The organism is Novosphingobium sp. FG90 (assembly GCF_057808725.1).
This window is the reverse complement of sequence record NZ_JBMDIO010000002.1, coordinates 225605-282519: the sequence shown is the minus strand read 5'-3', so window position 1 is coordinate 282519 and position 56915 is coordinate 225605. Positions and strand designations below refer to the sequence as shown.

Genomic DNA, 56915 nt, shown 5'->3' with positions numbered 1-56915 from the left:
TCTCCTCGACCTTAAGCGGCATCGAGAGCTTGTCGCCGTCCGAGAATGTCAGCGTCAGTTCCGCCTTGCCGCCCGGCTTGAGATCGGGCGAGACGTCGAAGACCATCACGTGCAGCCCGCCCGGCGCGAAGACCATGGACGCACCCGGATCGATCGGCAGGCTGTCCACCTTGGCCATGGTGCCGCCGTTGCTCTGGTGCATTTCCGCCTTCGCCGCGCCCGAGACATGGACGCCCGCCAGCGTCACCGGCTCGGCGCCGTCGTTGCGCACGGTGAAGTAGACCGCGCCGGGACGACCCGCCACGATCGGCAGGACCAGCTTGCCGTCGCTCGCCACCATGCCGGGCTTGGCGTCAGGGCCGGAGAGGGTGGCGTCGTTCGATTCGGTCGGACTGTCCGGCGTCTTGCCGCAACCGGCAACCAGGGAAATCAACGCCACGGAGCAGATCAGGGCGACAGGCAGGTTGCGTTTGATCACAGGCATTTCCCTTTGTTGTGCCCCGTTTCTGAATCGTTGCGGCTAATGCCATTCGCACAGGCTTGTTCCAAGCGAAAGGTCACCTATATCCGGCCTCGACGACTTTGAACGTCACAGAGCCGGACAAGCCGCCTTGCCTTGATGGAAGGGAGGCGATCCGCCCGGTGTCACCCACTGACGTGAGGAATGGGGATAATGGGTAAAGTAATTGGTATCGACCTTGGCACCACCAACAGCTGCGTCGCCGTCATGGACGGCGGCAAGCCCAAGGTCATCGAGAATTCCGAAGGTGCGCGCACCACGCCCTCGATCGTCGCTTTCACCCGTGATGGTGAGCGCCTGATCGGGCAGCCTGCAAAGCGCCAGGCCGTGACCAACGGCGACAACACGATCTTCGCGGTGAAGCGCCTCATCGGCCGCCGCTTCGACGACCCGGTGACCAAGAAGGACACCGAGCTGGTTCCGTACCACATCGTCAAGGGCAAGAACGGCGACGCCTGGGTCCAGGCTGGCGGCGAAGACTATTCGCCCTCGCAGATCTCGGCCTTCACCCTTCAGAAGATGAAGGAAACCGCCGAATCGTATCTGGGCGAGTCGGTCACGCAGGCGGTCATCACCGTTCCCGCGTACTTCAACGACGCCCAGCGTCAGGCGACCAAGGACGCCGGCCAGATCGCCGGTCTCGAAGTCCTGCGCATCATCAACGAGCCGACCGCGGCGGCGCTGGCCTATGGCCTCGACAAGCAGGACGGCAAGACGATCGCGGTCTACGACCTTGGCGGCGGCACCTTCGACGTCTCGGTTCTGGAAATCGGCGACGGCGTGTTCGAGGTGAAGTCCACCAACGGCGACACGTTCCTCGGCGGTGAAGACTTCGACACCAAGGTGGTCGAATGGCTGGCCGACAAGTTCAAGGCCAAGGAAGGCATGGACCTGCGGACCGACAAGCTCGCCCTGCAACGCCTGAAGGAAGCGGCCGAGAAGGCGAAGATCGAACTCTCGTCCACCGCGACGACCGAGGTCAACCTGCCCTTCATCACCGCGCGCATGGAAGGCGGCGCCACCACTCCGCTGCACCTGGTCGAGACGATCAGCCGCTCGGACCTCGAAAAGATGGTCGCCGACCTGATCCAGCGCACGCTTGAGCCCTGCCGCAAGGCGATCGCCGATGCCGGTCTTTCGGCCAAGGACATCGACGAAGTCGTGCTCGTGGGCGGCATGACCCGCATGCCCAAGGTGCGTGAAGTCGTGAAGGACTTCTTCGGCAAGGAACCGCACACCGGCGTGAACCCGGACGAAGTCGTCGCCATGGGCGCGGCGATCCAGGCCGGCGTTCTTCAGGGCGACGTCAAGGACGTGCTGCTGCTCGACGTGACCCCGCTGTCGCTGGGCATCGAAACGCTGGGCGGCATCATGACCAAGATGATCGACCGCAACACGACGATCCCGACCAAGAAGAGCCAGGTCTACTCGACCGCCGAGGACAACCAGCAGGCGGTGACGATCCGCGTGTTCCAGGGCGAGCGCGAGATGGCGCAGGACAACAAGCTGCTCGGCCAGTTCGACCTCGTCGGCATCCCGGCGGCGCGTCGCGGCGTCCCGCAGATCGAGGTGACCTTCGACATCGACGCCAACGGCCTCGTCAACGTGTCCGCCAAGGACAAGGGCACCGGCAAGGAACAGCAGATCCGCATCCAGGCCTCGGGCGGCCTTTCGGACAGCGACATCGACCAGATGGTCCGTGACGCCGAGAAGTTCGCCGAAGAGGACAAGAAGCGCCGCGAATCGGCCGAAGCCCGCAATCAGGCCGACAGCCTCGTCCACGCGACGGAGCAGCAGCTGGCCGAGCACGCCGACAAGATCGACGCCTCGCTCAAGGCTGAAGTCGAGGCCGCGATCGCCGCGACCAAGACCGCTCTGGAAGGCAATGACGCGGCCGAAATCAACGCCAAGGCTCAGGAACTGACCCAGGTGGCGATGAAGGTCGGTCAGGCGATCTACGAGAAGGAGCAGGCCTCTGCCGCTTCGCCGGAAGCCGCTCCGAAGGCTGACGACGATGTGGTCGATGCCGAGTTCTCGGAAGTCGACGAAAACAAGGGCTGACAAGTCCTGATGAAAACCCTGACCGCCACCGGTGCAAACCGCGCCGGTGGCGGTTAAGGTATTCCGACGGGGAAATATCACGTGTCAGCGACTGAAATCGATTATTACGAACTGCTCGAGGTAGAGCGCACGGCGGACGACAAGGTCCTCAAGTCGGCCTACCGCAAGCTCGCCATGCGCTATCACCCGGACAAGAACCCGGGCTGCGGCGATTCCGAGGCGCGCTTCAAGCAGATCAACGAGGCTTACGACTGCCTCAAGGACCCGCAGAAGCGCGCGGCCTACGATCGTTATGGCCATGCCGCGTTCCAGCAGGGCATGGGCGGTGGTGGCGGCGGTCAGGGCGCCGAATTCGGCGACATTGGCGACATCTTCGAATCCATTTTCGGCAGCGCCTTCGGTGGCGGTGGTCGCCAGCAGCAGCGTCGCGGCGCTGACTTGCGCTACGACATGGAAGTCAGCCTCGACGAGGCGTTCCGTGGCAAGAGCACCGAGATCACCATCGAAGTCTCGCAATCGTGCGAGCCGTGCAACGGTTCGGGCGCGCAGCCCGGCACCGGCAAGCGCGGCTGCTCGATGTGCGGTGGCCACGGCAAGGTGCGCGCGCAGCAGGGCTTCTTCGTGGTCGAGCGCACCTGCCCGACCTGCCACGGTCGCGGCGAGGTCATCGAAAAGCCCTGCCGTTCGTGCGGCGGCGAAGGCCGGGTGGACAAGCCCCAGACGCTGCAGGTGGATATTCCGCCGGGCGTCGATTCGGGCACGCGCATCCGCCTCTCCGGCAAGGGCGAGGCCGGGCCGTTCGGCTCGCCTCCGGGCGATCTCTATATCTTCCTTCACGTCAAGCGCCACCGCGTGTTCGAACGTGACGGAACGACGCTGGTGACCAAGGTGCCGATCACCTTCACCACGGCGGCGCTGGGCGGCTCGATCGAGATTCCCGGCATCGACGGCGAGACGATCGCGCTCGACATCCCGGCGGGCATCCAGTCCGGCAAGCAGCTGCGCAAGCGCGGCGAGGGCATGCCGGTGCTGCAGGGCCGCGGCCGCGGCGATCTCGTGATCGAGATAGCGGTGGAGACACCGACCAAGTTGACGGCGCGCCAGAAGGAAATCCTGCGCGAACTGCAGTCGACCGAGACCGGCGAGGAATGCCCGCAGTCGAAGGGCTTCTTCGACCGTATCAAGGACGCTTGGAGCGACCTGACGGAGTAGGGGTGAGCGGGTAGGGCCAATTTTGGCTCACCCGCTTCCCATTCCAGCCTCATGATTGCTTCGCTATTCTCGCGATCACGAAATGTGGCATCCTACTTCCCTGCCAGCACCTCACGCCGGATCCGCTGGACGAGCCCCGGATCGGCGCGCAGCCTCTGCTTTTCCTCGTCGAGGATGGCCAGAAAGGCACGCCGCTTGAAACCCAGGAGTTCAGGCGCCGTCATCGCATGGTCTGCCGAAAGAGTGGATGCCATGAGGTCCATCATTCGCTCCGCACCGTGCAGGCGGCCCCACAGATAATCGTTCTCCCGATAACTCCGGCTGAAGAAGGCGCCGAAGTTGAAGAACTCCTTGCCGCGCACGGTTTCCTCGCGAAGTCCGTTGCGGATGGCGTGGCAATCCTCGGGCGAGATACGATCGACCAGTACGGGATCGAACTCGGTCAGGCCCTCGCCGCGCAGCAGGGGCAGGGTGACCGTATCGTAGAATGGGAACCCCAGGTAGGCCAGCAGCACCCGTCGCCTCAGCGCCTGCGGCATTGCGGCAAGCGCCTCGGCCAGCAGTTCGTCGACCGCCGCATCGGTTTCCAGCAGGCGGCGCGCCCGTGCCATGTGATCGACGACGGGCTGTGGGTCCACGAAGAAAGCGCGGGCCAGCGCCGGGAAATCGTCGCCCAGCGCGACCAGCGGCTCCCGATCGATGTATAGCGCCAGCGCGCGGTAGATTGCCGTTCTTGCCGCATCGCGATCATGCTCGCTTACGCCGGGCTCCGCCTCCCATTCCTGCGTCACGCGGCGGGCCAGAAGCCGCAGCCGCCTTACCCGGAAGGGCAGGTCATGCGTCCGGAAGAACTCGATCATCCCCGGAGAATGTGCATCCCGCAGACCCTGCGCGCGGTCGAGTCCGTTCGCCGCCAGATGCGCGATCAATCGTTCACGGACCGGATCGGATGAGTGCAGGTCAAGCTCCGGCGCGGCCTCGAAGACCATCCGGGCGAGCATCGCGGTGATGCCGCTGAACTTCACTTGCGCGTAGCCGTGATAGGCGAAGCCTGCCTGCTCGAAGGCCGCGAACTGCGCTTTCGTTCGCCATGCCGCGAGCCGCTTGGGCGTCGGTCGATCGAGGAAGAAGGTGCCGCCGAACAGCTTCTCCACCGTCTCCTCGATCTCGGGACGCAGCGCGACGACGATCTCGCGCAGAGCCGCCATCTCGCGCGAGCGCTGCTCCAGCGCCTCGAGGTTGTCCCGGATCGGTTGCTCTCGCGGGATGGCCGAGAGCGAGCCGAAGATCACCGGGAAAAACCCCGGCAGGGCGTGATCCCCGCGCATATCCGCACCGAGATGGTCCGGTGTCGGATCGATGTAGACGAAGCGCCGATCCACCTCGCGTGACGCCGGCCGATCTCGCAGCGCCTCCATGGCGTCGGCAAAGGGTGCATTGACCAGCACCGAGCCATCGATCAGCGATACGCAATCCAGATCGCCGCGCCGGGCGTGCTCGGGCATGATACGGGCAAGGAAAGCGTCGCGCGTCGGCCAGGCCGTTCCCTGTTCCTTTACGAGTCGGTCGATCTCACTGATCTGCAGCGGCGGGAACGCACCGGGAAAACTGGCCGAGGCGCGTGCGGCCATGACCAGCTCCGGAATCGCTGCAAGCGCAGTACCTTGCGCCCCGACTTTCGCATGAAAGCTGAAGGTCAGGCGATGCTCGCTCTCCAGCACCATCTGCGGTGAATGGAGGCGCAGCGTCTCCAGATGCCCCTTGAAGTCGGTCGCCGTCACGAAGAGGTCGATGGGGTGCCCCGCCGGCAGCAGCGGCCTGCCAGCCGGAACTTTCCCCATGGCCGTAAGCGCACGATGCAACAGGCGCGAGAAACCGATGCCCCCGAACGGCGGCTCGAACCAGCGCGAGCGCACGAGGCGTGACAGCTTTTCACGCACTTCCGCCCGCGTTTCCGGCGCCACGCTCTCGCTGACGGCATTGCCCGGGCGATGGAGCAGGTAGGTAACGAGCGGGCTTGCCCAGAACTTCGCGGCTTTCGACCAGGGCTTGGCCTCCGGATCGAGCAGCACATCGACGTCGGCCGTTTCGAGCCACAGATCGGTCAGCGGCTCCAGCGATTGCCCGGAATGGATCGCCTGGGCGAGGAAGATCGAGTTGATCCCTCCCGCGCTGGCACCCGCCACGATGTCGGTCAGCACCCTCAGGCGCACGTTGCCCATGGTTTCCAGCCGCCTCAGGAGGTCGAGATAGACCGCCGCACTGCCTTGCGGCGCATCTTCCTGGTCCGTGGCATCCGCCCACGCCGCACGGCTCGCCTGAAGGGCCTTCCAAAGCTCCTTGGTGACGCCGTGCATGTAGACGGCGAGGCTGACGCCCCCATAACAGACCAGAGCGATCCGCAGTTCTTTTTGCTGCATTCGAGTTATCTTACGCAGGGTTACGGGATTGGCAATTGCGTTCTCATTCCGTTCCCGTTAGGCGAACGCAATGGCGAAACCCAAACGTCGATATGTCTGCCAGTCCTGCGGGGGAGTCTCGGCCCGCTGGCAGGGCCAGTGCGCCGATTGCGGCGAGTGGAATACGCTTGTCGAAGATGCGCCGCAGACGGTGTTCTCCGCCAAGCACGACTTGTCCTCCGGTGGTCGGCCGATCCAGTTCACCCCGCTCGACCAGCCCGGCGAAGTGCCCAGGCGCCAGACCAGCGGCATTTCGGAGTTCGATCGCGCGCTCGGCGGCGGGCTGGTCCCCGGCTCCGCGATCCTGATGGGCGGCGACCCGGGCATCGGTAAATCCACCCTGCTGCTGCAGGTCTCGGCCAATGTCGCCAAGGCGGGCGGCCTTTCCGTCTACGTCAGTGGCGAGGAGGCCGCCGGGCAGGTGCGCTTGCGGGCGGAGCGGCTCGGCCTGTCCAAGGCGCCGATCCAGCTGGCGGCGGCGACCTCCGTGCGCGATATCCTCACTACGCTGGGGATGATGGACAAGCCCGCGCTGCTGGTGATCGATTCGATCCAGACCATGCATTCGGACCAGATCGAGGGCGCGCCCGGAACCGTCAGTCAGGTGCGCGGCTGCGCGTTCGAACTGATCCGCTACGCAAAGGAGAACGGCGTCACCCTTGTCCTGGTCGGGCACGTCACCAAGGACGGCACCATCGCCGGCCCCCGCGTGCTGGAGCACATGGTCGACGTGGTGATGAGCTTCGAGGGAGAGCGCAGCCACCAGTACCGCATCCTGCGCTCGATCAAGAACCGCTTCGGGCCGGTGGACGAGATCGGCGTCTTCTCGATGGAAGGCTCGGGACTGGCGGAAGTCGGCAACCCTTCGATGCTGTTCCTTTCGGGCCGCGAGGAGCCCATGGCGGGCAGCGCGGTGTTCCCGGCGATGGAAGGCACACGCCCCGTGCTGGTCGAGGTCCAGGCATTGATCGTGCGGCTGCAAAGCGGCGCCACACCCCGCCGCGCCGTCGTCGGATGGGACTCGGGCCGCATGGCGATGCTGCTGGCGGTGCTGGAGGCGCGCTGCGGGCTGAGTTTCTCGAACTGCGAAGTCTACCTCAACGTCGCGGGCGGCTATCGGCTCGGCGATCCCGCGGCAGACCTCGCGGTTGCGGCGGCGCTGGTATCGGCGCTGGGCGACAAGCCGCTGTCCACCGACGCGGTGTGGTTCGGCGAAGTGTCGCTGGCAGGAGAGATCCGGCCGGTGGCTCATGCCTCCATCCGGCAGCGCGAATCGGCCAAACTGGGGTTCTCGAAGGCGTTCGGACCGTCCAATGGCCCCGCTCCTGAAAAGGGCCTGTCGTTTTCCGGGCTGACGATGCTTCCCAACCTCGTTGACCGCATCCTGTCCGATGCCTAATTCTGCCGGTCTATGACTGGCTTCGACATTGCCGTTCTCCTCTTCGTGGGACTCGGCGCCATTACCGGCTTCATTCGCGGATTCGTGCAGGAGATCCTGGCGCTGGCCGCGTGGATATTCGCCATCTTCGCGATCCGGCTGTTCCATACCCCCGCCACCGTTATGCTGGGGAGCTACATCAGTTCGGATTCGGCAGCGGCGGTGCTGGCCTTCGCGCTGCTGCTGGGCATTCCATTCCTTGCAGTGAAACTGGTGGCCAAGTGGGCCGGCGCCAAGAGCCGCGCCTCCGTCCTTGGCCCGATCGACCGTGTGCTGGGCTTCGGTTTCGGCGCGGTGAAGGGCGTGATCGTCATCGTGCTCGGCTTTTCGGTGCTGGTGCTGGGCTACGACACGATCTGGGGCATCGGCGGCCGACCTGAATGGATCACCCAGGCCCGCACCTATCCCTTCATCAATGCCAGCAGCGAAGCGCTCGTCCAGCTCATCGCCAAACGCCGCGCCGAGGCCCGAGCGGCCGAAACGGCGCGCGAGGCGGAGTAAACCGGCGTGTCCACGACCGTACTCTACACGCCGGAAGTCCTGGCGCTGGCGATCGAGCTTGCCCGCCATCCTCTGACCGACGATCTGCCCCTGCGCGGCGAAGCCCGTTCGCGAAGCTGTGGCAGCACCATAGCCCTGGGTCTCGCCTTCGATGCTGATGGGGCAATCGCGCGCGTCGGGCTGCGCAGTCATGCCTGCGCGATCGGGCAGGCCTCCGCCGCGATCTTCGCTGCGAATGCTGCGGGCGTGACCGTCGGGGATGTCCGGGCGACACGCGCCGCCGTCGCCGCATGGCTGGCGGGCGAGGGCGCCTTGCCGGAGTGGCCCGGTTTCGCCGCGATCGCCGCCGCGCGCGACTATCCCGCGCGGCACGGCGCGGTGATGCTGCCGTGGGATGCGGCGGTCGAGGCACTTGGCCACATCTGAAGGTCTGCTTGGAAAATGCACGAAGGGGCGCCTGCATTGCGGCACCTGCCGGTAATTCGCCTGTCGCGAATTTCCAGCGAACTCAGCCGAGTTGCCCCCGCACGGCCGGTAAGGCTATGGGCCACCGCGTGACTTCGTTCCCCGACCTGCCCGCCCCGGCTCTCCGCCTGGACCTCGACCACGATGCGCTGCAGGCCAACTGGCGCGCGCTCGATCGCATGTCGGGTCGCGCGCGTGCCGGAGCGGCAGTCAAGGCCGATGCCTACGGGCTCGGCGTGCGCAAGGTCGTTCCGTTGCTGCAGGCAGCAGGATGCGACGATTTCTTCGTGGCCCACTGGTCGGAGGTTCGCGCGGTCCTCGACGTGGCGAGCCCCGGCTCGCTGTCCGTGCTGCACGGCCCGCTCACCGGGGAGGACGCCGCCTACGCGCGGGTGACGGGCGTGAAGCCTGTCATCAATTCGATCGAGCAGGCACGGCGCTGGCTCGATGCCGGCGGCGGGCGATGCGACCTGATGGTCGATACCGGGATGAACCGCCTCGGCGTGACGCTCGCCGAACTCGGCGAACCGGTGCTGGCGCAGCTCGAGGTCGACGTCCTGCTCTCGCATCTTGTCGCAGCCGAGGAAGACACGCCGCTCAACGCCGTGCAGCAAGCGCGCTGGAATCATGCTCGCACGCAGGTCCACCACGCCCGGGCCAGCCTTGCCAACAGCGGCGGCATCGCACTCGGCGAGGCCTATCACGGTGACCTGACGCGGCCCGGCATCGCGCTATACGGCGGCGTACCCCGGCCGGAGATGGCATCCATGCTGCGTCAGGTCGTCCGCCCGCAGACGGCGATCCTGCAAGTCCGGCATGTCGCCGCGGGCGAGACCATCGGCTACAACGCGACCTTCACCGCGCACGCCGCGATGCGGGTCGGGACGATCGCGCTTGGTTATGCCGACGGCTATCTGCGCTGCTGGTCGGACAAGGGACGCTTTTTCTCAGGAGACGTGATACTGCCGGTGCTCGGCCGGGTCAGCATGGACCTGACCGTCGTCGATCTCACCGATTCCCCGCATCTGGGTGAGGGCGACTGGATAATGGCGGACTATGCCCTTCCGGAGGCTGCGGCAGCTACGGGGCTGTCACAGTACGAGTTGCTGACGTTGCTCGGCAGGCGGTTCGGGCGCTGAAAAGGCAGAATTTCTGCCGATTTCCTCTTTTGCTGCGCAGCAATTTGTGTTGCAATGCGATATTCCGGAATGGTAACTTAGCTATCCGGCAAATGGGGACTGGAAATGGCTGAAACGGCGTCTGGCGAAGACAACACCGTAATCATAAAAAAATACGCCAACCGGCGTCTCTACAACACGCGATCCTCCAGCTACATCACGCTGGAACACCTCGCAAAGATGACGCGCGAAGGCGTGGACTACAAGGTTCTCGACGCGAAGAGCGGTGCGGATATCACGCATACGATCCTCACGCAGATCATCATGGAAGAGGAATCGAATGGCGAGCAGATGCTGCCCGTCAACTTCCTGCGCGAACTCATCAGCATGTACGGCAACCAGATGCAGTCGCTGATCCCGCACTATCTCGAAGCCTCGATGGAGAACTTCCGCGCCAACCAGGCGAAGCTCGCCAAGGCGTTCGAGGACAGCCTGGGCAACAATCCGCTCGCCAAGCTGGCGGAACAGAACATGGCGATGTTCCGCGCCGCTTCCGCCGCGTTCATGCCGGGCGCGGAAAAGCAGCCGGAAACCAAGGCACCGCCAGCCGCGACCGAAGGCAATGGCGACCTGTCCGCGCTGCGCGACCAGATGGCCGAGATCCAGAAGCGCCTCGACGCGCTGGGTAAGTAAGCAAACCTAAGGGGCGAAGCGATGACCTCCCGCGTCGCCCGTCCTGCCGCGCGCATCATCCTGCTCGATCCGGCGGAGCGCGTGCTGCTGTTCCGCTTCGACCCGCCCGACCGTCCGCCGTTCTGGTGCACGCCGGGCGGGGCGGTCGATCCCGGTGAAAGCTACGAGGACGCGGCAAGGCGCGAACTGCTCGAGGAAACCGGCTTCGTGGCCGAGCCGGGGCCGCAGGTGGCGCAGCGAATCGCCGACTTCATCACCATCGAAGGCGTGCCCGTCGCGGCGGACGAACGGTACTTTCGCGTCCGCACTCCGGCGGGCGCCGACCCCGAGGCGATCGACACCGGCGGCCACACCGAACTGGAGCGCTCGGTCATGCGCAGTTGGCGCTGGTTCGACCGCGAGGCGCTGGCGGCGCTGGAAGAACCGTATTTCCCCGAGGATCTTGCCGAGATGTTCTGAGGTCGCTTTCGCCTTCCGGGGCTTCGACAGGCTCAGCCTGAGCGGAGTTTGGAGATTGCCTACCTCCGCTCACCCTGAGCTTGTCGAAGGGTCATGCCGGGCGCATCGCCATTCATTTGAACCTTGCGCCAAGTCCCGCTAACAGGCGCGCCATGAATCAGAAGACCGCGATCCGCCACGCCCTCTCCACCAAGCGCGAAGACGACTTCGCCCAGTGGTATCAGGAAGTCATCTCCGAAGCCGAAATGGCCGAGGAATCGGGCGTGCGCGGCTGCATGGTCATCAAGCCGTGGGGCTACGGCGTGTGGGAACGCATCCAGCGCCTGATGGACGACCGCATCAAGGCCGCGGGCGTGCAGAACTGCTACTTCCCGCTGTTCATCCCGCTCTCCTACTTCGCCAAGGAAGCCGAGCACGTGGAGGGATTCGCCAAGGAAATGGCGGTCGTCACGCACCACCGCCTCGTCGGTGACGGCAAGGGCGGCCTCGTGCCCGATCCCGAGGCGAAGCTGGAAGAGCCGCTGATCGTGCGCCCGACCTCCGAAACCGTGATCGGCGCCGCCATGGCGCGCTGGGTCCAGTCGTGGCGCGACCTGCCGCTGATGGTCAACCAGTGGGCCAACGTCGTGCGCTGGGAAATGCGCACCCGCATGTTCCTGCGCACCAGCGAGTTCCTCTGGCAGGAGGGCCACACCGCCCACGCCGACCGCGACGATGCGATGACCGAAACGCTGCGCGCGCTCGAAATGTACCGCGACTTCGCCGAGACCGAGCTGGCGATGCCCGTCATCGCCGGCGAGAAGCCCGAGAACGAGCGCTTCCCCGGCGCTGTCGCCACGTACTCGATTGAGGCGATGATGCAGGACGGCAAGGCGCTTCAGGCGGGCACCTCGCACTATCTCGGCACCGGTTTCGCCCATGCGGCGGGCATCACCTTCCAGGATCGCGAGGGCACGCAGCAGTACGCCCACACGACCAGCTGGGGCACCTCGACCCGCATGATCGGCGGCCTCATCATGACGCACGGCGACGACGACGGGCTGCGCGTGCCGCCGATGGTGGCGCCGCACCAGATCGTCATCCTGCCGATGCTGCGCGATACTCCCGAGGACGACGCGCTGCTCGAATACTGCGAAGAACTGCGCAAGGCGCTCAGCCAGCAATCGGCGCTGGGCGAGAAGGTGCGCGTGCTGCTCGACAAGCGCCCCGGCAAGGCCACGCAGAAGCGCTGGGCCTGGGTCAAGAAGGGCGTGCCGCTTATCCTCGAGATCGGCGGGCGCGATGCGGCCGGCGGCCAGGTCTCCGTGCTGCGCCGCGACAAGCTGTGGACCGAGACAGGCAAGGCCAACTTCGTCGGGCAGGGCAAGGACGAATTCCTCGCCCGTGCCGTCGCCGAGATCGAGGACATCCAGACCTCGCTCTATGCCGAGGCGAAGGCGAAGCGCGATGCAAACATCGTCCAGGCTTCGACGTTCGAGGAAGTCGCCGCGTTTTTCTCGGACGACAAGCGCTATCCGGGCTGGGTCGAAGTTGAGTGGGCGCGCCCGACCGGCAACGAGCTGGAAGCCGTGGTCCAGAAGCTCAAGGGTCTGAAGCTGACCATCCGCAACACGCCGCTGGATGCGGAACCGGCTGCCGGTAACTGCATTTTCACGGGACGCGCGGCTGTGGAGAAGATATACGTGGCCCGATCCTACTGATTTCAAACGGGGGGCACCGGATGATCGCAGCTATCAAGTACAACCTCGCGAACCTGACCAACTTCAAGGGACGCGAGGGTCGCTCGGCCTTCTGGTTCTATTTTCTGTTCCTGGCGATCATCCAGATCGTCATTTCCTTCGTGATCTCGATCGCGCTGACCGGGCCGATGATGGCGGACGTCTTTTCGGCCGCGCAGCAGGGCATGGGCGAGGTCGAGATCCAGAAGCGGATGTTCGAACGACTTTCGGGCATGATGCGCACTTCGGTGTGGGTGTCGGTCGTGGTGACGCTTGTCATGACCGGCCTGCTCGTCGCCTCGTTCACCCGGCGCCTGCACGATTCCAACAAGCCCGGCTGGATCGCGGCGCTGGCGGTAGTGATCCAGGTCGCCGCGCTCGGCATGCAGATTTCCTCGATCGACGCCATGGCGAACATGATGATCGTCGCGCAGAGCGGGGACATGGCGAAGCTCCAGGCGGCGCAGGGTCAGTTGATGATCAACGGCATGCTTGCCTGGGTGCCGCTTCTGCTGGTCGTGGTCTTCGGCGTCTGGCCTTCGAGCGACGGCACCAACCGCTACGGCCCCGAACCCGATCACATCTGAGCACCCTTCCTGCATTGTCGTCCCCGCGAAGGCGGGGATGACGGCGAAGGGATGCTCAAGCACACGCCGCTCGTATGACGTTTCGGGAGCAATCCACGCTCGATGATTGCATTGCGGGCCGGCAGGGGGCATTTGCGCAGGATGCCCGCAAACAACCGTTCCGCCAGCAATCGTCCCTCAGGCGATCGTCTCTCAGGCAATCGCCCATCCGGCAGCCGTCCGGTAAAGGACCGCCCGACCCCGGGCTTGCCCACCCGCAAGCAGATCCTCGATTTCATCCAGAACTCCACCGAGCCTGCGGGCAAGCGCGAGATCTCACGCCATTTCGGGCTCAAGGGCAATGAGAAGATCCAGCTCAAGGCGCTTCTCAAGGACATGGCCGAAGAGGGCCTGATCGACGGCAAGCGCACCGCCTTTCACAAGATGGGCGGGCTGCCCAAGGTCACCGTCCTGCGCGTGATCGACATCGACGAGGGTGAGGCGATCGCCGTCCCCGATACCTGGCAGCCCGACGACGCCACTCCGCCGCCGCGCATTCGCCTGATCGAGAAGGGGCGCGGCTCTGCGCTGCGCAAGGGCGACCGCGTGCTGTCACGCACCGAGGAAAGCGCTACCGGCTGGCGCGCCTTCCCGATGAAGAAGCTGGAACTGCGCGCCGACCAGATCCTTGGCGTCGTCGAGATCGACGGCGGCGGCAAGCCATGGCTGGCGCCGGTCGACAAGCGGATCCGCAATTCCTCGCCGATCTCGGACCTCGGCGAGGCGAAGGCGGGCGAACTGGTGCTGGGCGTGCCGATCGGCCGTTCGGCGCGGCCTTCGGTGAAGGTGACCGAAGTGCTGGGCGAGCCGCTGGCGCCCAAGTCGTTCAGCCTGATCGCGATCCACAAGCACGGCATTCCCAACCACTTCATCGAGGAAGTGCTGGAAGAGGCGCAGGTTTCCGCCAGGCTGCCGCTCAGCGCCGATCATCGCGAAGACCTCCGGCACCTGCCGATCGTCGCCATCGATCCGTCCGACGCGCGAGATCACGACGACGCGATCTGGGCGGCGCCGGACGGGCAGGGCGGGTTCGACGCGCTCGTCGCCATCGCCGACGTTTCGTTCTACGTGCGCCCCGGTGGCCAGATCGACCGCGAGGCGCGGCGGCGCGGCAACTCGGTCTATTTCCCCGACCGCGTCGTGCCGATGCTGCCCGAAGTGCTTAGCGCCGACGTGTGTTCGCTGCGCTCGGGCGAGGACCGCGCGGCGATGGCCTGCCACATGAAGATCGACGCCGAGGGCAAGATCACCGACTGGCGCTTCACCCGCGCGATCGTGCGGATCGACGAGGTCATCGCCTATGAAGAAGCGCAGGCGCGCATCGACGAAGGCCGCGCTCAGGAACACCTGACGAACCTGTGGGCCGCATGGAAGGCGCTCGCCACCGCGCGCGCCAACCGCGACCCGCTCGAACTCGAACTGCCCGAGCGCCGCGTGAAGCTGGACGAGAAGGGCCGCATCACCGAGATCGCCATCCGCGAAAGGCTCGATGCGCACCGCGTGGTCGAGGACTTCATGATCGCCGCCAACGTCGCCGCGGCCAAGGCGCTGGAGGCGAAGACCGCACCCGTCGTCTACCGCATCCACGAGACGCCGAGCCGCGAGAAGCTGATGGCGCTCAAGGACTACCTCGCGACGTTCGGCAAGAAGCTGGCGATGGGGCAGGTCATCACGCCGAGCCTGTTCAACCGGATGCTCAAGGACGTGACCGACGAGACCGAGAAGGCGCTGATCATGGAAGCGGTCCTGCGCAGCCAGACGCAGGCGTACTACGGCCCCGCCAATGCCGGGCACTTCGGCCTGGCGCTGGCGTCCTACGCGCACTTCACCTCGCCGATCCGGCGTTATGCGGACCTTCTGGTGCACCGCGCGCTGGTCGATGCCTACGGACTGGAGCAACCGAAGCCCAAGGCAGACATTCCGGCGCTGTCGGGCCTGTCGGAGCGCGACCGCGAAGACCTTGGCCGCATCAGCGACGCCATCAGCCAGGCCGAGCGCCGCGCCATGGAGGCCGAGCGCGAGACCATCGACCGCTACGTCGCCGCCTGGCTGGCGAGCCGGGTGGGCGAGGTGTTCGATACGCGCATCACCGGCGTCCAGAAGTTCGGATTCTTCGCCACCATCGTCGGCCTTGGCGGCGACGGTCTGGTACCGGTCTCGACGCTGGGGGACGAGCGGTTCACTTATGACGAGAAGGCGCAGGTCTTGGTCGGCGACGAGACGGGCACCACCTTCGCGATCGGCCAAATCCTCAAGCTGCGGCTGGCGGAGGCGAATCCGCTGACCGGCGCGCTCAAGTACGAGCTGCCCGAAGGCGGCGGCCGGATCGAGCCGCGCGGGAACAAGCCGATGCTCAAGCACAAAGGCAAGTACGCTGTCGGCGCGCGCGGGCGTCCGAAGAATATCCGGCATCAAGGGCGGGGCAAGCGGTAACACCGCCGCCTCCAACCCCTCTTCGTCATTGCGAGCGTAGCAAAGCAATCCAGGGCAACGCAAACCCCCCTGGATTGCTTTGCTACGCTCGCAATGACGAAGTTAGGTAGGGCGGTGGAGTGGTTGTGGCACCTTTGAGTGCCGTTAGGTGCCATTGAGTGCCGCTCAACTCAACCGTTCGATCGCCTCGGCATCGAGCCCGCCGGGCACCACGAACACCGGGCAGGTCATATGCGCCATGCCCGGCCCGGTAAAGTGCGCGACCAGCGCCCCCGGCCCGCCTTCCTTCGCAGCGCCCAGCACCAGCGCCGAAACCTCCGGATGCTCCTCCAGATATTTCCGAACGATTTTAATGTCTTCTCCCATGTGAACGGAGATGACCGGCATCTTTGCGCCTTGCGACAAAAGGTTTCCAGCAGCCGCCGTCACCAGCGTCTCGGCACGGGCGCGGGCTTCTTCCTCGATGGTCGCCTGAACCCCGGCGAAGGCGTTGAACGGCTGCGGCGGGACGAGCGCCAGAAGATGCAACGCACCGTCAGTCTTGGCCGCGCGGCGGGCCGCGAACTGCAGGGCGACGAGCGCTTCCTCGCTCTCGTCGACGATCACCAGATAGATGCGCATGGGCTGTTCCCTCTCCATCCGGCTTATCGATACGCGAAGCCTGCAAGACAAGCCACCACTGTTGCGAAAAAAGAAACTGCAAGGTTCTTGAACGCAACGCTCAAGGCGTCCAAGGAAGGGCCCAACGCCCGAAAGCGGCCTCCCTACGGACAATAAGGAACGTACAGTTTCCATGCCCATCGAGATCAAGATGCCCGCCCTGTCGCCCACCATGGAAGAGGGTAAGCTGGCCAAATGGCTGGTGAAGGAAGGCGACACCGTGTCCTCCGGCGACATCATGGCCGAGATCGAGACCGACAAGGCCACCATGGAATTCGAAGCCGTCGATGAAGGTGTGATCGGCAAGATCAGCGTCGCCGAGGGCACCGAAGGCGTCAAGGTCGGCACCGTCATCGCCGTGCTGGTCGAAGAGGGCGAGGACGCCTCGGCGATCGACGCCCCCAAGGCCGCAGCCCCGAAGGCCGCCGCGAAGGAAGAGGCTCCGAAGGCCGAAGCGAAGGCTGAAACCAAGCCCGCTCCCGCAGCCGCGCCCAAGGCTGCCGCTTCCGGTGACCGCGTCGTCGCCACTCCGCTCGCCAAGCGCATCGCCGATGCCAAGGGCGTGGACCTCTCCGGCGTCGCCGGTTCCGGTCCGAACGGTCGCATCGTCAAGGCTGACGTCGAAGCCGCACAGGGTGGTTCCGCAAAGAAGGCCGCTCCGGCGCCCGCAGCTTCGGCTCCGGCCGCTGCGCCTGCCGCCGCCGCGACCTCCTCGGTCGAGATGGCCGACGAGACCCGCGCGCTGCTCGATGCCCGCGTGCCGCACTCGGTCGAGAAGCTTTCGGGTATGCGCAAGACCATCGCCCGCCGCCTCGCCCAGTCGAAGCAGGAAGCGCCGCACATCTACCTCAGCGTCGACGTTCAGCTCGACAAGCTGCTCGAACTGCGCTCGCAGATTAACGCCACGCTCGAGAAGCAGGGCGTGAAGGTCTCGGTCAACGACATGCTGGTCAAGGCACTCGGCATGGCGCTGGTCGCGGTGCCGGAGTGCAACGTGACGTTCGCGGGCAACGAACTGATCAAGTACGAGCGCGCCGACATCTCGGTCGCCGTTTCGATCCCGGGCGGCCTGATCACTCCGATCGTTACTGCCGCCAACGAGAAGTCGTTCTCGGCCATCGCCAAGGCGACCAAGGATCTCGCGAGCCGCGCCAAGGAAGGCAAGCTCAAGCCTGACGAGTACCAGGGCGGCACCGCCTCGATCTCGAACATGGGCATGATGGGCATCAAGTCGTTCTCGGCCGTCATCAACCCGCCGCAGTCGACCATCCTCGCCATTGGTGCAGGCGACAAGCGTCCCTGGGTCATGCCAGACGGGTCGCTGGGAGTGGCGACTGTGATGAGTGCGACGGGCAGCTTCGATCATCGTGCGGTAGACGGCGCCGACGGCGCGCGCCTGATGGCCGCGTTCCGCGAGTTCGTCGAGAACCCGCTGAGCATGATCGCCTGATATGAAGCATGAGGCCGGGGGACATGAAAGTGGTGAGCTGGTCATCCGTGTCACCGCGATGCCCACCGACCTCAACCCGTATGGCGGCGTTTTCGGTGGCTGGCTGATGAGCCAGCTTGCGCTGGGCGCCGCCTCGCTGGTCACCCGCCGCACCGGCCACAAGGCCGTGGTGGTGGGGGCGACCGACTTCACCTTTCCCGGCGTCATGCTCGTGGGCGACGAACTCAACGTCTATGCGAGCGTGCAGCGGACGGGGCGCACTTCGATGACGATCGCCACGCGCGGCTTTGGCCGGGCGCGGGCGAGCGAGCATCAGGTCGAAGTCGCCACCGGGCTGTTCACCTTCGTGACGCTGGATGAAAACGACCGCCCCAGGGCCATTGCCGCGACTTCGGAGATCGTCTGAAATGGCGGAAGAATACCGCGAACCCGTCATCCGCATCACCGCGATGCCTGCCGATGCCAATGCTTATGGCGACATCTTCGGCGGCTGGCTGATGAGCCTGATGGACATGGGCGCAGGGCTGATCGCCGCCCGCCACTCGCATGGCCGCGCCGTCACCATCGCGATGGACGGCATGCAGTTCCACAAGCCGGTCAAGGTGGGCGACGAAGTCAGCGTCTACGGTGAACTCAGGAAAGTGGGCCGCTCCTCGATGACCATCGGCATCGAGGCCTGGCGGCGCCACCGGCATGAAGAAGAACAGGTGAAGGTGACCGAAGCGGTCTTCACCTTCGTGGCAATCGACGACGCGGGCCGCCCCCGCGCGATCGAACAGGAGAGTTAAGAGTGGCTGATTCTTACGACGTCATCGTTCTCGGTTCCGGCCCCGGCGGCTATGTCGCGGCGATCCGCAGCGCGCAGCTTGGCCTCAAGACCGCCATCGTCGAGCGCGAGCTGCTCGGCGGCATCTGCCTCAACTGGGGCTGCATCCCGACCAAGGCGCTGCTGCGCTCGGCCGAGATCCTGCACCACATGAAGCATGCCAAGGACTACGGTCTGGCTGCGGAGAACATCACCGCCGACCTCGACGCGATCGTCAAGCGCTCGCGCGGCGTGGCCAAGCAGCTCAATCAGGGCGTCACGCACCTGATGAAGAAGAACAAGATCACCGTCCACATGGGCACCGGCAAGCTGGTCGCTCCGGGCAAGCTGGAAGTGGCCGGCGAGAAGGGTTCGGAAACCCTCTCGGCCAAGCACATCATCATCGCCACCGGCGCCCGTGCGCGCGAACTGCCCGGCGCCAAGTCGGACGGCAACCGCATCTGGACCTACCGCCATGCGATGACGCCCAAGGAAATGCCGACGAAGCTGCTGGTTCTCGGCTCGGGCGCGATCGGCATCGAGTTCGCCAGCTTCTACAACGACATGGGCGTCGACGTGACGGTCGTGGAGATGATGGACCGCATCGTGCCGGTCGAGGACAAGGACGTCTCGGCCTTCCTCGAAAAGGCACTGACCAAGCAGGGTATGAAGATCCTCACCGGTGCCAAGGCGAGCGACGTCAAGGCTTCGGACAAGAGCGTCTCGGTCAAGATCACCCCGAAGGGCGGCAAGGAAGAGACGCAGGAATTCAGCCACGTCATCGTCGCCATCGGCATCGTCCCGAACGTCGAGAACATCGGTCTGGAAGAACTCAAGATCGAGCCGGACGAGAAGTTCTTCGTCAAGGTGGACGATTATGGCCGCACCAACGTCCCGGGCGTATGGGCGATCGGCGACTGCGTGAAGGGCCCGTGGCTGGCGCACAAGGCCAGCCATGAAGGCGTCACCACCGCCGAATCGATCGCCAAGGAACTGGGCAACAAGGAGGTGCATCCGCACGCTCTGGACCGCCGCAACATCCCGGGCTGCACCTACTGCCACCCGCAGATCGCCTCGGTCGGCCTCACCGAAGCCAAGGCCAAGGAAGAGGGCTACGAGGTCAAGGCCGGCACTTTCCCGTTCATCGGCAATGGCAAGGCGATCGCGCTGGGCGAGCCGGAAGGCTTCGTGAAGACCGTGTTCGACGCCAAGACCGGCGAACTGCTCGGCGCTCACATGATCGGCGCGGAAGTGACCGAGATGATCCAGGGCTACGTCGTCGGCAAGACGCTGGAGACCACCGAGGCGGAACTGATGAGCACCGTGTTCCCGCATCCGACGATCTCGGAGACGATGCACGAGGCGACTCTCGCCGCCTATGGTCGCGCGATCCACATCTGATCGCGTAGGTCTCGCAAACGAAGAGGGCGGCCCCGCAAGAGGCCGCCCTTTTTCGTGTCAGCCTGCGGCCCGGACGATGTGCTCGAACACGGCCACGTGCAGCGGTTCGGCGAATTCGCAACCTACAGCGCCCTCACGCACCCAGCAGATGCGTGCGCTTAGCAACTGCAGGCCGGGAATACGGATGCGCAGCGGTACTTCCATCCGGGCATCGGGCAATTGGCCGATACGGAAGCCTCCTGGCGAAAGATCCTCCAATCGCGCCGGCTTCCACGGACGAGTTCCCTGACGCACCTCGCACAGGATCGACACGCCGACGCGCGCGGAACGAGGCGTCCGACTGGCGGTCGGGCCGGGCTTGAGGGAATCGCGCATGGGGTCTCCTTGGGGGGAGAACCCCATGCCGCAAAAAGGGTTACCAGCGCGTTAGCATTCGGCAACTAGCGCACTGCCTTCGTGTTTAACGGAAGGTCTTTTCCAGCACGACCAACCCTGCGTCACTGCCGAAAGGTGCCGGAACGAAGCCCTTCTCGCGTTCGAGATCGACAGCCGCATGATTGTCGCGGCTTTCGATCGAGATGGCGCGGCGGCAACCGCGAGCTTTGGCCTGCGCCGACAGATAATCGAGCATGGCCCAGCCGATTCCCTTGCCGCGGTGGTTGCCACAGACCGAAATCGCGATTTCACCGGTATCGAACGGCCCATCGCACGCGAGCAGCCCCGAAGCGACGATCTGCCCGCTTGCCTGATTGATCCCCACCCAAGATTCGCTGCGGAAGTGGTCGGTATGGATCAACGGTTCGAGCAGGACCGGCCCGACATGCTCGGTCGCTGACAGAAAGCGGAAGCGGCGATCTTCGTCAGTCACACGGCTGAAGAAATCGCTCAGCGCAGGAGCATCCGTCTCAGTCGCCGGACGCACGTCGAGGTCGATTCCCGAACGGGTGGAAAGGGTGACGATCATGGCAGGCATACCTTTCGATGGAATGCCGATTCTCTACGCCACACCTGCGCGATGCACCTTGATCGAGATCAGATCGCCCGCCATCTTCGGCAAAAGAGTACAAGAATCCCGCATGCCCGTTCTACCATTGTCCAATGGGAACGGCCCCGGTTCGTTGTGCTATGCAACATGCAAAGCCGGAAGAGCCCGGCCTGACGATACGAGAGGAGAAACCGCATGGCCGAGGCCGTCTATCCCGTTCCCGCCGAGTGGAGCCGGAACGCCCTGATCGACGATGCCCGCTATCAGGAGATGTACGCAAGGTCGGTTTCCGAGCCCGAAGCCTTCTGGCGCGAGGAAGCGCAGCGGATCGACTGGATCAAGCCGTTCAGCGTGGTCAAGCAGACGAGTTTCCACGAAGAGGACTTCGGTATCTCGTGGTTCACCGACGGCACGCTGAACCTCTCGGCCAACTGCCTCGATCGCCATCTCGCGGAGCGCGGCGACCAGATCGCGATCCTGTGGGAGCCGGATAGCCCTGCAACTCCCGAACGCCGCATCACCTATCGCGAACTGCACGAGCAGGTCTGCCGCTTCGCCAACGTTCTCAAGGCACGGGGCGTGAAGAAGGGCGAGCGCGTCACAATCTATCTGCCGATGGTGCCCGAAGCCGCCGTCGCCATGCTGGCCTGCGCGCGGATCGGTGCGATCCACTCGATCGTCTTCGCCGGATTCTCGCCCGACGCTCTGGCGGGTCGCATTCAGGATTGTGACAGCCGCATCGTCCTCACCGCTGACGAGGGCCTGCGCGGCGGCAAGAAAGTCCCGCTCAAGGCCAATGTGGATGAGGCGCTCAAGGCCTGTCCCGGCGTCGATAGCGTGATCGTGCTGACGCACACGAAGTCCGGCGTTCCGATGACCGAGGGACGCGATATCGACTGGGCCTCTGCCATCGCCGATCAGGCCGTCGAGTGCGAACCGGTGGAAATGAACGCGGAAGACCCGCTCTTCATCCTTTACACCTCCGGCTCGACCGGAAAGCCCAAGGGCGTTCTCCATACGACCGGCGGCTATTCGGTCTGGGCCTCGATGACGCACGAGTACGTCTTCGACTACCGCCCCGGCCAGATCTACTGGTGCGCGGCGGACATCGGCTGGGTCACGGGCCACAGCTACGTCGTCTACGGCCCGCTGATGAACGGCGCGACCACCGTGATGTTCGAGGGCGTGCCCAACTTCCCCGATCCCAGCCGCTTCTGGCAGGTCGTGGATAAATTCGGCGTCGAGATCTTCTACGGTGCCCCTACGGCCCTGCGTGCGCTCATGCGCGAGGGTGACGACTGGGTGAAGAAGACCTGCCGTCAGTCGCTGCGCCTGCTTGGCTCGGTCGGCGAGCCCATCAACCCCGAGGCGTGGTCGTGGTATCACGAGGTCGTAGGCGAGGGGCGTTGCCCGATCGTTGACACCTGGTGGCAGACCGAAACCGGCGGCGTGATGATCTCGCCGCTGCCGGGCGCCACCGCGCTCAAGCCCGGTTCGGCCACTCGCCCGATGTTCGGCGTGCAGCCGAAGCTGCTCGACAACGACGGCAAGGAGATCGAAGGCCCCGGCGACGGCTGCCTCGTCATCGTCGATAGCTGGCCTGGCCAGATGCGCACGGTCTGGGGCGATCACGAGCGCTTCTTCCAGACTTACTTCAGCACCTTCAAGGGCACCTATTTCACCGGCGATGGCTGCCGCCGGGACGAGGACGGCTACTACTGGATCACCGGCCGCATCGACGATGTGATCAATGTCTCGGGTCACCGCATGGGCACCGCCGAGATCGAGAGCGCCCTCGTCGCGCACCCCAAGGTGGCGGAAGCCGCGGTCGTGGGCATGCCGCACGAGATCAAGGGGCAGGGCATCTACGCCTTCGTCACTTGCAACGCCGAGATCCAGCCTGACGACACCCTGCGCAAGGAATTGATCGCATGGGTCCGTCACGAGATCGGCCCGATCGCAACCCCGGACGTGATCCAGTTCGCGCCCGGTCTGCCCAAGACCCGTTCCGGCAAGATCATGCGTCGTATCCTGCGCAAGATCGGCGAGAACGACATCTCCAACCTCGGCGATACGTCCACGCTCGCGGATCCGTCGGTGGTCGACAACCTGCTGGCAAACCGCCCCCAACCCGTCAGCGCCTGAACTGGGACGGCACGATGAAAGCTCGCGCCATTAAGCGCGGGCTTTCGCTGTTTGCGACGCCTTGCTTCTCCGCGAATGTACGGAAAAATACGACGGATTTGTTTCGTTGAGACTCAAGGGGGTGGCGAATTATCTGGTCCGAATTTTCCGCATGTATGGGGGCTAAGCGTGGCTTTCGGGCGCTTTTTCTGTTTGTTAAATCGCCATCGCCCTCGCCGTTCGGTTGAATGGGACGGCTCGCACTATCGCAGCGATTGCCGCCGCTGTTCCCGACCGATCATGCGCCTTGCCCGTCACAAATGGCGTGTCGAGAGGCAAAGCAAAGCCGGCAATGGTGGATGACAACGGCAAATTGGCGGACAGGGTGGGATTCGAACCCACGGTGAGCTTGCACCCACGGCGGTTTTCAAGACCGCTGCCTTAAACCACTCGGCCACCTGTCCGCTCTGTTCCTGCGCATAGCCCAAAGTAGCGGCGGCGCAAGGGGTTGATGCTCGATGAAGAGCATCGGGCTTGCGGCGACTGTCCACGACGAGGCGCAGCGGGCCATTTGCAACCGCGCCGCTTTGTGCGAAGTTTCCTCGTAATGACCCTTGCAACCTTCATGCGATCCCTGCGTCTTCCCGTCTTCGCCATCGTGCTTGCGCTTCCTGCTGCGCAGGCCTGTGCACAGCCGGAATCCTTCCCCGATTACCTGCGCACGGTCGCGTCCCATGCACGCACCCAAGGGGTGAGCGAGGGCGCGATCACCAGCGTGCTGAGCGGCCTCACGCCTAACGACCGGGTCATCGCGCTCGACACCTCTCAGCCTGGCAGTCGGGGAGCACCGCCGCCACTGGCGCCTTACATCGCGCAGCACGTCGGCAGTTCGATCGTGGCGCGCGGCAAGGCGCGTTATGCGTCGCTAGGCTCCATCCTGCCTCAGATCGAGCGGCGCTACGGCGTGCCCGCACCGATTCTCTTCGCGATCTGGGGGCACGAGACCAATTACGGAAGCTACACCGGTGATTTCGATCTTGCCCGTTCGCTGGCGACGTTGGCATGGGAAGGCCGCCGCCGTGAACTCTTCGAGGGCGAACTGATCGCGCTGATGAAAATGGTCGACCGGGGCGTGCCACGTTCGCAGCTCAAGGGCAGCTGGGCAGGCGCCTTCGGCTATCCGCAGTTCCTGCCTAGCGTCTACCTGCGCCTTGCCGTGGACGGCGATGGAGACGGGCGTGCGGACATCTTTTCAAGTTCGGTCGACACTCTCGCCTCGATCGCGAACTATTTCCGCGACGCCGGGTGGCGGCCCGGGCAGCCGTGGGGCGTGCAGGCCAGCCTGCCTTCCGGTTTCAACGTCAACGCCTATGCGACAAAGCTGTCGTCGCCTTCCTGCGCCGCAGTCCACGCCCGTCATTCCCAGTGGAAGCCGGTGTCGCAATGGCGCGCTCTCGGCGTGATGCCGCAGGGGGCGATCGGCAATGATGTGCTCGCCTCGGTGTTCCAGCCAGACGGGCCGGGTACACCGGCTTATCTGTTAACCGGTAATTATCGGGTGATCCTCCAGTACAACTGCTCGAACTACTACGCCATGTCCGTGGGGTTGCTTGCAGATGAGATTGCCCGTTAACCATGCCCTGCCGCTCGCGGCGCTGATCCTGCTCGGTTCCGGGGGAGCGTTCGCCGCCTCCCGCGCCCCGCAGCCGGCCGGTCCCGCGACCGGGCCTGCCGCCGACTACCCAGTCGTCGTCGGCGAACCGTTTACCATCGACAGCACAGTGTGGACGCCGATCGACCAGCTCAACTACGATGCGGTCGGCAATGCGATCGCAGGGGAGGGCGCAGGGGAGGGCGCAGGGGTCACCGCCGCCCACAAGACGCTGCCGCTGCCATGCTACGTCGAGGTGACGGCGCTTGGAACCGGGCGCACCATCCTGGTGCGGATCGAACGCCGGGGTCCGATGGTGAATGACGCGCTCATCGAACTTTCGTCCGACGCCTCCGCACAACTCGGAATCGCACCGGGCAGCAAGGCGCCGGTGCGCGTGCGCCGCGTCAACCCGCCGGAACAGGAGCGGGCGCTCCTTCGCGCGGGGAGCCGTGCGCCGGAACGCATGGAGACGCCCGAGGGGCTGCTCAAGGTGCTTCGCCGCAAACTGGCGGACCAGTCGCCCTTGCTCCCTCCGCCTTCGACGCCGCCTGCCATGCCGACCGGCGAGCCGCCTCTCGCAGCCAAGGCTCCGACTGCCCAACAGGCACCGGCGCCGCTGGCAGCGAAACCGAAAGTCGCAGCCCCTTCCGCTCCGGCGGCTCCCCGTCCGTCGCAAACGGTGCCCCCTTCGCCGCCCAGGGTAGCCAATCCGAAGCCCGCAACGGAGGCCGCCAGGCCGGAAGCGAAGGGCTCGACTTTCGTGCAGGTCGCCGCATTTTCTTCGGAATCCTCAGCACGCAAGGTCGCGGCGCAACTTGGCGGCAGCGTCTCCCCGGCAGGCAAGTTCTGGCGCGTGCGCCTTGGCCCCTACGCCAACCGTGCAAAAGCTGCCTCGGCGCTGGAGAAGGCCAGGAGCGCGGGCTATAGGGATGCCCGAATCCTCGGCGCGGACTGATCCTCAACCATCTCCCGCGCGCAGCCAGACGCCTACAGGCGCGCGGGAGAAGTCGGGTCTTGAAGTCGTTTTCCAATATGCTCAAGCTGGTGCTGGCCCTCACGGTCCCGGCGAGTGCCTCAGCAGCGTCCATTCCAGCCCCGCCACCGCAGGTCGCGCCGATCCCGGTCAGTCTGCTGGTCGATCTCGGCTCGGGTCAGGTGCTGGCGCAGAAGCATCCTGACACGCCCTTCCTGCCCGCTTCGGTGACCAAGGTGATGACCGCCTTCGTAGCTTTCGAGGAGATCGGTGCGGGCCGTCTCAGCATGGATCGTCAGTTCCAGGAGCGACCTGAGACCGAGAAGGAATGGTTCGCCAAGGGCACCAACATGTACATCACGACCAAGGACAGGCCGACCACGCGCGACCTGCTCCATGGCATCATGACCGCTTCGGCGAACGATGCCGCCGTAGTGCTGGGCGAGGGCTATGCGGGCAGCGTACAGGGCTGGGCCGCGAAGATGAATGACGCCGCACGCCGCCTCGGCATGACGCGCAGCCATTACAACACGCCGAACGGCTGGATGGATGAAGGAAATACCTACGTCACCGCCAGCGACCTCGTGCGGCTGGCCGATGCGATGATCACCCGCTATCCGGACCTCTATCGGGAATTTTCCGGCCACAAGCACTGGGTCTGGCGCGACGTCCACATGCGCAGCCATGATCCCACGGTGGGCGTCGTGCCGGGCGCGGACGGCATCAAGACCGGTTACACGCGCGAGGCAGGCTACAACTTCCTTGGTACGGCCGAGCGCGGTGGACGCCGTCTCGTCATGGTCCTGGCGGGTTCGCCGCAGCCCAAGCTGCGCGACGACGCAGCCAAGGCGCTGCTCGAATGGGGTTTCGCCGCCTGGGACACGCGGCATCTCTTCGATCAGGGCCAGACGATCGCGCAGGCCAGAGTGCAGGGGGGCGATGCCCGCTCGCTGCCGCTGGTGGCCAACCGCGAGGTTCACGCCACCATCCCGCGTGGCACGCAGCCGGGCATCACGCTCGCCGTCCATTACAGCGGCCCGATCAAGGCGCCGATTCGCAAGGGTGAGCAGGTCGGCGAACTGGAAATCCGCGTCGCCGGTCTCGCTCCCGGCCGCGTTCCGCTTTACGCCGGTCGCGACGTGGGACCGGCGGGGTGGCTGGACAGACTGCTGAACGGGCTTATCAACCTGTTCACATGACGCAGGGTCGATTCATCGCGCTCGAGGGTGGAGAAGGGGCAGGCAAGTCCACTCAGGCCCGCCTGCTGGCCGAAGCACTGCGCGCACGCGGCCTCGAAGTGGTCACCACGCGCGAGCCGGGCGGAACGCCGGGCGCGGAGGCGATACGCGCCCTGTTGCTCAACGGAGTCGAGGGCGATGGTGGCGAAAGCTGGAACCCGCGTGCCGAAGCGCTGCTGTTCGCCGCCGCACGCTCCGACCACGTCCATCGCCTGATCCGTCCGGCACTGTCACGCGGGGCATGGGTCATCTGCGATCGCTATCTCGATTCGAGCCGCGCTTATCAGGGCGGTGGCGGCGGGTTGTCCGACAGCGACATCGCCGCTCTTCACGCCATCGGCAGCGAAGGCCTGCTGCCCGATCTGACCCTGCTGATCGAGGTGACGCCGATGGTGGCCGTCCAGAGGCTTGCCCTGCGCGACACCGACGGCAGCGATCGCATCGGTGGCCGGGATGCCGCCTACCATGCCCGCGTCGCCAGCGCGTTCTCCTCCTTCGCCGACGCAGAGCCTACACGCTTCGCCAGGATCGACGGCGATGGAAGCCCGCACGATACACAGGCGCTGGTTCTCGCCGCGCTGGCGTCGTTGCTGCGGTGAGCATGGACAAGCCCTTTATCGGTCAGGACGCCGCGTGGCAGGAATGGCTGGCTGCCATCGCGTCCGAACGTATGCACCATGCCTGGCTGCTGAGTGGCGGCAAAGGCCTCGGAAAACGCGCTTTCGCCCGGGCCGCCGCTGCCGAACTGGTTCGCCAGCCCAGCGCTCCGGTTCCCGATGTCGAGAGCCATCCCGACATCCACATCCTCGATCACCTTCCCGCCAACGACGACGAAGCGAAAAAGAAGGCCGAGGGCAAGCCCTACCAGACCAAGCGCAACATCACCGTCGACCAGGTACGCGGCATGATCCGCCGCCTCGCGACCAAGCCGACGCTGGGCGATCGCCGCGCCATCATCATCGACCCTGCCGACGACATGGAAAAGGGCGCGGTCAACGCGGTTTTGAAGGCCTTGGAGGAGCCGCCGGCGGGGACTTATTTCCTGCTCGTCACGCACCAGCCCGGGCGCCTGCTGCCGACCATCCGTTCCCGATGCCGGGTCCTGCGCTTCGCGGCGCTGGATCGGAACGAACTCGACGCTGTGATCCGTCGCGACGCACCGCAGTCCGATGCCGCCGCGCGTTCCGCTGCGATCGCCGCTGCCCAGGGATCGCCCGGAGTAGCGCTCGACATCGTCGAGCATGACCTCGGCGCCGTTCACGAACTGATGATGCGCATCCTCCAGCGCGGCGACCCGGATTTCCTCCTTCGCGGAGCCCTTGCCGACGAGATGGGCGGGCGACCGGCGCGCGACCGCCAACTGGCTGCGCTTGAACTGGCCCGGGCGGTCCTCGTCCACCAGTTGCGAGACGCGCCGCGTCGTCGCCAACTCGGCATTATCGAGGCTTACGGCGCGCTGACGAAGCTGGCGACGCAAGCGCCAACCTACAATTTCGATGCCGGGCTCCTCATAATGGAAATTGGCGGGTTGCTGGCCTCGGCCGCGATGCCTAGAGAAGCCGCACGCTAGCGCGTTTGCCGGACTCCTAAAGGAAGTTCGGAACGTGCTTGAACATTGACCTGTAAACACCAGCCAGGAAAGCGCGACGCCGCATGGGCGAGCCCTATTACATCACCACTGCCATCAGCTACCCCAACGGGCGCCCCCACATCGGCCATGCCTACGAGGCCATCGCTGCCGACGTGATCGCCCGTTTCAAGAAGGCGGAAGGTTTCGACGTCCGGTTCCAGACCGGTACGGATGAGCACGGGTTGAAGATGGCCCAGAAGGCGCGCGACCTCGATACCACACCGGCTGCTCTTGCAGATGAAATGTCGTCATATTTCAAGGAAATGTGCGACACTTTGAATGTCGGTTACGACGTTTTCATTCGCACTACCGAGCCGCGCCACCACGCCGCTACGCAGGAACTGTGGCGTCGCATGGAAGCGAACGGCGACCTTTATCTCGATCGCTACGAAGGCTGGTATTCGGTCCGCGACGAAGCTTATTACGACGAAAGCGAACTGCTCGCTGGAGAAGACGGTACGAAGCTGTCGCCGCAGGGCACTCCGGTGGAATGGACGGTAGAGGAATCGTGGTTCTTCCGCTTGTCCAAGTATCAGGACAAACTGCTGGAACTCTACGCCTCGGGCGACTTCATCCGGCCCGAGAGCCGCCGCAATGAAATCCAGCGCTTCGTCGAAGGCGGCCTGCGCGACTTGTCGGTATCGCGCACCAGCTTCGACTGGGGCATCAAGGTTCCCGGCAGCGACAATCACGTCATGTACGTGTGGGTCGATGCGCTGACCAACTACATCACCGGCCTCGGCTTTCCTGAACAGCAGGGCGACTTCGCGAAGTTCTGGCCTGCCGACGTTCACCTGATCGGTAAGGACATCGTCCGCTTCCACACGGTGTACTGGCCCGCCTTCCTGATGAGCGCAGGCCTGGATCTGCCAAGGCAGGTCTTCGGACACGGCTTCCTGCTCAATCGCGGGCAGAAGGAATCGAAGTCACTGGGCAACGTCACGGATCCGATCGGGCTGGCGGCAACCTTCGGCGTCGATACGCTACGCTACTTCTTCCTGCGCGAGGTTGCATTCGGACAGGACGGTTCGTGGTCGGCCGAGGCCATCGTGACCCGCGCCAATGCGGAGCTCGCAAACAGCTTTGGCAATCTGGCTCAGCGTAGTCTTTCCATGATTTACAAGAACATGGATGGGAATTTGAAGTCCGGGCTTGAGCAAAGCGAAGCGGACACCGCGTTGTTCGCCGCCGTAGCCGAGGGCATTTCCGGTCTTCGCAAGGCCTTTGACGCCCTCGATTTCAGCACTGGCCTGGAAGCATGGATGCGCGGCGTCTTCGCTTGCAACCAATATGTCGACGAGCAGGCACCCTGGGCACTGCGCAAGAGTGATCCCGCCCGCATGGAAGCCGTGCTGATGACGCTCTTCCGCGTCGTGCGCGATCTTGCCATTGCCGTAAGGCCTGTGGTGCCGACCGCAATCGACGCACTGCTCGACCAGATGGGGCAAGCCGCCGATGCCCGGAATTATGCAGCGCTCGCGGATACCGGGTGGATCGACACTCTCATCGCTTCCGGCTTCAAGGTCGACAAGCCGCAGGGTGTATTCCCCCGCCTTGAATTGCCCGAGGAAGCGGCAGCCTGATGCTTATCGATTCCCACTGCCATCTTGAATACGAAGGTCTGGTCGAAGATCAGCAGGCCGTGCTCGCCCGCGCACGCGCGGCGGGGATCAAAGGCTTTCTCAATATCTCGACCCGGCAGCGGGAATGGCACCGCGTCGTCGGCACGGCGGCCCGTGAACCGGACGTATGGGCTTCGATCGGCATCCATCCGCATGAGGCGGACCAGCATGCCGATCTGGGCGAGGGCGCCTTGCTGGAAGCCGCAGCCCATCCGCGAGTGATCGGCATCGGCGAAACCGGGCTAGACTATTATTACGACAAGTCCGACCGCGACGTGCAGCAGGCTCTGTTCCGCACCCATATCACCGTCGCGCGCGAGACTGGCCTGCCGATCATCATCCATACGCGCGACGCCGAGGATGACACCGCGCGTATTCTTGAGGAGGAGATGGGGAAGGGCGGTTTCCCCGCGCTGATCCACTGCTTCACGGCCAGCGCGGACTTTGGACGCAAGGTACTCGAGCTCGGTCTGACGATCAGCATTTCCGGCATCGTGACTTTCAAGAATGCCAAGGACTTGCAGGAAGTCGTGAAGACCATTCCTGAGGATCGTCTTCTCGTAGAGACGGATTCGCCTTTCCTCGCGCCAGTTCCGCATCGCGGCCACAAGTGCGAGCCGGCGTTCACTGCCGACACCGCCGCCTTCGTCGCGAATTTGCGCGGAACCAGCGTCGAGCATCTCGGCGAAGTGACGACCCGCAATTTCTTCGCGCTGTTCACCAAGGCGCGCTACGCATGAAGGTGACGATCCTTGGCAGCGGCACCTCCACCGGAGTCCCCCGGCTCGGCGGCGAGAATGGAGGGGCCGATTGGGGGCTGTGCGATCCTGAGGAGCCCCGGAACCGCCGCACGCGCGTTGCGATCCTGCTTGAAAGCGATGCTGGAGCCCGCATCCTGGTCGATACACCGACCGATCTGCGCGCGCAGCTTCTCGCGAATGACATACACCGCATAGACGCGGTATTCTGGACGCACGATCACGCCGATCACTGCCACGGCATCGATGACCTTCGCCCACTGCGCTATGGCCGCGCCGGACCGATCCCGGGTTACGCAGACTCCGAAACGGTACGGCGCCTCCGACAGCGCTTCGGGTATGTCTTTGCCGGTCAGCATGGTTATCCAACGCTGATTTCTTTGGAGAATCTGGACACGCTGCGCCTTTGCGAAGGTTTTCGCGTAAGCCACACCCAGATGCCCCATGGAGGCATGGACTCAACTGGATTTCTGTTCGATGCCGATGGAAAATCAGTTGGTTACGCGACAGATTTCAACCAGATTACACGCGACATGATCGACCTGTTTTACGGTTGCGATGTCCTGATCGTCGATTGCCTTCGCCGCGAACCGCATCCGACTCATGCGCATCTGGCCATGTCTCTGGAACTTGCTGAAGTCTGCCGAGTCGGCACGGCCGTGCTGACGCATCTCGACAAGAGCATGGACTATGCCACACTGAGCGCTTCGGTGCCTGCGAACGTGCAGGTCGCTTATGATGGGCTGGTGATCGCGCCATGAACTTGACGGCCATGATCGTATCGCTGATTTCAATCATCGGCTGTCTGGTCCTGGCGCTGCGCAACCCACAGATTCGCGGGCTCGGTGGCGGACAGGCACTGCGCCTGGCAGCCATATGGGCCGCGATCATCATTGGACTCGTCATGGTGATCCAGTGGTCCGGGCTGAGGATCGCCCCATGATCACCGTTCTTAGCTTTACATAATCATCATTATCATTTCAGGTATGACCCAGAGCCGACACCAGCAGATCGACCGCCTTCTGAGCATCATGGCCCGCCTGCGCGATCCGCAGGACGGCTGCGAATGGGACAAGGAGCAGACTTTCGCGACGATCGCACCGTACACGATCGAGGAAGCCTACGAAGTTGCCGAAGCCATCGCCCATGGCGATCTTCCATCCTTGCGCGAGGAACTTGGCGACCTGCTGCTCCAGGTCGTGTTTCACGCCCGCATGGCGGAAGAACTCGGGCATTTCGCTTTTGGCGATGTCGCCGCCGCGATCTCGGACAAACTCGAAGCCCGCCATCCGCACATCTTCGGTGACGACATTTCCGACGATGTCCAGACCGATCGCTGGGAAAAGCTCAAGGCCAACGAGCGTGCCGCCAAGGGAGCGACCAGCGCGATCGACGGTGTGGCGCTCTCGCTTCCGGCGCTGATGCGGGCCGAAAAACTGCAGAAACGCGCGGCCCGGGTTGGTTTCGACTGGCCCGATCCGAGCGGAGCCGCTGACAAAGTGCGCGAGGAAATGCAGGAACTCGCCGAAGCCGGGGCTGCGGAACGACTGGAGGAAGCCGGCGATCTGCTGTTCGCGGCGGTCAATCTCGTGCGTATGAACGGCATCGCGCCCGAAGATGCGCTGCGCGCCGCCAACACCAAGTTCGAGCGTCGGTTCCGGGCGATGGAAACCCTCTCAGCCCAGGAAAACCGCGATTTTGCAGCACTTTCCCTAGAAGAACAGGAAGGTTACTGGCAGGCCGTGAAGCGCGCCGAATAAGCGCGCATCACGGCACACAACGCCACCATAACGGTAGTCAAAGGGCCATGAAGCGCCCGAATTCCCGTTCAGACAAGCGCACTTCCAGCCGCATCTGAGGTCCCTGCTCCCCCTCGCCGGCATCCTCTTCGGATACCACTTCGCCGCGCGCGTGAAGGAACGCGAAGCGTTGGCCGTCAGCGACCGGCAGGACGAAGCTGTAGAGCTTCGAATCCCGGGTCAGGTTGCGGCTCGCGATTTCGAGCAGGGCATCGCAGCCCTCCCCGGTCAGCGCCGAGACGGGAACGATGACTTCCCCTTCCCTGTGTGCCGCGACCTCATGGAGTTCGTGCGCCTGATCGGTGGCGAGCAAGTCCCACTTGTTCCAGACCTCGATGATCGGAACCTGCGGCTCGGGCTCATCGTCCGGCTCATCGTCCGACCAGTCAAGGGCCGGAGCCTGACGCTGCTTGCGATCGTCGAGCGGGGGCTGGATCACGCCGAGGTCGGCCAGGACGTCGAGAACCTGACGCTTCTGTGCCTCGGTGTCCGGGTTGGCGATGTCGCGCACGTGGAGGATGACATCCGCGGCGGTCACTTCCTCGAGCGTTGCACGGAACGCGGCGATCAGTTCGGTCGGCAGGTCGGAGATGAAGCCCACCGTGTCGGACAGGATCGCCTTTTCGAGGCCCGGCATGCGAATCGCCCGCATGGTCGGATCGAGCGTGGCGAACAGGAGGTTCTCGGCCATGACGCCTGCTCCGGTCAGCCGGTTGAACAGCGTCGATTTGCCCGCATTGGTGTAGCCGACCAGCGCGATCACCGGCCACGGCGCCTTTTCGCGCCGGTCGCGGTGGAGACCGCGGGTGCGGCGCACCTGCTCCAGTTCACGGCGGATCTTGGCCATGCGGTCGCGGATCATGCGGCGATCCGCCTCGATCTGCGTTTCGCCCGGGCCGCCGAGGAAGCCGAAGCCACCGCGCTGGCGTTCAAGGTGAGTCCAGCTGCGGACCAGACGCCCCGCCTGATAATCAAGGTGCGCGAGTTCGACCTGCAGGCGGCCCTCGGCCGTCGCAGCACGCTCGCCGAAGATTTCGAGGATGAGCCCGGTGCGGTCGATGACCTTGCGCTTTAGCTTTTCCTCGAGGTTGCGCTGCTGGATCGCCGAGAGCGAACCGTCGACGATGATCAGTTCCGCCTCGTTCAGGTTGCAGGCAGTCGCGATGTTCTGGATCTGGCCTTCGCCGAACAGCGTGCCGGGGCGCGCCTCGCGGATGACGATGGCCATCGCCTCGACCACTTCGAGGCCGATCGCGAGCGCCAGACCTTTAGCCTCTTCGAGGCGGGCTTCGGGGTCAAGGTCGCTGCGATCGCCCCTTGGCCCCCTCATCTGCGGATAGACGACGAGGGCACGCGCACCGCGCGTGACCTCGCCCTTCAGTTCATCGTTCAAGTTGGTTCAGCTTCTCTCAGTCGTCGGCTTCTTCATGCGCCTGAAGATCGACCGGAGTCACGGGCTGAATCGTCGAAACCGCATGCTTGTACGCCAGCTGCACATAGCCTTCGCGCTCAAGCAGCATGCAGAACAGGTCGTAAGCGGCGACGCGACCCTGGAGCATGACGCCGTTGATGAGGAACATCGTCACCTGCACACCCGCGTTGCGGATGCTGGAAAGGAAGACGTCCTGCAGCACGCGCTGCTTCTTCGCGTTCTCGGGACCATTGCCAAACTGACGGGCATCGACCGGGGTTGACGGCATGATCGTCGAGATAGCGTGCTTGTAGACGAGCTGCGACTGGCCATCTCGGCGCAGCAGGATCGAGAAATTGTCGAACCAGGTGACGATACCCTGCAGCTTCACGCCCTTGACTAGGAACATGGTGACCGGGGTCTTGTTCTTGCGCAGCAGGTTCAGGAACTGGTCCTGCAGGTTCTGACCACTCTTGCCCGCTGACGAGCCCGTCGATGCCGGGGCGGGCGCAGCCGCAGGCGCGGCAACGGCAGGAGGCGCGGCCTCTTCAGTTTCGAGCTCCGGCGTCGCTTTGGGGCGCGCGGAAAGGGTACGACCAGCCATGTGTATGCTCCTTCTTTTTGGCGGCCGCCCATGCGGTCCGCGATCTGGTCCCGCCGTTGGCACGGGCCGTTCTCGAATCGGAAACTACCCATTTGCTGCAATGCAGTAAACGGGGTTTTTGTAGCAGAAATGTTACACCGAAACTCAGATCGTCTCGTCGAGGTCCGTTTCGTCCTCGCGCCGTTCCGACATGCCAAGCAACTTGAGCTTGCGATGCAGCGCCGAACGCTCCATCCCGATGAAGGCCGCTGTCTTCGAGATATTCCCGGAAAACCGCCGGATCTGCACCCGAAGGTACTCCCGCTCGAAGCTCTCGCGCGCTTCGCGCAAAGGCGCGCTCATCATCACGGTGACGCCTGTGTCGGCCCCTCCGCGGCTGTTGAAGATTTCCGGCGGCAGCATGTCCGCCTCGATCTTGGCGAGCTTTTCGCGCGGCGCCATGATCACGGTGCGCTCCACGACATTGCGCAGCTGGCGCACGTTGCCGGGCCATTCGTAGGCCTGGAGCGCGGTCATCGCCTCACCGCTTACCGGCGGAGGGGATACGCCCTGCTCGTTCGCGTAGCGGGCGAAGAAATGATCGACCAGCGCAGGGATGTCGTCGCGACGCTCACGCAGCGCCGGGATGGAGATCGGCACGACGTTGAGGCGGTAGAACAGATCCTCACGGAAGCGCCGCTCGGCAATTTCCTTTTCCAGATCCCGCGAGGTCGACGAAACCACGCGGACGTCGACGCGAATCTGCCGGGTGCCGCCGACGCGCACGAAGGCCTGGTCGGTCAGGACGCGCAGGATGCGCGCCTGAGTCGAAAGCGGCATGTCCGCCACTTCGTCGAAGTAGAGCGTGCCGCCGTCCGCACTTTCCAGTAGGCCGGAGCGGATCAGGGTGCCGTCGGCCTCCTCGCCGAACAGTTCCTGCTCGAACCGTTCCGGCGTGATGCGGGCAGAGTTGACGCTGACGAAGGCATTGCCCGCGCGCGGGCTCCAGGCGTGGAGCAGCCTTGCCGCCACTTCCTTGCCCGATCCGGCCGGCCCGGTGATGAGCAGGCGGCTGCCGGTGTTCGCGACGCGCTTGAGCGTCGCGCGGACCTGGTTGATGACGCCGCTGGAACCGGTGAACTCCTCGCCCATCGAGACGCCCTGGCGCAACTGCGCATTCTCGCGCCGCAAGCGCTCGGTCTCGGTTGCGCGGCCGACGAGGTGCAGCAGTTTCTCAGCTTCGAAGGGCTTCTCGATGAAGTCCATGGCACCGCGGCTGATCGCGGCGACGGCCGTGTCGATATTCCCGTGGCCGGAGAAGATGATGACCGGCAGTTCCGGCTCGCGCGCCTTGATCGCGTCGAGAATTTCGAGCCCGTCCATCGGACTGCCATGCAGCCACACGTCGAGCAGGACGAGCGAAGGGCGCCGAGCATCGACCGCCGCGAGCGCGGCGTCGCTGTCGCCCGCCGTGCGGCATTCGTAGCCTTCGTCGCTCAGCACGCCGGCGACCAGTTCGCGGATGTCGCGCTCGTCGTCGACGATCAGAATATCAAGTGCCATGGGCCATCTTCTTCGTGCTGGAAAAACGGGTCATTGCGCGGCTTCCGGCTTGCGTGCGGGTGCCGAGCTGGTTGCTTCCTGGGCCAGCGGGTCATGCGCGAAACGCATGGTGACCGTGGTGCCCCCCCCTTGTGCGGCGGTGAAGGTCATTTCGCCGCCATGTTCCTCGATGATCTTGTTGACGATCGCGAGCCCCAGACCGGTGCCCTTTTCTCGCGTGGTGACGTAAGGTTCGATCAGCCGCTCCTTGTCGTGCGAGAGACCGATGCCGTTGTCGGTAACGCGCACGAGGATCGATTCGTCCTGCTCGACAACCTCCACCCCAACCGCGCCGCGATAATTCTCATCCGCATCTTTCGATTTTGCTTCAATGGCTTCGACCGCATTCTTGAGAATATTGGTCATTGCCTGTCCGAACTGGTGACGATCGCAGTCGATCACCCGGACGTCCCGTTCCGCCAGGAAGCGGAAGTCGATGTCCGGCCGGGCCACTTCCTGCAGGAACAAGGCCTGACGTGTTAGCGCGACCGGGTCTTCGGTGCGGAACACCGGCTTGGGCAGCCGTGCGAAGGAGGAGAACTCGTCGACCATCTTGCGCAGGTCCCCCACCTGCCGGATGATCGTGCGAGTCAGGTCCTCGAACAGTTCCGGGTTGTCGGTGATCTGCTTGCGATAGCGGCGGCTGAGGCGCTCGGTCGCCAGCTGGATCGGGGTGAGCGGGTTCTTGATCTCGTGCGCGATGCGGCGCGCCACGTCGGACCATGCGGCAGTACGCTGGTCGAGGAGCTGGCGGGTGATGTCCTCGAAGGTGATGACGTGACCCGTAGCATCACGGCTGGTCTTTACCGCGAGGGTCAGCAGGTCGCCGCCGCGGTTGTACTGGACGAGGCCGCTGGTCGCGCCCTGTTCCACCAATGTGGCGATGGAAGGCGCGAGTTCGGCGATGGACATTCCTTCCGGCACGTCATCGGGCAGGTTCGTCAGCAGCTTCTGCGCGGTCGAGTTCAGCAGGAGTATCCGCCCTTCCCCGTCGAGCGAGATGATGCCCGAAGTGACCGATTCCAGCACCGCCTCGATGAAGACGCTGCGTTCGTGCAACTGACGGTTGGCACCGAGCAAGGCCTGCGTCTGCTTGTCGATCTGCGCGGTCATGCGGTTGAAGGCGCGGTTGAGGAGGCCGATCTCGTCGGCTCCGGTGCGCCCTTCGATCCGCAACGCATAATTACCCGCCCCCACCCGGCGAGCGGCGTCGACGAGCTGGTACAGCGGCTCGACCTGACGGTCGGCGAAACGCAGCGCAAACCACACGGAAAGGCCGACGAGGACAAGGGACAGGATGAACAGCGCGACGTTGAACCGCAACTGCAGCACGCGCGCCCGGTTGGTCAGGACTTCGTAGGCCTGAACGATGTTCTCGGCCCGCTGGCCCTGACTCAGGGACAGCAGGTCGGAACTGCGCACCACGAGCAGGTAGACACCGGAGGAACGCTCTATCGGCGCTGCCGCGACTATGCGGTTGTCCTTGGCACTGACGACATAGGGCTCACCCTTATCCAGCCTCTCGAGGCCGTCCTTGCTGAGCCGGTTGTTCTCCGCCAGGCCTTCGGGATCGACGATGATCGGCGTCCGCTGCTCGCCCCCTTCATCGATCTGCACGATTGCGGCGCCCCTGAGATTGCGGCGAACCACCTGATAGGAGAGAAACGTCTGGAAATCCCGGCTCGCCACCGGAACACGGCTCAGTTCGTCACGGGAATCGGTGGCCATCGCCACGGACTCGTAGCCGACGTCACGAAGCGTCTGTTCGTAGTAGCCGCGCGCCAGCTTGTTGGCGTTTTCGAGCAGCCCCCGGGAACTGTCGGAAAACCAGAACTCCACGCCGGACTGGAACAGCCACGAGGCAAAGACCACTACGAGCAGGGTCGGCACCGCCGCGATCAGCGAGAAGATGAACACCAGGCGCACATGCATCTGCCCGGTGCCGCCGGTGCCGTGCTCGGCAGCGCGGCGCAGTGCCATGTGGCGGCCGAGCAGGACGAGGATCGCCATTGCAGGCACCAGCGTGCCCACCAGCAGACTCGCGGTCAGGTCCGAAGGCAGCAACTGGCGCCGGTCGGCTCCGCTGTTGAGCGCCAACCATGTCGTGACGGACATCGCCAGGAAAGCGACAACCGCGACCACCGCCATGATCGCGAAGAAGTTCGCCCGGCGCGCAGCAACCTGCATTCGCCGCCACCATCGGGGCCAGGCACGCTTCTGGACTGAACTTTCACTCATCGTTGCGCTGTTACAACAGGACTGTGACCCCGCTGCAAGTGTAAATCCACCAAGGCGCTTCTACGGACGACGAGCGAATTCCTCGGGATCGAGCGAAAGCTCGCCCAGACGCTTGCGCAAGGTGTTGCGATTAATCCCCAGCGCTTGCGCCGCGCGCAACTGATTGCCCGCCGTCTCGCGCAGGACCTCGGCAAACAGCGGTCGCTCGAAAGCGGCCATCGCGCTGTTGTAGATCGAGCCGCTCGGCGGACGATTGATCGAGAGCCATTCCGACACGGCGGTGGCGATGTCCACGGCCCTCGGCATCCCGCCGTCCTCAGTGGCCGTTGGCGGTTCCTGCGTCAGCAGCGGCAGCACCGCCTCGGCGTCGATCACGTCCTCGCGCGCCAGCAGGGCGAGACGGTAGATGAAGTTCTTGAGTTCACGCACATTGCCGCGCCACGGCTGGCGGCTCAGCACATCGGCGGCCTCCTTCGTCAACTGGCGACGCGGCAGGCCTTCGTTGGCGGCGTGCTGGAGGAAATGGCGCGCCAGCACGTCGATGTCATCGCGTCGGTCACGCAGCGGCGGCATGTGGATCGGCACCACGTTGAGACGGTAGTACAAGTCCTCGCGGAAGCGCCCGGCGGCGATTTCCGGCTCCAGATCCTTGTTGGTGGCCGCGACGATGCGCGTGTCGAGGCGGATCTCCTCGCGCCCGCCGACCCGGCGCACGGTGCCCGACTGAAGCGCGCGCAGCAGGCGGGTCTGCGCCTGCATCGGCATGTCGCCGATCTCATCGAGGAACAGGGTGCCGCCCGCCGCCTGCTCGAACTTGCCGACATGGCGCGCGACGGCGCCGGTGAAGGCGCCTTTCTCGTGCCCGAACAGCTCGCTCTCGATCAGTTCGGCGGGGATGGCGGCGGTATTGACGGCGATGAACGGGCCGTCCCGGCGATTGCCGAGCTGGTGGATCGCCTCGGCCACAAGCTCCTTGCCGGTGCCCGATTCGCCGAGGATCAGCACCGTCAGGTCGTTGCGCAGGACGCGGGTGATCATGCGGAACACCGACTGCATGGCGAGGCTGCGGCCTACCAGGGGCAGGCCGTCCGCCACCGGCTCGTCGTCCGCTGCCAGTCCCTGCGCCGCACCGGCGGCCTGACGCACGGTGCGCGCCAGTTCGTCGATGTCGAAGGGCTTGGGAAAATACTCGAAGGCGCCGGTATCGGTGGCACGGACCGCGGTATCGAGCGTGTTCTGGGCCGAGAGGATGACGATCGGCATGTGCGGATGCAGCGCACGGACCCGCTCGATCGTCTCGATGCCGTCGCCGTCCGGCAGCATCACGTCGGTGACGAGCGCGGCGAACCCGCGCTCCGCCAGCATCCGGTCGCGCTCGGCGATGGTGACGCAGTGCGAGACGCCGAAGCCCTCTGCTTCCAGCGCCGCCGTGATGACGATGGCGATGGACATGTCGTCCTCGAGCAGCAGCACATTCATCTTCATGCCGGCTTTCTCCGGGGGCGGTTCCGCGTCTCGCGAGCGAGCGGCAGGTGGATACGGAAGTGAGTCATCCCGTTCTCGTCGTCACGATCGTGGGTGATGCGCCCGTTCATGTCGCGCACCAGCTTGCGGACCAGCGGCAAGCCAAGGCCCTGGCCCGATTTCTTTGTGGTGACGAAGGGCTCGAAGATGTGATCGCGCATGGCCGGATCGATGCCAGGGCCGTTGTCGCTGACGCGGACTTCGATCGGCAGGCGCAGCGGTGCGCCGTCGTCGCCGGTGTGAAGCTGCAGGCCGCTGGCGAAGCGGGTCCGGATGGTCACGCGCGGCTCGGCGACATGCTTGCAGGCGTCGGCGGCATTGGACAGCAGGTTCATCATCACCTGCACCAGCCCGTCCGGACTGCCGAGGACCGGCGGGAGCGAGGGGTCGAACTCCTCGACAAGGCGGAAGGCAGGCTTCTCTTCCTTGGCCGCCTTCAGCACGTCGATGGCCCGGCGGGCAGCTTCATGGAGGTTGCAGGGTTCGACCGGCGGGGTTGTGCGGCCGCTCAGCTTCTGCATGCGTTCGATGAGGCCGGCGACGCGGTCGACCTCGCCGGTAATGAGGTCCGTCAGCGCCTTGTCGCGTTCATCGACCTTGCGCGCGAGAAGCTGCGCCGCGCCGCGAATGCCGGCGAGCGGGTTCTTGATCTCGTGCGCCATGATCTCGGGGCCGCGCAGCACCGCATTGTCGGGGCCACCCGAGTCATCGCCGAGCGCTTCGGAAGCGGAATTGTCGTGGAGCGATACGACCTGCCAGCCGGGACTGTCCGCCACCGGGCCGACGTTGATGTCGATCCGCCGCGCGCCCCTGCCCTTTATCTGCACCACGATCTCGCGGGCCGAGACGGGCGCCTCGGAATCCGACAGGCGATCGAGCAGGCGACGGTCGGAAATCGACATGATGTCGCGCAATCGCGTGCCAACGAGGCGCCGCGCCGACTGACCGAAGAACTGCTCCGCCGCCGGGTTGAGCGAGGCGATCGTGCGCCCGTCCTCAAGCAGCAGAACGGCATGCGGCAGGCTCGCCAGCAGCCGCTGGGCGTCAGGCAGATCGGTCCGGGTGTCCAGGCTCATGCGGCGCGGAGCTGGCTGTCGTCGGCATCGCGGTAGGGAGCGTAGAATTCGTCGATTTCGCGAAGCACTTCAGCAGGATCGGCGATGAAGTTCAGCTTGTTTCTGAACTCCGCCGAGCCGCGCACGCCCTTGATGTACCAGCCAAGGTGCTTGCGAGCCATCCGGACGCCGGTGTCCGCGCCGTAGTGGTCGAGCATGTCCTCGTAGTGACGACGGATGATGTCGTATTGCCCGGCGATGTCGGGATCGGCGGAAACTTCCTCGCCGCGCCACCACTGCATGACCTGCGAGAGGAACCACGGGCGGCCGTAAGCGCCGCGCCCGATCATCAGGCCGTCGGCACCGGACTGCTCCAGCGCCTGCGCGGCGTCGGTCACGGTGCAGATGTCGCCATTGACGATGACCGGGATCGAGACCGCGTCCTTGACCTTGCGCACGAAGGCCCAGTCGGCCTCGCCCTTGTACATCTGGTTGCGGGTGCGGCCATGGACGGTGATCATCTTCGCGCCCAGATCCTCGGCGATCCGCGCGAGTTCGGGGGCGTTGAGGCTGTCATGGCACCAGCCCATGCGCATCTTGACGGTGACCGGGACCTTGACCGCCTTGACGGTCGCCTCGATCAGCTTGGTCGCCAGCGGCACCTGCCGCATCAGCGCCGAGCCCGCGTCGCCGTTGACGACCTTGCGCACCGGGCAGCCCATGTTGATGTCGATGATCGCGGCGCCGCGATCCTCGACCAGCTTGGCGGCCTCGCCCATCTGTTCGGGGTCACAGCCGACCAGCTGCATCGAGACCGGGTCCTCGACCTTGTCCCACATCGCCTTCTGCAGCGACACGCGCGTCTCACGGATCGCAGCGGGGCTGGCGATCATCTCGGTGACGTTGAGGCCGGACCCGAAGGCGCGCACCATCCGGCGGAACGGCAGGTCCGAAACCCCCGTCATCGGCGCGAGCACGACCGGGCAGTCGATCGTCACGGGACCGACCTGAATGGGCTTGAGTGCCGGAGGATTGGGCAATTGAGTCATGATACGTGCAGTGCTGCCTAAAAAACAGGCAGCGCATAGTGGATTGCCCTCAATGCGGCAAGCGATTACCGGCATCGGCGATGTCGCAAATCGTCTCAGAGCCGCAGAATTCGTCCCGTGATCGCGCTGGTGACCGCGCTGGCGCTCATACTGCCGCGCTCGTCGTGGCCGCAGGCAAGGGTCTGCGCGCCGGTAAGCCGGTGCCCAAGCAGTTCGCCCGCTGGCGCGGCAAGCCGGTTGTGCGGCACTCGGTCGAGGCGCTGGCGGCGGCCGGATGCGCGCCGATTCTGGTGGTCATTCCCGATGGCGCGGAAGCCGTGGCGCGTGAAGCACTGGCGGGAATCGCGGGCCTGCAGTTCACCAGCGGCGGCGCGACGCGGCAGGAATCGGTGCGTCTCGGGCTGGAAGTGCTGGCTGGCTCCGAGCCCGACCGCGTCCTGATCCACGACGCCGCCCGCCCGCTGCTGCCCGCCGAAGTCATCGAACGGCTGCAGACCGCGCTGGACGAGCACAAAGGCGCGATCCCTGTCCTGCCCGTGGCAGACAGCCTGACTCATGCGGCCGGCGATCTCATGGGCGCCCCTGCCCGGCGCGAGGACTTGCGCCGGGTGCAAACCCCGCAGGCGTTCCACTTCGCCGACGTGCTCGCCGCGCACCGGGACTGGGAGGGCGCCACCAGTGCCGGGGACGACGCGCAGGTCGCGCAGGCATGGGGCATGGACGTGGCACTCGTCGAAGGGGACGAAACCTTGCACAAGCTGACTTACGCTGCCGATTTCGGTGCCGCCAGGCCACTGATCCGTGTCGGCAACGGCTATGACGTCCACCGGCTCGAAGAGGGCGAGGAGCTTTGGCTCTGCGGCGTGCGGATCGAACACACACACGGCCTCTCCGGCCACAGCGACGCCGACGTGGCGATCCACGCGCTCGTCGATGCGATGCTGGGCGCGATCGGCGCCGGGGACATCGGCCAGCACTTCCCGCCCAGCGATCCGCAGTGGAAAGGCGCGGCTTCCGACCGCTTCCTCGCGCACGCAGGCAAACTGGTGGCCGAGGCGGGCTATGCCCTCGCCAATGCCGACATCACCATCATCTGCGAGGCGCCCAAGATCGGGCCGCATCGCGAGACCATGCGCGCGCGCCTCGCGGACATACTCGGCGTTGACATCGCCGCGATCAGCGTGAAGGCAACGACGACCGAGAAGCTCGGCTTCACCGGGCGGCGCGAGGGGATCGCGGCGCAGGCGGTGGTCAGCCTCGGTCTGGTTTAAATTTCGGGGCGCAAAGGAATTTCCTGCATGCGTGGATTGTTGCGAACCCTTTCTCTTGTCCTCGCCATGGCGCCCTGCGCTGCGATGGCAGCCGAGCCGGTGTGCATCAGCAAGGCCGAGGCGACCTCGCTGATCGCCTATGCCCTGCCGCAGGCGATCAACGGCACCGCGAAGCGCTGCGCCCCGTCCCTGCCCGCCGACGCCTTCCTGCGCACCAAGGGGCCTGGCCTCGCCGCCCGCTACGCCGCGCAGAAGGATCGCTACTGGCCCAAGGCCAAGCCCGCTTTGCTGAAAGCGCTCAATACGCAGGGCGGCGGGTCGTCGAACATGATGACCGGGCTTCCCGACGACACCCTGCGCCAGATGGCCGACGTTTTCGTCGAGGGCTTCGTCTCGCAGCGGATCGCGCCCAAGTCCTGCAAGCAACTGGACCTCGCGATCGACCTGCTCTCGCCGCTTCCCCCCGAGAACACCGCCGGACTGATCGCGCTGAGCATGGACGTGGCCGGCAGCGCCGATCCCAGGCTCGGTAAAGTGACGCTTTGCAAGGACTGACGATGGCCGCGAATCCCTTCTTTCCGGAAGACCTCTACGCGCTCGCCCAAAGGGTGATCGAGGAGAACAAGGCGCTCGGCCGTATGGTCTCGGTGGCCGAAAGCTGCACCGGCGGCCTCGTCTGCGCGGCGCTGACCGAGATTCCGGGCTCGTCGGCGGTGCTCGATCGCGGTTTCGTTACCTATTCGAACGAGGCCAAGATGGAGATGCTGGGGGTCCACTCCGACATCCTCGATTCGTTCGGGGCGGTGTCACCGGCGACGGCATGGGCCATGGCGCAGGGCGCGATCGGCAAGAGCCGGGCGGACGTCGCGGTCGCGATCAGCGGTATCGCCGGGCCGGACGGCGGCAGCGAGATGAAGCCGGTCGGCACCGTGGTCTTCGCCTGCGCCCGGCGTGGCGAGGAAGAGGTCAACGCCGAGCAGAAGCTGCTGGACGGCAGGACCCGCGCGGAAATCCGCCATCAGGCCGCGATCGTGGCGCTGGAACTGCTGCTGCCCTGACTGCTTGACGAGGCGCGTCCCATCCACACTCCGCCCGTCACCCTGAACTTGTTTCAGGGTCTATCGCGAGGTTTAATCGGAGGGATCGCTTCACCAGCGGCCCTCTCAACTTAGTACCCACAGCGCTGGACGGGCTGCCCGATGGACCCTGAAACAAGTTCAGGGTGACGGAGTGTTGTTAGACCGGTTTCGACCGGATCACCCCGCCTGCGCGACACCGTAGAGTTCGGCCGCGCGCGTTTCGAACGCGGCGACCATTTTGCGGAACGCCTTGTCGAAGTACTGCCCCGCCAGTTTCTCGAACAGCGGGTTGCGAAAGGTGAACTTCACGTCGAACTCAAGATCGCACGAAGTCTCGTCGACCGGATGGAAAGTCCAGACGTTGTCCAGATCACGCATCGGGCCATCGACATAGTGCACCTTGATGACGCGCGGGCGCTCCTTCTCGACACGCGAGGTGAACTTCTCGCGCAGGGCCTTGAAGCCGACCAGCATGTCCGCGATCATTTCGTGCCCGTCGTCGGACTTCACCCGGGTTGCGACGACCCAGGGCAGGAATTCCTGATAACGGCCGACGTCGGCGACGAGGTCGTACATCTGCTCGGCGCTGTACGGCAGGCGCTTGGTCTCATGAATGCCCGGCATGAGTCAGACCTTGGCGGGCTGCATCTTGGCCAGCTTGGCGTCGCGCGCGGCCTTCATCTCGGCGAAGTCGTCGCCCGCGTGATAGCTGGAGCGCGTCAGCGGCGATGCCGCGACCTGCAGAAAGCCCTTCGCTCGGGCTATCGCGCCGTAAGCCTTGAATGCCTGCGGGGTGACGAATTCCTTTACCTCGGCATGCTTGGGCGTTGGGCGCAGGTACTGGCCCATGGTCAGGAAGTCGATGTCGGCGCAGCGCATGTCGTCCATCACCTGATGGATTTCCAGACGCTCCTCACCCAGACCGAGCATAACGCCCGACTTGGTGAAGATCGACGGATCGTGGCGCTTGACCTCTTCCAGCAGCCGCAGCGAGGCGTAGTAGCGCGCGCCGGGGCGGATGGTCGGGTAGAGACGGGGCACCGTCTCGAGGTTGTGGTTGTAGACGTCCGGGCGCGCCTGCACGATCGCCTCGACGGCGCGCTGCATCTTGTTACGGAAGTCGGGTGTCAGGATTTCGATCGTGGTCGCGGGCGAGGCCGCGCGGACTGCCTGGATCACCTTGACGAACTGGCTGGCGCCGCCGTCGGGCAGATCGTCACGGTCGACCGAGGTGACGACGATGTGCTCAAGCCCGGTCTTGAGCACCATCTCGGCGACGTTGTCGGGCTCGGCCGCATCGACGCGGCCCGGCATGCCGGTCTTCACGTTGCAGAACGCGCAGGCGCGCGTGCAGGTGTCGCCGAGAATCATCACCGTCGCGTGCTTCTTCGTCCAGCACTCGCCGATGTTCGGGCAGGCGGCTTCCTCGCACACGGTGTTGAGCTTGAGGTCGCGCATCAGCTGGCGCGTCTCGCCGTAGCCCTTGCTGGTCGGCGCCTTGACGCGAATCCAGTCGGGCTTGCGCTGACGGACGGGGGCTTCTTCCGGAACCGGTACGGAGGAGAGATCGTTCATGCCGTCCAGATAGTCATATGCACGCAACCTTGCCAGCCCGAATATCCGGCGTATGGCGAACCATCAGTTCGAAAAACAGCAACGGAGCCCCCAGATGACCGAATCCAACGACCGCGTGCTGAACCACCTCGTCGACGGCTACCGCCGTTTCCGCGGCACCGGCTGGAGCACCAACCGCGCGCGTTGGGACGAACTGGGTCAGGGCCAGTCGCCCGAAGTGATGGTGATCGCCTGCTCTGACAGCCGCGTCGATCCCAGCCAGATCTTCGACGTCGATCCCGGCACGATCTTCGTGGTGCGCAACGTCGCCGCGCTGGTGCCGCCGTTCGAGACGACACCCGGCCATCACGGTGTTTCGGCTGCACTGGAGTTCGCGGTGCAGGTTCTGAAGGTCAAGGAAGTGGTCGTGATGGGCCACGGGTTGTGCGGCGGCTGCAAGGCGGCGCTGACGCAGGACCTCAAGGACGCGGAGATCGGCCAGGGCGGCTTCGTGGCCGACTGGATCTCGATGCTCGACGAGGCTCGCGTGCCCGTCGCGCACGAGCATGGCACCACCGGCCGCACCGCCGAGCGCGCGATGGAGCAGGCGGCGGTCAAGGTCAGTCTCGAGAACCTGATGACCTTCCCCTGCGTGCAGAGCAAGGTGGCCAAGGGCGACCTCAAGCTGCGCGGTGCGTTCTTCGCGATCTCGGACGGCGTGCTGCACCTGCTGGACGAGACCAGCGGGGAATTCGCACCGGTGGAGTGATCAAACGCCCGTCATCCCAGCGAAAGCTGGGACCGCTGGCCGTGAACACACCGCCTCGCGTCAGGGCGTTCTAACGCGCGCTATCGCCTCAAGTACGGCCAGCGGTCCCAGCCTTCGCTGGGATGATGATGATGTTTGAACGGTAGCGATGGGGTGATGCCCGCTGCTTGGACATTGGCCACCAAAAAGGGCGCCGGAAACCCGGCGCCCTTCCCGTTTCAGTCTGAACCGAAAGCTCAGTTCGCCGCAGGAGCCGTCGCCGCAGCAGGCGAAGCCTTGCTCTTGGCATAAGCCGACCACAGCTTCGCGACCGGCGCACGGGTGCCGGTGACCTTGGCGAAGTTGGCTTCCGCGTCCGCATACTTGCCCTGCAGCGCCTGTGACATGCCGAGGCGCAGCGCGACCTTGTTGGCATCGACGCCCGGCATCGATGCAGCCTTGGCGTAAAGCGGCTCGGCCTTGGCGGCCTGATCGTAGCTCAGGAACACGTCCGCGGCGCCGACAACGGTAGCGGCGGTTGCGCCCGGCTTGTTGGCGTCACGCTCGGCAGCGGGAAGCGAAGCCTTGTCCGCTGCGACGCGGCCATCGGTGTTGGCCTTGTCGGGAACGTCGCTGGCGACAAGCTTGCCCTTGGCGATACCGTCGGCCATGACCTTGCTCGCCTCGCCCGGGAAGGCGCGCGGATCGGCGTTCTCGAGGTACTCGAAGTAGTCGCGCTTGTCGTTCATCGAACCGGTGAGGAACATCAGGCGCATCAGGTCGAGGTTCTGGTCGCGCGGCAGCGAGGCGAGCTGGCGAACCACCGAGATGGCGGTGTTCCAGGTGCCCGGGTAGTACTGGCCGAGCAGGGCCGCATACTCGGTCGAAGGCGCAAGCTGCTTGGCGGTGTAGGTCTGTTGGAGCACCGAGCGCAGCGCGGTTTCCGAAGGTGCCTGACCCTTGGCCTGTGCGGCGGCAACGTCGTCCTTGGCCATCTGCAGGGCGGCCTCGGGGTTGTTGTTGCGCTTGTAGGCGTCGGCGAGGACCGCATCGAGCTGGCCCGACGAATCGACGAAACCGCCGTCCTTGGCCGCCTTCAGGTACGTCGCCGCGCTGGCGTAGTCCTTCAGCTGATAAGCGGTGATGCCGGCGTCGTAGTTGGTCTTCCCGACTTCCTCAGCCGGCAGCTTGCCGCTGGCCAGCATCAGCTTGTTGCCTTCCTGCTTGGTGGCAAGATCCTGCGAGATGATGCCGAAGTTGCGCATCATCGAGCCGAGCGCGCTCTTGTCGTCGGGCGTAGTCGCGGCCGGCACGGCGGCCTGGAACGCGGCCTTGCCGTCGCCGCCGACGGCGCTGTCGAACGCGGCCTTGGCCTTGGCCATAGCCTCCGGGGTCTGTTGGCCGCCAAGCGCCGCGATCGCGGCTTCCATGGCCTTCTGCAGCGGCTGCGCGGCCTTCACGAACTCGGGGGAGAACTTGCCGCCTGCGGCTTCCTTCTCCTTCTTCGCGGCCATCGCGGGGGTGGCGACCGTCATCGCCAGACCGCTCGACAGCAGGGCGGCAAGAGCGACGCGGGAAACAAGGAACTTGCGAGCCATCAAGGCTACTCCTCTCAAGACAAACGAAATCCTGCCCAAGCAGGATGAAAACAGGCCGAGAGGGTGTGGCGGGGAAAAAGACCCTTGGCAACCTCTCGCCGCAATTAGGTTGGCGCTACTGAACGCGCATTGAATGCAATTCGTCGCAGCCGTTCAGGTTCCCCGCGCGCGTGCGTTCCTTATATGTGGAAAACGGCACGCATCGCCCCTCGCCGCCCCCGCTTCCGGTGGCTTTCCCCTGGCGCATGGCCTAGTGCGGTCCATCATTCTCTTTCCGTAGCAAAAGCGATCCAACCCGCGTGAGCGACGACATCAACGATATCCAGCCCGTAGGCCCCGAGGGCGAATTCACCCGCGTCGACATCGTCGACGAGATGAAGACCAGCTATCTCGACTACGCGATGAGCGTGATCGTCAGCCGCGCGCTGCCCGATGTGCGCGACGGCCTGAAGCCGGTGCACCGTCGCATCCTCTACGCCTCGCAGGAAGGCGGCTTCGTCGCGGGCAGGCCTTACCGCAAGTCCGCCAAGATCGTCGGCGACGTGATGGGCAACTATCACCCGCATGGCGACAGCGCGATCTACGACGCCCTTGCGCGCATGACGCAGGACTGGTCGATGCGCGTGCCGCTGATCGACGGTCAGGGCAACTTCGGCTCGATGGACCCTGATCCGCCGGCCTCGATGCGCTACACCGAAGCGCGCCTCGCCCGCGTGGCGAACTCGCTGCTCGACGATCTCGACAAGGACACCGTCGACTTCGCGGACAACTACGACGGTTCGCGTCAGGAACCGACCGTGCTTCCGGCACGCTTCCCGAACCTGCTGGTCAACGGCGCGGGCGGCATCGCGGTCGGCATGGCCACCAACATTCCGCCGCACAACCTCGGCGAAGTGATCGACGGCTGCTTCGCGATGATGGAAAATCCGGGGATGACCTCGGAGGAACTGTTCCAGATCATCCCCGGCCCGGACTTCCCGACCGCGCCGCTGATCCTGGGCCAGAGCGGCGCGCGCAATGCGGCGCTGACCGGGCGCGGCTCGATCATCCAGCGCTGCCGCAGCCATGTCGAGGAAGGTCGCGGCACCCGCAAGGATGCGCGCTCGATCGTCCTCACCTCGATCCCATTCCAGGTCGGCAAGTCCAACCTTGTCGAGAAGATCGCCGAGGCCGCCAAGGACAAGCGGATCGAGGGCGTGTCGGACATCCGCGACGAATCCAACCGTGAAGGCGTGCGCGTGGTCATCGACCTCAAGCGCGATGCCTCTCCCGAGGTCGTGCTCAACCAGCTGTGGCGCAGTACCCCCGCGCAGTCGAACTTCGCGGCGAACATGCTGGCGATCCGGGGCGGCCGCCCGGAAATCATGTCGCTGCGCGACATCCTGCAGAACTTCATCCAGTTCCGCGAACAGGTCATCACCCGCCGCACCAAGTTCGAACTGAACAAGGCGCGTGACCGGGCGCACATCTTGCTCGGCCTCGTCGTCGCCGTGTCCAACATGGACGAGGTGGTGAAGATCATCCGCGGCGCCTCCAACCCGGCCGACGCGCGCACCAAGCTGCTCGCAAAGGAATGGCCGATCGGCGACATCGCCCAGTACATCCGTCTGGTCGAGGCGATCGAGCCCGAAGCCGAAGCGGCGGGCGGCATCTACCGCCTGTCCGAAGCGCAGGTGAAGGCGATCCTGGACCTGCGCCTGCACCGCCTGACCGCGCTGGGCCGCGACGAGATCGGCGACGAGCTCAAGCAGCTTGCCGTTGCCATCGCCGAATACCTTGCCATCCTTGCCGACCGCGTGAAGCTCTACGGCGTCATGCGCGAGGAACTGCAGGCCGTGCGCGACGCCTACGCGACGCCGCGCCTGTCCGAGATCACCGCCGCCTTCGACGGGATCGACGACGAGGACCTGATCGAGCGCGAGGACATGGTCGTCACCGTCACCATGGACGGCTACATCAAGCGCACCGCCCTCTCCACCTTCCGCGCCCAGAACCGTGGCGGCAAGGGCCGCGCCGGCATGGCGACGAAGGACGAGGACGCAGTGACGACGATGTTCGTCACCTCCACCCACAATCCGGTGCTGTTCTTCTCGACGGCGGGCAAGGTCTATCGCCTCAAGGTCTACAAGCTGCCCGAAGGCGGCCCGACCACGCGCGGCCGTCCGATCGTCAACCTCCTGCCCGCGCTGGACAAGGATGAGACGATCCAGACCGTGCTCGCCCTGCCCGAGGACGAGGCGGAGTGGAGCAAGCTGTCGGTCGTGTTCGCCACGGCCAAGGGCAACGTGCGCCGCAACGCCATGGATTCCTTCGCGAACATCCCCAGCAACGGCAAGTTCGCGATGCGCTTCGACGAAGGCAGCGACGATCGCCTGATCGGCGTGGCGCTGCTGGAAGCCAGCGACGACGTGCTGCTCGCCACCCGCCAGGGCAAGGCGATCCGCTTCCCCGGCGACGACGTGCGCGAATTCACGAGCCGCACCTCGACCGGCGTGCGCGGCATGACGCTGAAGGGTGACGACGAGGTCATCTCGCTCTCGATCCTCCACCGTGTCGGCACCGATGCCGAGGACCGCGAGCAGTATCTGCGCTTCGCCCCGTGGAAGGGCGACAAGGAAGGCGAATCCACCCTCTCCGCCGAGCGCATGGCCGAACTGGAAGAGCGCGAGCAGTTCATCCTGACCGTCTGCGCCAACGGCTACGGCAAACTGTCTTCTGCCTACGAATACCGCCGTACTGGTCGCGGTGGCCAGGGCATCACGAACATCGACAACATCGGCCGCAATGGTCCGGTGGTTGCGAGCTTCCCGGCCACCCGCGCGCAACAACTGATGCTGGTGACGGACCAGGCCAAGCTGATCCGCCTGCCGCTAGATTCGCTGCGCGTGATCGGCCGCGGTTCGGCGGGCGTGCGCCTGTTCTCCGTCTCGGCAAACGAACACGTCGTCAGCGCCGTCCGGCTTGACGAGGAGCCCGAGGTCGAGACCCCGGCAACGGAAACGCCCGCTCCCGAGGCTCCGGAAACGGAAGCGTGAGCGACACGGTCGCCTACAAGATCCTGACCGGCGAGCAGTTGTCACGACTGCTCGCCGACGGGACTTTCGCTGGTGCCCCGGTCGATCTGGCGGACGGCTACATCCACATGTCCACCGCCGATCAGGCGCAGGGCACGCTGGACAAGCACTTCGCCGGACAGGACGACCTCCATGTCGCCGCCGTCGATCTGACGGTGCTGGGCGATGCGGTGAAGTGGGAAGTCTCGCGCGGCGGCGCGCTGTTCCCGCATATCTACGGCGACCTGCCGCTTTCAGCCGTCATCGTGCACGCCCCGGTCGAATGCGGTCCGGACGGAACGCTTGAGCTTCCACACTGACCGTCATCCCAGCGAAGGCTGGGACCGCTGGCCTGTTAATACGAGCCAACGTCCGGACGCCTTAACGATAGCCGGGCTGATCACGGCCAGCGGTCCCAGCCTTCGCTGGGATGACGGGCTTTTGTAAGCCACCTTGATATTTATCGCCAAATAGGTTATATGGCCCAGCATCCGATCCGGCGATGATCACGCTGGAAAGGTGTATCGGGTCGGCGTCGTGGGCCGGGATGCGGTTTCAGCCGTGATCACGCAAACCACGCGCCCAACGAAGACCCGGACTGTCTGCCGGCTACTGGAAAGCGTCTTCCGACTACCTCATGCGACATGTCGCATGAACTCCGGAAGCCCCACCGGCAGCCTTCGGCCGATAACGACGCGAACCCTAACGACGGCCACATGGGACTTTCCGATGGAATACAGGTCGAGCCGGGCTGACCACCACTACCCGGCCGCTCGCCCGAGCAGGTGGACAACAAAACCCCGCGTCCCGGTGAGGACGCTCCCGACGCCGACCCGATGTTCATTCTCGGATGCGTTGATCTTCTCCCGGCGTTAGGCCCGCACTAGCCAGCGGGCGTTGTCGCATGTGTCGATCAGAACGCATCCTCGCGCATGCGCAGTTCGCCGGTCACCCCGGTCGCCAGCACCACGTTGCCGATGAAGAACAACGGCCAGGCGACCGTCGCCAGCATTGCGCTGCCGCTCGCCGCAGCGATTTCCAGCACCACGCCTGCGACGATCAGCGCCGCTCCAAGGCCCACGCGCGAGCGCGGGAACGTGCTGATCCACGCCGATGCCGCCATCCCTCCCAGCGCAAGGCCCAGAAACAGCGGCACGCCGACGCCTGCCCGATCCGCCGCGAAGAAGCACAGCAGCGGTGTTCCCAACGTCAGAGCAAGAGCTGCAACCTTGCGCCCGCCGTCCATCACCGCACGGCGGTGCATCAGGAACAGCGACAGGCCGATCAGGAAGGCGATCAGCATCGCGTTCAGCCCGATCACTGGCACGTCGTACCACAGCGCCGATCCGACCGCCTCCAGCCCCAGCATCCCCGCCAGCGAGCGGGTGTCAGTCCCCCGATGCCGCAGCACTGCATAGACGGCCAGCAAGGCCAGCGGCGCGCCCTTGAGCACGATCAGGTAAAGCCCCGGCAAGGTGCTCCCGCGCAGCCACACCCAAGCGACGGCGAGAACAATGCTAGCCAGCAGCCAGGGACGACGTTCGATCAGAGCGCGGTGCGGCATTCATCCTCCTGGGGTTGTCGCATTGCCATGGCAGATGCCGCAGGGCTTTTCCATCGCCGCGATAGGGTCTAGGCGCTGCCGCATGACCTATCAGATCCACATCATCGGCGGCGGCCTCGCCGGAAGCGAAGCGGCATGGCAACTCGGCCGCCGGGGCTTCAGGGTGCGCCTCTCGGAAATGCGCGGGACCGGGGAACGCAGCCCGGCCCATCAGGGCGACGGCCTTGCAGAACTGGTCTGCTCGAACTCGTTCCGTTCCGACGATCACGAGAAGAACGCCGTAGGCCTGCTCCACCACGAGATGCGCCAGTGCGATTCGCTCATCATGAGCGCCGCTGCCAAGGCCGAAGTGCCTGCCGGGTCGGCGCTGGCGGTGGACCGCGAGATCTTCTCCGCCGAAGTTGAGGCGCGCCTTGCCGCCCTGCCCAACGTCGAGATCGTGCGCGAACGCATCGATGCCCTGCCCGCCGATGCCCCCGTCATCGTCGCCACCGGCCCGCTCACCGCAGAGGCGCTGGCCGGTTCGATCGGCGCGGCGACCGGGGCCGATAGCCTGGCGTTCTTCGACGCCATCGCCCCCATCGTCTACCGCGACACGATCGACATGGACGTGTGCTGGATGGCCTCGCGCTGGGACAAGGGCGAGACCAAGGACTACATCAACTGCCCGATGACCAAGGAGCAGTACCTGGCCTTCCACGCCGGTCTGGTCGCAGGCGAGAAGACCGCGTTCAAGGAGTGGGAGGAGAACACCCCCTACTTCGACGGCTGCATGCCGATCGAGGTCATGGCCGAGCGCGGCATCGACACGCTGCGCTTCGGCCCGATGAAGCCGGTCGGCCTCGACAACCCGCACTGGGCGACACCGGAACACCCGAACGGCCGCTGGGCATACGCCGTGGTGCAGCTGCGGCAGGACAACAATCTCGGCACGATCTGGAACATGGTCGGCTTTCAGACCAAGCTCAAGCACGCCGAGCAGGTGCGCCTTTTCCGCACGATCCCGGGACTGGAGAACGCCGAGTTTGCGCGTCTTGGCGGCCTCCATCGCAACACCTTCCTCAATTCGCCGGTGCTGCTGGACCGTACCCTGCGCCTCAAGACCGCGCCCAACGTGCGCTTCGCCGGGCAGATCACCGGCTGCGAGGGCTATGTGGAAAGCGCGGCGGTCGGCCTGATGGCGGGCCTGATGGCCTCGGCCGAGCTGGCTGGCCGCGAATGGCAGGCCCCGCCGCGCACGACGGCGATGGGCGCCCTGCTCTCGCACATCACCGGCGATGCCGAGGCCGAGACCTATCAGCCGATGAACGTCAACTTCGGCCTGTTCCCGCCGCTGCACGACGTGAAGAAGAAGCAGCGCAAGGAAGCCTACACCGAACGCGCCAAGGCCGAGATCGCGCCGTGGCTGGCGACGCTGGGCTGAGCGTGCCGCCGTCCCGGACTTGTTCCGGGACCGGTGGCGGTCAGCAAGAACACTTCGCCTTGGGCTTGGGCGGCGGCGCCGTCTTACGGAATTCGGCAGGCGTGAGATAGCCATCGCGGTCGCCGTCCGCTCCGTCGAACTTGTCGACGGTTGCCACGGCCCATTCCTCGAAGGTCAGCAGGTTGTTGCCGTCCTTGTCGAACTTGCGGAAAATGTCCGAGCGCGTCGAAAGCATCTCGTTGCGGGAAATCCGTCCGTCACGGTCGCGATCGTAGCGTCCGAAGCGGCGCTGCTCGCGGCTGAGTTCGGTCGCCTCGGGAAGTTCGGGGCCGACCATGTCGCCGACATCGGCGCTGGGCAGTGGTGCAGGCTCGGTCGCCATCGGCGCCGCCGGAGGGGCAGCCGCCTCCACCTCGGCATGGCCCTGCCACCAGAACAGGCCGATGCCCAGGAGTACGAAAACGGCGAGGCCGCCGAGCAGAAAGCGATTCATTGCGCGGTATCCATGACCCCGCGATCCTAGAACCGCTCCGCACGCGAGCGGAAATTACAACACTGCAATCAGAAGCCGAGGAGGCCGAGCCGCATCGCCTTGAGCATCGCGGCAGGCGAAGTCGCGCCGGATTCGTCGCCTTTGGCCAGACGCCGCGCGGCGAGGCCGTGCAGCACCATCAGCGGCCGGAGGGATCGCGACACCCGCGCACCGCTGCTCGCCTGCGCGAGTTCGCGCGCGGTCTCACGCTCGCTGACATGGCCGAGCCGCATCGCCAGATCGTTGAGCGCCCAGGCGCGGCCCAGCTTCAGCGCGGCCTCGCGCTCCTGGCTCCGGCCAAGAGCATCGGCCAGCGCCGCAAACGCCTCGCCCCTGCCCTGCGCCATCGTCTCGAGCGCTTCGGCAGAGAGCGGCGCGGCCCCGGTCATCGCCTCCCAGCCATCGACAAGCGCGACAAGGCCGCCGTGATGGCCGTTCCAGCTCTTCAGCAGCGCCAGCAGCGGCTCGCCAATGGGCCATTGTTCGACGGACTGGCCGAGCGATTCGCGCCACCATGCCAGACGCAGCTGCGCCATCATCGGCTCGCGCGAATGCCGCAGCAGATGGGCAAGCCGGGCATCGAGCGCCAACAATGCCAGCGTCTGCTCCCGCGCGGACTTCGGCGCATAGACCAGCGCGAGGCGCGATACCGTAGGCAGTGACTGGACGAGGATGTCCTCGTTGGAAGCGGAAATCGTGGGGGATTGGGAGTCGGTCACGCCGCTTCCCTAGTCGGTGCGCCAGCGAGACGAAACCCCAAACGCGACACGGGCGACGGTGCCAAAGCACCGCCGCCCGCGCATCATCTCAAAGCCCGAAGGCTTGCAAGATTACTTGTAGGTGACCTTCTTCACCGCCGCGATGATGCGGTCGGCGTCGATGATCGCCAGCTTTTCGAGGTTCGCGGCGTAAGGCAGCGGCACGTCCTCGTTGCACACGCGCACGACCGGCGCGTCGAGGTTGTCGAAGCCTTCTTCCATGCAGATCGCGATGATTTCCGAAGCGATCGAGCAGACCGGGAAGCCTTCCTCGGCCACGACCATGCGGTTGGTCTTGGCGAGGCTGGCGAGCACGGTTTCCTTGTCGAGCGGGCGCAGGGTGCGAAGATCGATGACTTCGGCGTCCACGCCCTCTTCGGCCAGACGCTCGGCTGCTTCGAGAGCGAGGCCGACGCCGATCGAGTAGGACACGATCGTCACGTCCTTGCCTTCGCGCATGATCCGCGCCTTGCCGATCGGCAGGACGTGGTCGTCAAGCTCGGGCAGTTCGAACGAGCGACCGTAGACCAGCTCGTTCTCGAGGAACACGACCGGATCTTCCGAACGGATCGCCGCCTTGAGCAGGCCCTTGGCATCCGAGGCATCATACGGCGCGATGACCACGAGGCCGGGAACGTTGGCGTACCACGGACCGTAGTTCTGCGAGTGCTGCGCACCGACGCGCGAAGCCGCGCCGTTGGGACCACGGAACACGACCGGGCAGCGCATCTGGCCGCCGGACATGTAATTGGTCTTGGCGGCCGAGTTGATGATGTGGTCGATCGCCTGCATGGCGAAGTTGAACGTCATGAACTCGATGACCGGACGCAGACCGCCCATCGCCGCACCGGTGCCGATACCGGCAAAGCCGTATTCGGTGATCGGGGTGTCGATGACGCGGGTGGGACCGAACTCTTCGAGCAGGCCCTGCGTCACCTTGTAGGCGCCCTGGTACTCGGCGACTTCCTCGCCCATCACGAAGACGCGGTCGTCGCGGCGCATTTCCTCGGCCATCGCGTCGCGCAGGGCTTCGCGGACGGTCGAGGTCTTCATGTTGGTGCCGTGCGGCAG

Annotated in this window: 52 protein-coding genes and 1 tRNA gene (2 of these 53 running past the window's edge); 33 read left to right on the top strand and 20 right to left on the bottom strand. The window is 65.1% G+C overall.

Annotated features, from left to right (window positions below):
- Positions 1-484: the 5' portion of a copper chaperone PCu(A)C gene (locus ACODRZ_RS02985; RefSeq protein ID WP_488970956.1), read on the bottom strand. Its footprint begins 62 nt before the window's first position; only the first 484 of its 546 coding nucleotides appear in the window; it begins with the start codon at positions 482-484; the stop codon falls past the left edge of the window.
- Positions 485-673: 189 nt separating this feature from the next.
- Between ACODRZ_RS02985 and dnaK the strand changes: the two genes are divergently transcribed.
- Together dnaK and dnaJ are read left to right on the top strand one after the other, a co-directional pair.
- On the top strand, positions 674-2581 hold the full coding sequence (gene dnaK, locus ACODRZ_RS02980; protein ID WP_488970957.1) for a molecular chaperone DnaK: 1908 nt from the start codon (positions 674-676) through the stop codon (positions 2579-2581).
- An 81-nt stretch (positions 2582-2662) separates the two neighbouring features.
- Positions 2663-3793 carry a molecular chaperone DnaJ gene (gene dnaJ / locus ACODRZ_RS02975; protein ID WP_488970958.1) on the top strand — a complete coding sequence of 377 codons (1131 nt, stop codon included), beginning with the start codon at positions 2663-2665 and terminating at the stop codon, positions 3791-3793.
- A 92-nt stretch (positions 3794-3885) separates the two neighbouring features.
- Here the strand turns inward: dnaJ and ACODRZ_RS02970 are convergent, their stop codons facing one another.
- Positions 3886-6213, bottom strand: a complete 2328-nt coding sequence (locus ACODRZ_RS02970; RefSeq protein WP_488970959.1) for a patatin-like protein — start codon at positions 6211-6213, stop codon at positions 3886-3888.
- 70 nt (positions 6214-6283) lie between these two features.
- Here ACODRZ_RS02970 and radA point away from each other — a divergent pair, with 70 nt between their 5' ends.
- The 9 genes from radA to rnr all read left to right on the top strand — a co-directional run bounded on the left by radA (position 6284) and on the right by rnr (position 15703).
- Positions 6284-7651, top strand: a complete 1368-nt coding sequence (gene radA / locus ACODRZ_RS02965; protein WP_488970960.1) for a DNA repair protein RadA — start codon at positions 6284-6286, stop codon at positions 7649-7651.
- A 12-nt stretch (positions 7652-7663) separates the two neighbouring features.
- Positions 7664-8191 (top strand): CvpA family protein, encoded by a 528-nt coding sequence (locus tag ACODRZ_RS02960; RefSeq protein WP_488970961.1) that lies wholly within the window; start codon positions 7664-7666, stop codon positions 8189-8191.
- A 6-nt stretch (positions 8192-8197) separates the two neighbouring features.
- Positions 8198-8617 carry an iron-sulfur cluster assembly scaffold protein gene (locus ACODRZ_RS02955; RefSeq protein ID WP_488970962.1) on the top strand — a complete coding sequence of 140 codons (420 nt, stop codon included), beginning with the start codon at positions 8198-8200 and terminating at the stop codon, positions 8615-8617.
- A 128-nt stretch (positions 8618-8745) separates the two neighbouring features.
- Positions 8746-9795, top strand: coding sequence for an alanine racemase (locus ACODRZ_RS02950; RefSeq protein ID WP_488986163.1), 1050 nt, complete (start codon positions 8746-8748; stop codon positions 9793-9795).
- Positions 9796-9900: 105 nt separating this feature from the next.
- Positions 9901-10467, top strand: coding sequence for a polyhydroxyalkanoate synthesis repressor PhaR (gene phaR, locus ACODRZ_RS02945; RefSeq protein WP_488970964.1), 567 nt, complete (start codon positions 9901-9903; stop codon positions 10465-10467).
- Positions 10468-10488: 21 nt separating this feature from the next.
- On the top strand, positions 10489-10926 hold the full coding sequence (locus tag ACODRZ_RS02940) for an NUDIX hydrolase (RefSeq protein WP_488970965.1): 438 nt from the start codon (positions 10489-10491) through the stop codon (positions 10924-10926).
- A gap of 152 nt (positions 10927-11078) precedes the next feature.
- On the top strand, positions 11079-12626 hold the full coding sequence (gene proS, locus ACODRZ_RS02935) for a proline--tRNA ligase (RefSeq protein WP_488970966.1): 1548 nt from the start codon (positions 11079-11081) through the stop codon (positions 12624-12626).
- A 20-nt stretch (positions 12627-12646) separates the two neighbouring features.
- Complete coding sequence (locus tag ACODRZ_RS02930; protein ID WP_488970967.1) at positions 12647-13231, top strand: DUF805 domain-containing protein; 585 nt, start codon at positions 12647-12649, stop codon at positions 13229-13231.
- 141 nt (positions 13232-13372) lie between these two features.
- On the top strand, positions 13373-15703 hold the full coding sequence (rnr, locus tag ACODRZ_RS02925) for a ribonuclease R (RefSeq protein ID WP_488970968.1): 2331 nt from the start codon (positions 13373-13375) through the stop codon (positions 15701-15703).
- 165 nt (positions 15704-15868) lie between these two features.
- Here the strand turns inward: rnr and ACODRZ_RS02920 are convergent, their stop codons facing one another.
- Entirely contained in the window at positions 15869-16324 is a 456-nt protein-coding gene (locus tag ACODRZ_RS02920; protein ID WP_008832727.1) for a universal stress protein, read from the bottom strand.
- Between the two features lie 172 nt (positions 16325-16496).
- Here ACODRZ_RS02920 and ACODRZ_RS02915 point away from each other — a divergent pair, with 172 nt between their 5' ends.
- From ACODRZ_RS02915 to lpdA, 4 genes are read left to right on the top strand one after another with little or no spacing between them, the layout of a single operon-like run.
- Positions 16497-17813, top strand: coding sequence for a pyruvate dehydrogenase complex dihydrolipoamide acetyltransferase (locus ACODRZ_RS02915; protein ID WP_488970969.1), 1317 nt, complete (start codon positions 16497-16499; stop codon positions 17811-17813).
- Between the two features lies 1 nt (position 17814).
- Entirely contained in the window at positions 17815-18219 is a 405-nt protein-coding gene (locus ACODRZ_RS02910) for an acyl-CoA thioesterase (protein ID WP_488970970.1), read from the top strand.
- Position 18220: 1 nt separating this feature from the next.
- Positions 18221-18601: an acyl-CoA thioesterase gene (locus ACODRZ_RS02905; protein ID WP_008832724.1), complete on the top strand. Its 381-nt coding sequence runs from the start codon at positions 18221-18223 to the stop codon at positions 18599-18601.
- 2 nt (positions 18602-18603) lie between these two features.
- Complete coding sequence (lpdA, locus tag ACODRZ_RS02900) at positions 18604-20019, top strand: dihydrolipoyl dehydrogenase (RefSeq protein WP_488970971.1); 1416 nt, start codon at positions 18604-18606, stop codon at positions 20017-20019.
- A gap of 57 nt (positions 20020-20076) precedes the next feature.
- On the opposite strand, the gene ACODRZ_RS02895 is transcribed toward lpdA, so the two are convergent.
- Both ACODRZ_RS02895 and ACODRZ_RS02890 read right to left on the bottom strand, forming a co-directional pair.
- Positions 20077-20394, bottom strand: a complete 318-nt coding sequence (locus ACODRZ_RS02895) for a PilZ domain-containing protein (RefSeq protein WP_488970972.1) — start codon at positions 20392-20394, stop codon at positions 20077-20079.
- 85 nt (positions 20395-20479) lie between these two features.
- Positions 20480-20983, bottom strand: a complete 504-nt coding sequence (locus tag ACODRZ_RS02890) for a GNAT family N-acetyltransferase (RefSeq protein WP_488970973.1) — start codon at positions 20981-20983, stop codon at positions 20480-20482.
- Between the two features lie 216 nt (positions 20984-21199).
- On the opposite strand from ACODRZ_RS02890, the gene acs reads away from it, so the two are divergent.
- Positions 21200-23149, top strand: a complete 1950-nt coding sequence (acs, locus tag ACODRZ_RS02885) for an acetate--CoA ligase (RefSeq protein WP_488970974.1) — start codon at positions 21200-21202, stop codon at positions 23147-23149.
- A 353-nt stretch (positions 23150-23502) separates the two neighbouring features.
- Here acs and ACODRZ_RS02880 read toward each other — a convergent pair.
- A tRNA-Ser gene (locus ACODRZ_RS02880) sits at positions 23503-23592 on the bottom strand.
- A 161-nt stretch (positions 23593-23753) separates the two neighbouring features.
- On the opposite strand from ACODRZ_RS02880, the gene ACODRZ_RS02875 reads away from it, so the two are divergent.
- From ACODRZ_RS02875 to mazG, 10 genes are all read left to right on the top strand, one after another.
- Positions 23754-24761: a lytic murein transglycosylase gene (locus ACODRZ_RS02875; RefSeq protein ID WP_488970975.1), complete on the top strand. Its 1008-nt coding sequence runs from the start codon at positions 23754-23756 to the stop codon at positions 24759-24761.
- Complete coding sequence (locus ACODRZ_RS02870) at positions 24745-25737, top strand: SPOR domain-containing protein (protein WP_488970976.1); 993 nt, start codon at positions 24745-24747, stop codon at positions 25735-25737. Before ACODRZ_RS02875 ends, ACODRZ_RS02870 begins: the two co-directional genes overlap by 17 nt.
- Before the next feature lie 59 nt (positions 25738-25796).
- A complete protein-coding gene (locus tag ACODRZ_RS02865) occupies positions 25797-26954 on the top strand; it encodes a D-alanyl-D-alanine carboxypeptidase family protein (protein WP_488970977.1) in 1158 nt (385 codons plus the stop codon).
- Positions 26951-27592 (top strand): dTMP kinase, encoded by a 642-nt coding sequence (gene tmk, locus ACODRZ_RS02860; protein WP_488970978.1) that lies wholly within the window; start codon positions 26951-26953, stop codon positions 27590-27592. Before ACODRZ_RS02865 ends, tmk begins: the two co-directional genes overlap by 4 nt.
- On the top strand, positions 27589-28563 hold the full coding sequence (locus tag ACODRZ_RS02855; protein WP_488970979.1) for a DNA polymerase III subunit delta': 975 nt from the start codon (positions 27589-27591) through the stop codon (positions 28561-28563). The genes tmk and ACODRZ_RS02855 overlap by 4 nt, the downstream gene beginning before the upstream one ends.
- Positions 28564-28646: 83 nt before the next feature.
- Complete coding sequence (metG, locus tag ACODRZ_RS02850; RefSeq protein ID WP_488970980.1) at positions 28647-30206, top strand: methionine--tRNA ligase; 1560 nt, start codon at positions 28647-28649, stop codon at positions 30204-30206.
- The gene (locus ACODRZ_RS02845; protein ID WP_488970981.1) at positions 30206-30985 is read left to right on the top strand and encodes a TatD family hydrolase; all 780 of its coding nucleotides are present in this window, start codon (positions 30206-30208) and stop codon (positions 30983-30985) included. The genes metG and ACODRZ_RS02845 overlap by 1 nt, the downstream gene beginning before the upstream one ends.
- A complete protein-coding gene (locus tag ACODRZ_RS02840; protein WP_488970982.1) occupies positions 30982-31764 on the top strand; it encodes an MBL fold metallo-hydrolase in 783 nt (260 codons plus the stop codon). Before ACODRZ_RS02845 ends, ACODRZ_RS02840 begins: the two co-directional genes overlap by 4 nt.
- Positions 31761-31946, top strand: a complete 186-nt coding sequence (locus ACODRZ_RS02835) for a hypothetical protein (RefSeq protein WP_488970983.1) — start codon at positions 31761-31763, stop codon at positions 31944-31946. The genes ACODRZ_RS02840 and ACODRZ_RS02835 overlap by 4 nt, the downstream gene beginning before the upstream one ends.
- 43 nt (positions 31947-31989) lie before the next feature.
- Positions 31990-32763 (top strand): nucleoside triphosphate pyrophosphohydrolase, encoded by a 774-nt coding sequence (gene mazG / locus ACODRZ_RS02830; RefSeq protein WP_488970984.1) that lies wholly within the window; start codon positions 31990-31992, stop codon positions 32761-32763.
- Positions 32764-32800: 37 nt separating this feature from the next.
- Here mazG and hflX read toward each other — a convergent pair whose 3' ends face one another.
- The 7 genes from hflX to dusB form a co-directional block, all read right to left on the bottom strand.
- Positions 32801-34195, bottom strand: a complete 1395-nt coding sequence (gene hflX / locus ACODRZ_RS02825) for a GTPase HflX (protein WP_488970985.1) — start codon at positions 34193-34195, stop codon at positions 32801-32803.
- Between the two features lie 16 nt (positions 34196-34211).
- The gene (gene hfq / locus ACODRZ_RS02820) at positions 34212-34817 is read right to left on the bottom strand and encodes an RNA chaperone Hfq (RefSeq protein ID WP_488970986.1); all 606 of its coding nucleotides are present in this window, start codon (positions 34815-34817) and stop codon (positions 34212-34214) included.
- A 144-nt stretch (positions 34818-34961) separates the two neighbouring features.
- Positions 34962-36359 carry a nitrogen assimilation response regulator NtrX gene (gene ntrX / locus ACODRZ_RS02815; protein WP_488970987.1) on the bottom strand — a complete coding sequence of 466 codons (1398 nt, stop codon included), beginning with the start codon at positions 36357-36359 and terminating at the stop codon, positions 34962-34964.
- Between the two features lie 30 nt (positions 36360-36389).
- Positions 36390-38585, bottom strand: a complete 2196-nt coding sequence (locus ACODRZ_RS02810; protein ID WP_488970988.1) for a sensor histidine kinase — start codon at positions 38583-38585, stop codon at positions 36390-36392.
- 111 nt (positions 38586-38696) lie between these two features.
- Positions 38697-40121 carry a sigma-54-dependent transcriptional regulator gene (locus ACODRZ_RS02805; protein ID WP_488970989.1) on the bottom strand — a complete coding sequence of 475 codons (1425 nt, stop codon included), beginning with the start codon at positions 40119-40121 and terminating at the stop codon, positions 38697-38699.
- Positions 40118-41236, bottom strand: coding sequence for a two-component system sensor histidine kinase NtrB (locus ACODRZ_RS02800; RefSeq protein ID WP_488970990.1), 1119 nt, complete (start codon positions 41234-41236; stop codon positions 40118-40120). Before ACODRZ_RS02800 ends, ACODRZ_RS02805 begins: the two co-directional genes overlap by 4 nt.
- Positions 41233-42264 carry a tRNA dihydrouridine synthase DusB gene (gene dusB, locus ACODRZ_RS02795; protein ID WP_488970991.1) on the bottom strand — a complete coding sequence of 344 codons (1032 nt, stop codon included), beginning with the start codon at positions 42262-42264 and terminating at the stop codon, positions 41233-41235. Before dusB ends, ACODRZ_RS02800 begins: the two co-directional genes overlap by 4 nt.
- 80 nt (positions 42265-42344) lie before the next feature.
- Here dusB and ACODRZ_RS02790 point away from each other — a divergent pair, with 80 nt between their 5' ends.
- The 3 genes from ACODRZ_RS02790 to ACODRZ_RS02780 are packed head-to-tail and all read left to right on the top strand — an operon-like array spanning position 42345 to position 44593.
- Positions 42345-43535 (top strand): bifunctional 2-C-methyl-D-erythritol 4-phosphate cytidylyltransferase/2-C-methyl-D-erythritol 2,4-cyclodiphosphate synthase, encoded by a 1191-nt coding sequence (locus tag ACODRZ_RS02790; protein WP_488970992.1) that lies wholly within the window; start codon positions 42345-42347, stop codon positions 43533-43535.
- 27 nt (positions 43536-43562) lie between these two features.
- A complete protein-coding gene (locus tag ACODRZ_RS02785) occupies positions 43563-44090 on the top strand; it encodes a hypothetical protein (RefSeq protein ID WP_488970993.1) in 528 nt (175 codons plus the stop codon).
- Between the two features lie 2 nt (positions 44091-44092).
- A complete protein-coding gene (locus ACODRZ_RS02780; RefSeq protein WP_488970994.1) occupies positions 44093-44593 on the top strand; it encodes a CinA family protein in 501 nt (166 codons plus the stop codon).
- Between the two features lie 198 nt (positions 44594-44791).
- Here ACODRZ_RS02780 and ACODRZ_RS02775 read toward each other — a convergent pair whose 3' ends face one another.
- Both ACODRZ_RS02775 and lipA read right to left on the bottom strand, forming a co-directional pair.
- Positions 44792-45238: a type II toxin-antitoxin system RatA family toxin gene (locus ACODRZ_RS02775; protein WP_488970995.1), complete on the bottom strand. Its 447-nt coding sequence runs from the start codon at positions 45236-45238 to the stop codon at positions 44792-44794.
- Between the two features lie 3 nt (positions 45239-45241).
- Positions 45242-46189, bottom strand: a complete 948-nt coding sequence (gene lipA, locus ACODRZ_RS02770; RefSeq protein ID WP_488970996.1) for a lipoyl synthase — start codon at positions 46187-46189, stop codon at positions 45242-45244.
- Between the two features lie 94 nt (positions 46190-46283).
- Here lipA and ACODRZ_RS02765 point away from each other — a divergent pair, with 94 nt between their 5' ends.
- On the top strand, positions 46284-46937 hold the full coding sequence (locus ACODRZ_RS02765) for a carbonic anhydrase (RefSeq protein ID WP_488970997.1): 654 nt from the start codon (positions 46284-46286) through the stop codon (positions 46935-46937).
- Between the two features lie 236 nt (positions 46938-47173).
- Here the strand turns inward: ACODRZ_RS02765 and ACODRZ_RS02760 are convergent, their stop codons facing one another.
- On the bottom strand, positions 47174-48514 hold the full coding sequence (locus ACODRZ_RS02760; RefSeq protein ID WP_488970998.1) for a hypothetical protein: 1341 nt from the start codon (positions 48512-48514) through the stop codon (positions 47174-47176).
- 299 nt (positions 48515-48813) lie between these two features.
- Here ACODRZ_RS02760 and gyrA point away from each other — a divergent pair, with 299 nt between their 5' ends.
- Both gyrA and ACODRZ_RS02750 read left to right on the top strand, forming a co-directional pair.
- On the top strand, positions 48814-51549 hold the full coding sequence (gene gyrA, locus ACODRZ_RS02755) for a DNA gyrase subunit A (RefSeq protein ID WP_488970999.1): 2736 nt from the start codon (positions 48814-48816) through the stop codon (positions 51547-51549).
- Positions 51546-51887: a DUF952 domain-containing protein gene (locus ACODRZ_RS02750; protein WP_488971000.1), complete on the top strand. Its 342-nt coding sequence runs from the start codon at positions 51546-51548 to the stop codon at positions 51885-51887. Before gyrA ends, ACODRZ_RS02750 begins: the two co-directional genes overlap by 4 nt.
- Positions 51888-52480: 593 nt before the next feature.
- Here ACODRZ_RS02750 and ACODRZ_RS02745 read toward each other — a convergent pair.
- Entirely contained in the window at positions 52481-53131 is a 651-nt protein-coding gene (locus tag ACODRZ_RS02745) for a hypothetical protein (protein WP_488971001.1), read from the bottom strand.
- Between the two features lie 82 nt (positions 53132-53213).
- Here ACODRZ_RS02745 and trmFO point away from each other — a divergent pair, with 82 nt between their 5' ends.
- The gene (gene trmFO, locus ACODRZ_RS02740) at positions 53214-54554 is read left to right on the top strand and encodes a methylenetetrahydrofolate--tRNA-(uracil(54)-C(5))-methyltransferase (FADH(2)-oxidizing) TrmFO (protein WP_488971002.1); all 1341 of its coding nucleotides are present in this window, start codon (positions 53214-53216) and stop codon (positions 54552-54554) included.
- A gap of 40 nt (positions 54555-54594) precedes the next feature.
- On the opposite strand, the gene ACODRZ_RS02735 is transcribed toward trmFO, so the two are convergent.
- The 3 genes from ACODRZ_RS02735 to ACODRZ_RS02725 all read right to left on the bottom strand — a co-directional run.
- Positions 54595-55047 carry an EF-hand domain-containing protein gene (locus tag ACODRZ_RS02735; RefSeq protein WP_488971003.1) on the bottom strand — a complete coding sequence of 151 codons (453 nt, stop codon included), beginning with the start codon at positions 55045-55047 and terminating at the stop codon, positions 54595-54597.
- Between the two features lie 68 nt (positions 55048-55115).
- The gene (locus ACODRZ_RS02730) at positions 55116-55805 is read right to left on the bottom strand and encodes a hypothetical protein (RefSeq protein ID WP_488971004.1); all 690 of its coding nucleotides are present in this window, start codon (positions 55803-55805) and stop codon (positions 55116-55118) included.
- Positions 55806-55916: 111 nt separating this feature from the next.
- A protein-coding gene (locus tag ACODRZ_RS02725; RefSeq protein ID WP_488971005.1) for a pyruvate dehydrogenase complex E1 component subunit beta crosses the window boundary here: on the bottom strand, positions 55917-56915 show its 3' portion. 378 nt of this gene lie beyond the right edge of the window; the window shows 999 of its 1377 coding nt (coding positions 379-1377); its start codon lies beyond the right edge, outside the window — the gene reads right to left on this strand; its stop codon occupies positions 55917-55919.

Excerpts from the sequence above, each read along its gene's own strand:
- metG (WP_488970980.1), top strand. The coding sequence starts at position 28,647 with ATGGGCGAGCCCTATTACATCACCACTGCCATCAGCTACCCCAACGGG.
- lipA (WP_488970996.1), bottom strand. The coding sequence starts at position 46,189 with ATGAACGATCTCTCCTCCGTACCGGTTCCGGAAGAAGCCCCCGTCCGT.
- ACODRZ_RS02875 (WP_488970975.1), top strand. The coding sequence starts at position 23,754 with ATGCGATCCCTGCGTCTTCCCGTCTTCGCCATCGTGCTTGCGCTTCCT.
- ACODRZ_RS02890 (WP_488970973.1), bottom strand. The coding sequence starts at position 20,983 with ATGATCGTCACCCTTTCCACCCGTTCGGGAATCGACCTCGACGTGCGT.
- ACODRZ_RS02780 (WP_488970994.1), top strand. The coding sequence starts at position 44,093 with ATGGCCGCGAATCCCTTCTTTCCGGAAGACCTCTACGCGCTCGCCCAA.
- ACODRZ_RS02845 (WP_488970981.1), top strand. The coding sequence starts at position 30,206 with ATGCTTATCGATTCCCACTGCCATCTTGAATACGAAGGTCTGGTCGAA.
- ntrX (WP_488970987.1), bottom strand. The coding sequence starts at position 36,359 with ATGGCACTTGATATTCTGATCGTCGACGACGAGCGCGACATCCGCGAA.
- acs (WP_488970974.1), top strand. The coding sequence starts at position 21,200 with ATGGCCGAGGCCGTCTATCCCGTTCCCGCCGAGTGGAGCCGGAACGCC.
- ACODRZ_RS02930 (WP_488970967.1), top strand. The coding sequence starts at position 12,647 with ATGATCGCAGCTATCAAGTACAACCTCGCGAACCTGACCAACTTCAAG.
- ACODRZ_RS02915 (WP_488970969.1), top strand. The coding sequence starts at position 16,497 with ATGCCCATCGAGATCAAGATGCCCGCCCTGTCGCCCACCATGGAAGAG.
- ACODRZ_RS02735 (WP_488971003.1), bottom strand. The coding sequence starts at position 55,047 with ATGAATCGCTTTCTGCTCGGCGGCCTCGCCGTTTTCGTACTCCTGGGC.
- ACODRZ_RS02895 (WP_488970972.1), bottom strand. The coding sequence starts at position 20,394 with ATGCGCGATTCCCTCAAGCCCGGCCCGACCGCCAGTCGGACGCCTCGT.
- ACODRZ_RS02960 (WP_488970961.1), top strand. The coding sequence starts at position 7,664 with ATGACTGGCTTCGACATTGCCGTTCTCCTCTTCGTGGGACTCGGCGCC.
- radA (WP_488970960.1), top strand. The coding sequence starts at position 6,284 with ATGGCGAAACCCAAACGTCGATATGTCTGCCAGTCCTGCGGGGGAGTC.
- proS (WP_488970966.1), top strand. The coding sequence starts at position 11,079 with ATGAATCAGAAGACCGCGATCCGCCACGCCCTCTCCACCAAGCGCGAA.
- rnr (WP_488970968.1), top strand. The coding sequence starts at position 13,373 with ATGCCCGCAAACAACCGTTCCGCCAGCAATCGTCCCTCAGGCGATCGT.
- dnaK (WP_488970957.1), top strand. The coding sequence starts at position 674 with ATGGGTAAAGTAATTGGTATCGACCTTGGCACCACCAACAGCTGCGTC.
- tmk (WP_488970978.1), top strand. The coding sequence starts at position 26,951 with ATGACGCAGGGTCGATTCATCGCGCTCGAGGGTGGAGAAGGGGCAGGC.
- ACODRZ_RS02835 (WP_488970983.1), top strand. The coding sequence starts at position 31,761 with ATGAACTTGACGGCCATGATCGTATCGCTGATTTCAATCATCGGCTGT.
- ACODRZ_RS02805 (WP_488970989.1), bottom strand. The coding sequence starts at position 40,121 with ATGAAGATGAATGTGCTGCTGCTCGAGGACGACATGTCCATCGCCATC.
- ACODRZ_RS02810 (WP_488970988.1), bottom strand. The coding sequence starts at position 38,585 with ATGCAGGTTGCTGCGCGCCGGGCGAACTTCTTCGCGATCATGGCGGTG.
- ACODRZ_RS02785 (WP_488970993.1), top strand. The coding sequence starts at position 43,563 with ATGCGTGGATTGTTGCGAACCCTTTCTCTTGTCCTCGCCATGGCGCCC.
- ACODRZ_RS02910 (WP_488970970.1), top strand. The coding sequence starts at position 17,815 with ATGAAGCATGAGGCCGGGGGACATGAAAGTGGTGAGCTGGTCATCCGT.
- phaR (WP_488970964.1), top strand. The coding sequence starts at position 9,901 with ATGGCTGAAACGGCGTCTGGCGAAGACAACACCGTAATCATAAAAAAA.
- ACODRZ_RS02940 (WP_488970965.1), top strand. The coding sequence starts at position 10,489 with ATGACCTCCCGCGTCGCCCGTCCTGCCGCGCGCATCATCCTGCTCGAT.
- ACODRZ_RS02765 (WP_488970997.1), top strand. The coding sequence starts at position 46,284 with ATGACCGAATCCAACGACCGCGTGCTGAACCACCTCGTCGACGGCTAC.
- ACODRZ_RS02775 (WP_488970995.1), bottom strand. The coding sequence starts at position 45,238 with ATGCCGGGCATTCATGAGACCAAGCGCCTGCCGTACAGCGCCGAGCAG.
- ACODRZ_RS02760 (WP_488970998.1), bottom strand. The coding sequence starts at position 48,514 with ATGGCTCGCAAGTTCCTTGTTTCCCGCGTCGCTCTTGCCGCCCTGCTG.
- mazG (WP_488970984.1), top strand. The coding sequence starts at position 31,990 with ATGACCCAGAGCCGACACCAGCAGATCGACCGCCTTCTGAGCATCATG.
- ACODRZ_RS02840 (WP_488970982.1), top strand. The coding sequence starts at position 30,982 with ATGAAGGTGACGATCCTTGGCAGCGGCACCTCCACCGGAGTCCCCCGG.
- dusB (WP_488970991.1), bottom strand. The coding sequence starts at position 42,264 with ATGACTCAATTGCCCAATCCTCCGGCACTCAAGCCCATTCAGGTCGGT.
- ACODRZ_RS02970 (WP_488970959.1), bottom strand. The coding sequence starts at position 6,213 with ATGCAGCAAAAAGAACTGCGGATCGCTCTGGTCTGTTATGGGGGCGTC.
- ACODRZ_RS02790 (WP_488970992.1), top strand. The coding sequence starts at position 42,345 with ATGTCGCAAATCGTCTCAGAGCCGCAGAATTCGTCCCGTGATCGCGCT.
- trmFO (WP_488971002.1), top strand. The coding sequence starts at position 53,214 with ATGACCTATCAGATCCACATCATCGGCGGCGGCCTCGCCGGAAGCGAA.
- ACODRZ_RS02905 (WP_008832724.1), top strand. The coding sequence starts at position 18,221 with ATGGCGGAAGAATACCGCGAACCCGTCATCCGCATCACCGCGATGCCT.
- ACODRZ_RS02800 (WP_488970990.1), bottom strand. The coding sequence starts at position 41,236 with ATGAGCCTGGACACCCGGACCGATCTGCCTGACGCCCAGCGGCTGCTG.
- ACODRZ_RS02745 (WP_488971001.1), bottom strand. The coding sequence starts at position 53,131 with ATGCCGCACCGCGCTCTGATCGAACGTCGTCCCTGGCTGCTGGCTAGC.
- hfq (WP_488970986.1), bottom strand. The coding sequence starts at position 34,817 with ATGGCTGGTCGTACCCTTTCCGCGCGCCCCAAAGCGACGCCGGAGCTC.
- ACODRZ_RS02870 (WP_488970976.1), top strand. The coding sequence starts at position 24,745 with ATGAGATTGCCCGTTAACCATGCCCTGCCGCTCGCGGCGCTGATCCTG.
- ACODRZ_RS02920 (WP_008832727.1), bottom strand. The coding sequence starts at position 16,324 with ATGCGCATCTATCTGGTGATCGTCGACGAGAGCGAGGAAGCGCTCGTC.